The sequence below is a fragment of the Streptomyces sp. DH41 genome, from assembly GCF_029813785.1.
Classification (GTDB): domain Bacteria; phylum Actinomycetota; class Actinomycetes; order Streptomycetales; family Streptomycetaceae; genus Streptomyces.
On sequence record NZ_JARVKY010000030.1, the window covers coordinates 1 to 57,671 of the forward strand.

Below are 57,671 nucleotides of genomic sequence, written 5' to 3' on the forward strand. Positions count from 1 at the left end.
GGTAGGTACCGGCGCCGGGCCCCTTCATCGTGCCGGCTTCCTCCGGACCCTCAGCCGGAGAAGCCGACGTGCGCGAGCCGCAGAGAGCCGCGCAGCCTGATGCGGAGATCGTGTACGCCCTCGGCGGTCAGCGGGGCGTCGAGCTCCGTGTAGTCGTACGGTCCTGAGCCGGGGGCCGACCGGGACAGCACCGCCGTCGCCGGGCCGTCGCCGAGGGCGATCTCCACGGTGCCCTCGCCGCCCGCCACCGTCACGGTCACGCCGGCGACACCGCTATCGAAGTCGCAGTCGCGGAAGAGCAGTTCGCCCGTCCTGCCCGCCACCGGCGTCACCGCGTCGCCCGCGGCCTTCGTCCGGTCGACGATCTCCGTGCCGCTCTGCTCGTCGAAGCCGGCCGCCTCCAGCCCGCGTTCGCGGACCGGGCGCGGCGTGGCAGGCTCGCCGTCGAGGGCCACGGTCGCCGACAGGCGTACGTCCTCGCTCGAGGCGCCCACCAGCAGCGCGTACGGGCCCGGCTCCAGCCGCCACCGGTCGTGCGCCACGTCCCAGAACGCGAGCGCGGACAGCGGGAGTTCGAAGGCGACCTCCGCCGCGGCGCCCGGGGCGAGAGTGAGCCGGCGGTGGGCCAGCAGCTCGCGGCGCGGACGCGGGACCGACGGGTTCTCGGCGCGGACGTAGAGCTGGGCCACCTCGTCGGCGGTGACGCTCCCGGTGTTGGTGACCGTGAAGGAGACGGACACCTTCCCGTCCCCGGCCCGCACCACCAGGTCCGCGTACGCGAAGGACGTGTACGACAGGCCGTGCCCGAAGGGGAACAGCGGCGTTCCCTCGAAGTACAGATAGGTCTGGCGGCTGCCGATCACGTCGTAGTCGAGCAGGTCCGGCAGGTCGGCGTCGTCGGCGTACCAGGTCTGCGGCAGCCGCCCGGCGGGGGAGACGTCACCGGCGAGGACCCGGGCCAGCGCGGTGCCGGCCGCCTGGCCGCCGTGCGCGGTCCACAGCACCGCGGGCAGCGCCTCCGCGTCGACGGCGTAGGGGTAGGCGGACACCAGCGACAGCACGGTGGCCGGGTTCGCGGCGCGGGCCGCGCGCAGCAGGCGCTCCTGCTGGGCGGGGAGCCGCAGCGTCGTACGGTCCTCCGTCTCCCGGCCGTTGATGTGCGGGTCGTTGCCCGCGACCACCACGACCACGTCCGCCTCCGCGGCCGCCCGCGTCACCGCGTCCTCGCCGCGCTCGGTGACGACCACCTCGAAGACCTCCGGGGCCCCGTCGCCCGAGGAGGCGTCAGGGGCGGCAACCTTCACGCCGTCGGGGGCGACCTGGACGTGACGACCCGTTCCCAGGTGCCGGAGGAGGTGCCCGTCGCCGTGCGGTTCCAGGCGGAACGTCTCCTGCACGACCCAGCCGCCGGGCTGGTCGGCGGAGGCGCGGAGGCAGCCGTCCTCGGCCACCGAGAGGTAACGGCCGTCGGGCGCGCGCAGGGTGAGGACGCCCTCGCCCCAGTCGACGAGCGCGAGTTCGGTGCCGTCGGCGTCGGTGGTGAGCGGCGGCAGGTCGGTGCGGCCGGCGAGCAGGGCCGGGTCCAGGGCGCCCTCGGCGCCGCGCGCCTGGTCGGGGGCGTCGTCCGACGGGGGCACGTGCAGGAACGTACCGGCGGCGGTCCTCAGCCGTACTCGGTCCACGCCCTCCGCGAAGCTCACATGCTCCGCGCCGAACCGCTCGTACAGACCCTCCAGCGGGGTGGAGCGGTGGATGAGCGTGCCGCTGTACCAGTCGAGCTTGCACTCGTCGGCGAGCAGACCGACGACGGCGACGCGGGCGCCCTCGGCCAGCGGCAGCACACCGTCGTTCTTGAGCAGGACGACCGCCTGCTCGGCCGCCTCCCGCGCCAGCGCCCGGTGCTCCGGTGTGTCGAAGGCGGCCGTGTCCGCGTGGGGGTCGTGCTCCGGGTCGAACTCGCCGAGCCGGAAGCGGACGGACAGCTGCCGGCGCACGGCCGCGTCCACGTCGGCCTCGGTCAGCAGGCCCTGGCCGAGGGCGCCCCGGACCCGGGCGACGATCTTCGAGGAGTCCGTTCCGTGGTCGGTGAAGCTGTCCACCCCGGCCCGCAGCGCGGCGGCGGTCGCCTCCTCGTGGGTGTCGAAGTAGTGCTCGGAGTCGACCAGGTTGGAGGGGGCGCCGGCGTCGGAGCAGACCAGGAGATCGTCCTCGGTCCAGGTGCGCAGATGGCTTTCCAGGTACGGGGAGACGTGGTTGGGGCGGCCGTTGACCAGGTTGTACGCCGGCATCACCCCGGCCACCGCGCCCGCCTCGACCGTGTCGCGGAAGGCGCGCAGGTCGTACTCGTTCAGGACGCGCGGACGGACGGAGGACGAGCACGTGTCCCGGTCCGTCTCGTTGTTGTGCGCGAGCCAGTGCTTGAGGACGGGCGCGGTGCGCCAGTACGTCGGATGTTCGCCGCGCAGGCCGCGGGTGTAGGCGGTGGCGATGGCCGAGGTGAGTTTCGGGTCCTCGGAGTAGCCCTCCTCGCCCCGGCCCCACAGGGGGTGGCGCAGCAGGTTCACGGTCGGGGCCCAGACGTTGAGGCCGACGCGGTCGTCGCGGGCGCGCATCGCCCGGACCTCCTTGGAGACCGCCTCGCCGACCCGGCGCACCAGGTCGTCGTTCCAGGTGGCGCCAAGGCCTACGGCCTGCGGGAACATGGTCGCCGGGCCCATCCAGGCCACGCCGTGCAACGCCTCCTGGCCGGTGCGGAAGGCGGCGATTCCGAGCCGTTCGACGGCGGGCGCGAACTGGTGCAGGAACGCGGTCTTCTCGTCGAGCGTGAGCCGCGACATCAGGTCGTCGACGCGCTTCGTGAACGGCAGGTGCGGATCACGGAAAGGCAGCGCGGGCGGCGTAGGTGCGGTCACGTGGAGTTCCCCTTGCGATGGAGCGGCGAGACGCTTTCGAAGCGCTTCGATGCTCAGTCGCACCAGGGGCGGGTGTCAAGACACTTCCGCGCATCACCTCCGACTTCTCATCGCAAACCAAGCGTCACATGACCCGGTTCGGCATGCGTTACCCGCTCGATACCTCGGAGGAATTCTGGAAACCACTCTTGTGCACCCCCAGGCGTTCACTTAACCTCGCAGCAACATCGAAGCGCTTCGACGCTGAGGCTCCGACCGGGAAGTGCACCAGGGGTGCGACGGGAACCGGGCATTCCTCCGACGACCGCTTCAGCTCAGCCAGTTCCACTCAAGACACCGCAGCCGACGGCCACCGCCGGGTGTCCTGGTGCGCCACGAAGGGTTGACGCAATGACGCCGAACGCCGCCTCCGGCCCCAGCCGGAGAAAGTTCCTCGCCTCCACGGCGGTAGCCACCGCAGCGGTGGCGGGAGGGATGCCGCTGCTCTCCGCCTGCGGCGGTGGGTCGGACGGAGGGTCGCGGGACGGCACCACGTCGGGCAAGGACGCCAAGAAGCTGCTGCCGGCGTACGTGGCCGGCAACGTGGTCACCCCCGACATCCCCAGCAAGAACGGCTCCGCGGTCGGCTTCACCAGCAAGCTCGACCTCGCGGGCCTGAAGACCTCGGTGCCCAAGAAGCTCGGCAAGGGCGGCAAGGTCACCGTCATGTCGCCTTTCTGGGGGTCCCCGCCGAAGGAGGACAACGCCTACTACAAGGCGATGAACGACCTCATCGGCGTCGACGTGGTCTGGCAGAACCAGGACGGCAACACCTACGACCAGAAGCTCGGCGCGGTCCTCGCCTCCAGCGAGGTGCCCGACGTGGTGGTCGTGCCCGGCTGGAACATGACCGGCAGGATTCCCAGCGCCATCATCAGCAAGTTCGCCGACCTCGGCCCCCACCTCTCCGGCGACGCGGTCAAGGACTTCCCCAACCTCGCGGCGATCCCCACGGACGCCTGGCAGCGCTCCATCTTCGGCGGCAAGCTGCGCGGCCTGCCGATGCCCTCCTCGTACGTGTCCGGCATCGTGCCGCTGTACCGCCAGGACATCTTCGAGAAGGAGGGCTACGAAGTCCCCCGTTCCTGCGACGAGTTCATGGCGCTGGCCAAGGAGGCCACCAACGCGAAGGCCAAGCGCTGGGCCTGCCTGGACATGAAGTGGACCGCCTTCAACGCCTTCGGCGTGCTCTCCGGCAACGAGAAGTCGCTCGGCTGGAACCAGGTCGACGGCAAGCTGGTCTACCGCGCCGAGACCGACGAGTACCTCGAGGCGCTGGAGTGGACGCGCAAGCTGTTCGCCGCCGGGGTCGTGCACCCCGACGCCAAGCTGGGCAAGAGCAACGCAGCCGACCCCGGTCCCAAGTTCGCCGCCGGCGAGTTCCTCATCTACAACCAGGACACGTCCCAGTGGTGGAGCCGGACCGCTGAACAGGCCACCCAGAACCCCGAGTTCAAGATCTGGGGCATGGACTTCTTCGGGCACGACGGCGGTGAGCCCACGCTGTGGGCGCAGAACCCGGCGAGCATCTTCGCCTTCGTCAACAAGAACGCCTCCGAGTCGGTGATCCGCGACGTGCTGGCCGTCGCCAACGTCACCGCCGCGCCGTACGGCACCAAGGAGTACATGGCCACCAACTACGGCGTGGAAGGCACCCACTACGCCGTCAAGGACGGCGTGCCCACCAAGACCGACCAGGGCAACATCGACGTGATGAACGCCTACGTGATGATCGCGAGCCCCGCCGCGACCATCGCCCACCCCGACTTCCCCGAGGTCGCCAAGGGCCAGGTCGAGTGGCAGCAGCGGATGGGGGCCTTCACCAAGAAGCCCACCTTCTACGGCATGCAGATCACCGAACCCAACCGCTACACCAACCTGTCCAACGACTTCGAGCAGCTGGAGGACGACATCATCCGCGGCCGCAAGAAGGTCGCCGACATGCAACAGGCCGTCTCCGACTGGCGGAGCCAGGGCGGCGACAAACTGCGCGACTGGTACAAGAAGCTGCTCGACGAGAACGGCACGGCGGCGAGCTGACGGTACCGAGGCAAGGAGAACGGCCGTGTCCCACAACACGGTGCCCCGGACCAGAGCCGAGGCCGACGCGACGAAGAAGACCCCGGTGGCGCCCGACGACGCCGCCGGCCCCCGCGAGACGAAGCCGCCCTCAGGGAAGCTGAGCCTCAGGCTGAGGTTCCGGCGCGACCGCGTCCTGGTGCTGATGACACTGCCGGCCATCCTGCTGGTACTGCTCTTCAACTACGTACCGATCCTCGGCAACGTCGTCGCCTTCCAGGAGTACGACCCCTACATCAGCGAGAACGGGATCGTCTCCATCCTGAACAGCCCGTGGGTGGGTCTGGAGAACTTCCAGCGCATCTTCGAGGACTCGGCCTTCTGGAACGCCGTACAGAACACCCTGGTGCTGTTCGTCCTCCAGCTGGTGCTGTACTTCCCGATCCCCATCCTGCTCGCGCTGCTCATCAACAGCGTGGTCCGGCCCCGGGTGCGGGCGATCGCGCAGGCCATCCTCTACCTGCCGCACTTCTTCTCGTGGGTGCTGGTCATCGCCGTCTTCCAGCAGCTGCTCGGCGGGGCGGGACTCCTCTCCCAGCTGCTGCGCGACCACGGGTACGACGGGCTCAGCCTGATGACCGACCCGGAGACCTTCAAGTTCCTGGTCACCGCGCAGAGCGTGTGGAAGGACGCCGGCTGGGGGATCATCGTCTTCCTCGCCGCGCTCGCCTCGGTCAGCCCCGACCTGTACGAGGCCGCCGCGATGGACGGCGCGAACCGCTGGCGCCGCATGTGGCACGTCACGCTGCCCGCACTGCGCCCGGTGATCGCCCTGCTGCTGGTGCTGCGCGTGGGCGACGCCCTGACGGTCGGCTTCGAACAGATCCTGTTGCAACGCGGCGCCGTCGGACCGGGAGCCGCGGAGGTCCTCGACACCTTCGTGTGGTGGAACGGCGTCCGCAACCAGGACTTCGGCTACGCGGCCGCCGCCGGTCTCGTCAAGGGCGTCATCAGTCTCGGCCTGGTCCTCATCGCGAACAAGGTGGCCCACCTCATGGGCGAGCAGGGGGTGTACAAGAAGTGACCACCGTCATCGACAAACCCGCGCGCACGCCCAGCCGGTGGGCGGCCCCGCCGCGACCGGTGTGGGAGGAGAAGCCCCGCGGGGCCGGACTTCTCGGCAAGGGGCTGGTACTGCTCCTGGCCTGTCTGGCGATCGTGTTCCCGCTGTGGATCGTCGTCGTCACCAGCCTCTCCTCGCGCAAGGCCATCGACGAGGCCGGCGGGCTGGTGATGATCCCGTCGGACATCACCTTCGTCGCCTACACGGAGCTCCTCAGCGGCGGTCAGGTCACCCGCGCCGCGCTCGTCAGCATCGGCATCACCCTGGTCGGCACCGTCTTCTCGATGGCGGTGTCGGTGCTGTGCGCCTACGGGCTGTCCCGCAGCGGCTCCCTCGGCCACCGCTGGATCCTCATGATGCTGCTGGCCACGATGTTCTTCAGCGCGGGCCTCATCCCCACCTACCTGCTGGTGCAGTCCCTGGGGCTGACGGACACCTACCTCGCGCTGATCCTGCCCAGCGCGATCAGCGTCTTCAACATCCTGGTGCTGCGCGGCTTCTTCATGGGCATCTCGCAGGAGCTGATCGACAGCGCCCGCATCGACGGCGCCGGTGACCTGCGCATCCTGTGGCAGATCGTGCTGCCGCTGTCCCGCGCGGTCGTCGCGGTGATCACGCTGTTCTACGCCGTCGGCTACTGGAGCGCCTGGTTCAACGCCTCCCTGTACCTGAACGACCAGGACATGCTGCCCCTGCAGAACGTGATGATCCAGCTCGTGCAGAAGCAGGAGGCCCCGGTCGGCCTCGGCCAGGCGATCAAGACCGGTGAACTCTCCGGTCTGGCCGTGCAGATGGCGGTGATGGTCATGGCCCTGCTGCCGGTGGCCGTGCTGTCGCCGTTCGTCCAGCGTCACTTCAAGAAGGGGATGCTGACGGGCGCCGTGAAGGGCTGACGCCCCCGCTCCCCGACCCCGTCGTGGCCGGTCGCTCCTGACCAGCGGCCGGCCGCGGCGGAACCTCTCGCTCCTGACCAGCCGCCGTCCATGACGGTACCTCTCGCCCCCGACCAGCCGCCGTCCGTGACGGACCCGGTCGCTCCGCCCGTCCCTGCCCCGAGCCGCACAGAACGAGGTATGTCATGCATGCGTCCCTGTCACGCAGCCCGAGCCGGCGCGCCGTACTCGCCGGGACCGCGGCCGCCGCCGCCCTCACCGCCGTTCCGTTCGCACCCGGGCGCGCACACGCCGCCGAGGACACGGCGGACGCCCCCGCCTACCGCTGGCGCAACGTCGTCATCGGCGGCACCGGGTTCATCACCGGCGTCCTGTTCCACCCCCGCGTTCGCGGGCTCGCCTACGCCCGCACCGACATCGGCGGCGCCTACCGCTGGGACGACCGCGCCGACCGCTGGATCCCGCTCCTGGACCACCTCGGCTGGGACGACTGGAACCTCCTCGGCGTCGAGGCGATGGCCGTCGACCCCGCCCACCCCAACCGGCTCTACCTGGCCTGCGGCACCTACTCCCAGGACTGGTCGGCGAACGGCGCGATCCTGCGCTCCGAGGACCGGGGCAGGACCTGGCAGCGCACCGACCTCACCGTGAAGCTCGGTGCCAACGAGGACGGCCGGGGCACCGGCGAGCGGCTCCTGGTCGACCCGCGCGACAGCGACACCCTGTGGTTGGGCACCCGGCACGACGGCCTGTGGAAGTCGGTGGACCGGGGCGCCACCTGGGCCCCCGCCACCGGCTTCCCGGCCACCCCGAGCGCCACCGGCCAGGGCGTCACCCTCCTCGTCGCCGCCCGCCGCGCCGTCTACGCCGGCTGGGGCGACGCCGACGGCACCGCGCCGAACCTCTTCCGCACGCCCGACGGCATCACCTGGGAGCCCGTCCCCGGGCAGCCCGCCGGCACCGCGGCCAGGGTCCCGGTCCGCGCCGCGTACGACCGGCACACCCACGAGCTGTACGTGACCTACGCCGACGCACCGGGCCCGAACGGCCAGTCCACCGGCAGCGTGCACAAGCTCCGCACGGTGAACGGCCGTTGGACCGAGGTCACGCCCGTCGAGCCCGGCACCACCACCCCCGACGGCGGTGCCGACAGCTTCGGCTACGGCGGAGTCGCCGTCGACGCCCGCCGCCCCGGCACCGCCGTCGTCTCCACCAACAACCGCTGGGCCGCGGTCGACACCCTGTACCGGACCACCGACGGCGGCCGCAGCTGGACGTCCCTGAAGGACTCGGCCGTCCTCGACGTCTCCGAGACCCCCTACCTCGAGTGGGGCGAGGGGAAGCCCAAGTTCGGCTGGTGGATCCAGGCCGTCGCCCTCGACCCGTACGACTCGAAGCACCTCGTGTACGGCACCGGCGCCACCCTCTACGGCACCCGCGACCTGAGACGCTGGGCCCCGCAGATCCGCGGCCTGGAGGAGACGTCCGTCACCCAGCTGATCTCGCCCCCGACCGGGCGGGCGCACCTGCTCAGCGGGTCACGGGACATCGGCGTCATGTACCACGAACGGCTCACGGCGTCTCCGGCGCACGGCATGGCGACGAACCCCGTGTCCGGGTCGGCGACGGGACTCGCGCAGGCGGCGCGCAGACCGGCGTACGTCGTCCGGGCGGGCTGGGGCGATCACGGCAACGGCGCGTACTCGAACGACGGCGGACGGACCTGGGCGCCCTTCGCGGCCCAGCCCGACCTCGCCAAGAGCGCGCCCGGACCGATCGCCACCAACGCCGACGGCAGCGTACTGCTGTGGTCCTTCGTGCACTGGGACGGCACCAGGTACCCGGCCCACCGCTCGGCGGACAACGGCACGACCTGGTCCGAGATCCCCTCCTTCCCGAAGGGCGCCACGCCGGTCGCCGACCCGGCCGAACCGGCGCTCTTCTACGCGTACGACACCGACACGGGAACGCTGCTCGCCAGCACCGACGGCGGCCGTTCCTTCACCGCCCGCGCGAGCGGACTGCCCGCCGGTGACGCCCAGTACAAGCTGGTGGCGGCGCCCGGCCGGACCGGTGACCTGTGGCTGAGCACCAAGTACAACGGCCTGCACCGCTCCACCGACGGGGGTGTCACCTTCACCAAGGTGGAAAGCTGCTGGGCCTCCCACACCCTCGGCTTCGGCAAGGCGGCCGACGGCGCCGGCTACCCGGCGATCTACCAGGTCGGCTCCACCGAGGCCATCACCGCCGTCTACCGCTCCGACGACGAGGCGAAGAGCTGGACGCGGATCAACGACGACCAGCACCAGTGGGGGTGGACCGGCGAGACGATCACCGGCGACCCCCGCGTGCACGGCCGCGTCTACCTCGCCACCAACGGACGCGGCATCCAGTACGGAGAGCCCCGCTGATGCCCAACCTGTCGGACACCACCCGCCACCGCATCCTCTACGGCGGCGACTACAACCCCGAGCAGTGGCCCGAGGAGACCTGGCACGAGGACGTCCGCCTCATGAAGGACGCCGGCGTCAACTCCGTCACCCTCGGCGTCTTCTCCTGGGCGAAGCTCGAACCACGCCCCGGCGTACACGACTTCGGCTGGCTGGACCGCCTGATGGACCTGATGCACGCCGGCGGCATCGGCGTCGTCCTCGCCACCCCCACCGCCTCGCCCCCGCCCTGGCTGGGGCACCTGCACCCGGACACCCTGCCCCGCGACGAGGACGGCCGCACCGAGTGGTGGGGCGGCCGCCAACACTTCTCGCACTCCAGCACCACCTACCGCCACCACGCCGCCGCCATCACCGAGGCCCTGGCCGCCCGCTACGCCGGCCATCCCGCCCTCACCATGTGGCACATCAACAACGAGTACTGCACCTACGACCACGGCGACGAGGCCGCCACCCGCTTCCGCCGCTGGCTCCAGGACCGGTACGGCACCCTCGACGCCCTCAACACCGCCTGGGGCACCGCCTTCTGGAGCCAGGGCTACGGCGACTGGGCGGAGATCCTGCCGGCCCGACGCACCCACTACCTCAAGAACCCGACCCAGGTCCTCGACTTCCGGCGCTTCACCTCCGACATGCTCCTGGAGTGCTACGTCGCCGAACGCGACATCGTCCGCCGCCACACCCCGCACCTGCCGGTGACCACCAACTTCATGCCGCTCTGGTCCGGCCAGGACGCCTGGCGCTGGGCCCAGGAGGAGGACGTCGTCTCCGTCGACCTCTACCCCGACCCGCGCGAGCCCTTCGGCGCGCAGGAAGGCGCCCTGGTCCAGGACATGACCCGCTCGCAGGCACGCGGCCCCTGGATGCTCATGGAGCAGGCGGCCGGACCCGTCAACTGGCGGGGTGCGAACCACCCCAAGCCGCGCGGCCTCAACCGCCTGTGGTCGCTCCAGGCCGTCGCCCGCGGCGCGGACGCCCTGTGCTACTTCCAGTGGCGCCAGTCGAGGCAGGGCGCCGAGAAGTTCCACTCCGGGATGGTCTCCCACGCGGGGGCCGAGGGCCGCACGTACCAGGAGGTCAAGCAGCTCGGCGCCGACCTGGTAAAACTCGGCCCGCACGCGGCGGACGCGACGGTCACCGCCGACGTCGCCGTCCTGCACGACTGGCACTCCTGGTGGGCCGGCGCCCAGGACGGCCGACCCTCCACCCGCTTCGACTACCCCGACGTCCTGCGCGCCTGGCACCGCGCGCTGTGGGAGGCCCACCTCACCACCGACTTCGCCCACCCGGAGCACGACCTGACCCCGTACAAGGCGGTCCTCGTACCCCAGTTGTACGCGCTCACGGACGCGGCGATCGACAACCTCCTCGCCTACGTCCGCGGCGGCGGCACCCTCGTCTGCGGCTTCCTGACCGGCATCGCCGACGAGAACGACCGGGTCAGGGCCGGCGCCATGGACGCCCGGCTGCGCGAGCTGTTCGGCATCCGCGTCCTGCACGAGTGGTGGCCCCTGGAGGCGGACGAGACGGCCGCCTGCGACGGTTTCAGCGGCACCCTGTGGTCGGAGGAGATCGAACCCGACGGCACCGCCACCGAGACCATCCTCTACAAGGGCGGCGAGCTGGACGGACTGCCGGCCGTGCTGCGCAAGGACCGGGCCTGGTACCTCTCCACCCTCCCCGAGCCGGGCGCGCTGCGCGACCTGCTCGCCCGCGTCGCCGCCGAGGCGGGCGCCCGCCCGGTGCTCGACGGACTCCCTGCCGACGTCGAGGCCGTACGCCGCGGCGACCTGCTCTTCCTCCTCCACCACGGCCGAGAGCAGGTCACCGTCGACGTCCCGGGCACCCACCGCGACCTGCTGACCGACGCGACCGTCACCGACCGCGTCACCCTCGGCCGCTACGGCGTGGCGGTCCTCACGGAGCCGGCCCGATGACCGGCCCTCCCCGCACCGAAGCGCCGTCGACCGACGGGCCCGCGACCGACGGGCCCGCGACCGACGGGCCCGCGACCGACGGGCCCGCGACCGACGGGCCCGCGACCGACGGGCCCGTGCACGGAACCTGGGAGGCCGAACCCGCCGCCCGCTGGGAGGACGCCTTCCTGACCGGCAACGGCCACCACGGCGCCCTCGTGTTCGGCGATCCGAGCGCCGACCGGGTCGTCGTCACCCACCACACCCTCGTCCGCCCCAACGGCGACGACGAGAACCGCCGCCCGCCCCGCCTCGCGGCCGGACTCCCCGCCCTCCAGGACCGCCTGCTGGCCGGCGTCACGACGGCCGCCGAGGGCTTCACCGACGGCCGCCCGCTGCAATGGGTGCGCCCCTTCCACCCGGCGTTCCAGCTCCGTCTGAACAGACCGCCCGGCGACGCCCACGACGCCTACCGCCGCTCCGTCGACTTCGCCACCGGCGAGACGACCGCCACCCGCGGCACCTGGACGAGCCGCGTCTTCGTCTCCCGCGCCGACGACGTGATCGTCCAGCACATCACCGCGCCCCACCTCACCCTCGACCTCTCCCTCGACCCCCGTCTCCCCGGCGCCCCCGCCGGGCTGGGCGTCGGCCACGGCGCCGTCCTCACCCGTGAGGGCGCCCAGCTCAGCCTGCGCGCCCGCTATCCCGGCGGCAGCGGCCTGGCGTACACCGGCGTCACGTCGGTCGCCGTCACCGGCGGCACCACGAAACTGGTCCCGCCCGGGGTACTCGTCGAGGGCGCCACGGAGGTCCTGCTCCTGACCCGGGTGCGCCGGCACACCGGCGAGCTGGACGTGGTCACCGAGGGCCGCGCCCTGCGCGACCTGCCGGACGGGGCGTCCTACGACCGTCTCCTCGACCGGCACCTCGCCCTGCACCGCACCGCCTACGACCGCGTCACCCTCGACCTCGCCGCCGACCCCGCCGAACGCGCGCTGCCGGGCTCCGCGCTGCTCGACCGCCCCCGCGGCGCCGCCCTCCTGGAGCGACTCTTCGCCGCCGGCCGCTACCACCTCCTGTCGGCCAGCGGCATGCTCCCGCCCCGCCTGACCGGCCTGTGGACCGGCGACTGGAACACGGCCTGGTCGGGGGCGTTCACCACCAACGCCAACCTCAACCTCCAGACCGCCTCCGCCGCGGCCGCCGCCCTCCCCGAGGTCACCGAGGCCCACGCCGCGCTGGTCCACCGGCAGCTCCCGGACTGGCGGGACAACGCCCGCGCGATCTTCGGTACCCGCGGGGTCGTCGCCCCCTCGCACACGGACGGCGAGTCGGGTCACACCTACCACTTCAGCCGCGAGTACCCGCTGCACCTGTGGACGGCGGGCGCCGACTGGCTGCTCAAGCCCCTCGTCGACCACGACGAGACCCGCGGCGTCCACGACCCCCGCACCACCGCCGCGCTCGCCGAGGCCGCCCTCTTCTACGAGGACTTCCTCACCCGGACCGACGACAGCGGCCACGTACTCGTCGTCCCCTCCTACTCGCCCGAGAACCGTCCCGCGAACGCCAGTTGGGGCACCGTCAACGCGGCCATGGACCTCTCCGCCGCCCGGCACGCCCTGCTGACCGCCGCCGACCGCCACCCCGAGCACGCCGACCGCTGGCGCGCCCTCGCCGACCGCCTCCCACCGCACCGGACCAACGCCGACGGAGCCCTCGCCGAATGGGCATGGCCCAGCCTGCGGGACACCTACGACCACCGCCACCTCAGCCACCTCTACGGCGTCTGGCCACTCGACGAGATCAACCCGTACGACACCCCGGCCCTCGCCGAGGCGGCCCACCGGGCCCTCGAACTGCGCGGCGCCGAGAACGACTCCGCCCACGGCCACCTCCACCACGCCCTGATCGCGGCCCGCCTCCGGGACGGCGCCCGGGTCGCCCACGCCCTCGGCCAGGTGCTCGACGGCGACTTCTTCCACACCTCCCTGATGAGCGCGCACTACCCCCACCGCGACGTCTACAACGCGGATGCCGCGCACGCCCTCCCGGCCGTGCTCATCGAGATGCTCGTGCAGTCCACCCCGGACCGGCTGGTCCTGCTGCCCGCTCTCCCGGAGTTTTGCCCGCAGGGCGCGATCAAGGGCGTACGCACCCGGTTCGGAGCGGAGCTGGACCTCGGCTGGGCGGCCGACGGCACGGCGACGGCCGTCCTGCGCCCGGACCGCACCCACCGCATCGAACTGAGGACTCCCTCCGGCGCCGAACCGCTCGACCTGGCCGCCGGAGAGGACCGCGTCATCAGCGTCAAGGCGCGGTAGCAGCACCGCAACTCCCCCCACCCATGGAAGGAAACGCCATGGCACCACGCACCCGCACCCTGACCGCCCTCCTCGCCCCGGCCCTCGCGCTCGGCGCCACCGTCGGTCTCGCCTCCGCACCCGCCCAGGCCGCCGTCTGGAACTCCTGCGACCAGTGGGGCAACACGCAACTGAACGGCTACACCCTCTACAACAACATCTGGGGATCCGGCGCCGGCGGCCAGTGCGTCTGGGCCAACTCCGGCACCGACTGGGGTGTCTGGGCCGACCACCCGGGCACCGGCGGCATCAAGTCCTACCCGAACGCCAAGAAGGTGATCAACAAGCCGATCACCTCCCTCACCTCACTCAGCAGCAGCTACGACGTCACGGTCCCGTCGTCCGGCGCGTACAACACGTCGTACGACATCTGGGACACGGACTACGACTACGAGATCATGCTCTGGGTCAACCACCACGGAGCCGTCGGCCCGCTCGGCAGCCCGCAGGGGACGGTCGCCCTCGGCGGCCACACCTGGAACGTCTACAAGGGCGACAACGGCGCCAACGAGGTCTTCTCGTTCCTGCGCACCTCGGACTCGAACTCGGGGAGCGTCCAGATCCTGCCGATCCTGAAGTGGATCAAGGACACCAAGGGCTGGATGGGCAACGAGACCATCGGCGACGTGCAGTTCGGCTACGAGATCACCTCGTCGCCCGGCGGCCTGGACTTCCGGACCAACAGCATGTCCGTCAACAGCGGCTGACGCGGTCCCCGGGCCGGGGCCGGCCGTGCCGTCAGGCGCGGTCGACCTCGGCCCGCAGCGCGTTGTACCCCGCGAAGGCGGACTCGACGTCGGCGCGGGTCAGGCCGTAGCGGGACAGCTCGTACCGGTGCGGGCGGGTGCCCTTGGGGCGCGCGGCGACAGCGGCGAGCCGGGCGGCCTCGGCGCCCGTCCAGCGGGCGCCGACGGCGGCGTAGAGCTTGGGCGCGCCGGCGGCCGGATCGGTGCCGAGCCAGGAGTACGGGACATCCACCAGCCTCTCCGGTGGAAGGACGGCACGGGCCGCGACACCGCGCGCCGCTGAGCGGCTCAGCAGATCCAGCCAGGTGGCGCCGATGCCGCGCGGGTCGACGGGGCGGGTGCTGACGGCCATGCCGTGCTCGACCAGGCTGCAGAACGACGCCACGACGGTGACCGGGTCGCGGTGGGTCCACACGATGGTGGCGTCCGGGAAGACGGTGTGCAGCGCGTCGAGGTTCTCCAGGTGCATGGGGGACTTGAGGATCCAGCGGCGGCGCGGACGGCCGTACTGGAGCACCTGGTAGACCTGCTTGAGGTGGCGGTAGTCGGCGACGAAGTCCCGCTCGTAGTGCCAGGCCTGGTATTCGGGTATCCGTGCCGAGGAGAGCGGCATCAGCGCGTGCGGCAGGGCGAAGGTGCACTCCTCGGGGCCTTCGGCGGTCATCGGGTGGATGTCGCGGAAGCGCGGCGTGAGCAGGTTGATGCCCTCGACCATCCGGCGCGCGGGCGCCGTCGCCCTGCGTCGCCCACCGGGCGGCACCTCCAGGTCGGGGTTGAGCAGCTCCCACAGCAGGGGGCAGCGGTGCTCGTCCGACAGGGACAGCACGCCGTGCGTGAGCGTCGTCGCGGTGCGCGGCAGGCCCACCACGAACACCGGGTCCTCGATGGGCTCCCGCTCGATGTCCGGGTGCTCGGCGATCAGCCGCCGGATCCGGGCCCGGCCGGCGAGGTGTCTTCCGACGTGGCCCCGCGCGGACTGCCAGCCGACCGGCGTGAGGTTCTCGGCACCGGCCCACCAGCGCAGCAGGGAGCGGAAGTCGTCGGCGAACCGCTCGTCGCCCTCCGCCCCTCCCGCCCGCGCGAGGAGCCGGTCGAAGACCCGGTCGGGCGTGTGCCGGGAGCCGAACGCCGGCCGCAGCAACTGGTTGGCGAGCCGGAGGGCGAGAGGAGTCGAGGGCACGTCATGCCTTTCGGTGGCGGTCAACTGTGCGGCACTCCTCTTAAGTTGACCCGCCGTCCCGCCCGGCAACCTTCTTCCCCCCGGCGGAGTCGTGCGGCCGGTGAGCGGGCAGGTGGTCTACGGCCGGACGGGCGCCGGTCCCGAGCTGGCCCGCACCGTCAGTTCCGGAGCGAGCAGCACGACCTCGTCGCTCCCGCGCCCGTCGAGCTTGGCGACCAGCTGTTCCACGGCGTGCCGGCCCATCTCCTGCGCGGGCACGGCGACCGACGTGAGCCGCACCGAGGCCTGCGTGGCGACCTGCTCGGGGCAGACCGCGACCACCGACACGTCCTCGGGCACCGCCCGGCCCTGCTGACGCAGCAGGGCGAGCAGCGGCTCGACGGCCGACTCGTTCTGGACGACGAAGCCTGAGGTGTCCGGGCGTTCGTCGAAGACGCGGGCGAGGGTCGCGGCCATCGCGTCGTACCCGCCCTCGCAGGGCCGGTGCAGCAGCCGCAGCTCCAGCTCCCGCGCGCGGGTGCGCAGCCCGTCGAGGGTGCGTTCGGCGAAGCCGGTGTGCCGTTCGTAGACGCCGGGAGCCTCACCGATGACGGCGATGTCCCGGTGCCCGAGCTCCGCCAGGTGCTCCACACACAGCGCGCCGGTCGCCCGGAAGTCGAGGTCGACGCAGGTCAGTCCGGTGGTGTCGGCGGGCAGACCGATCAGGACGGACGGCTGGTCCGTGCCGCGCAGCAGGGGCAGCCGCTCGTCGTCGAGTTCGACGTCCATCAGGATCATCGCGTCGGCGAGCCCGCTGCCGGTGACGCGGCGCACCGCGTCGGGGCCCTCCTCGCCGGTCAGCAGCAGGATGTCGTACCCGTGGTTGCGCGCGCTGGTCGCGACCGCGATGGCGATCTCCATCATCACCGGCACGTACATGTCCGTGCGCAGCGGGATCATCAGCGCGATGATGTTCGACCTGCTGCTGGCCAGGGCGCGGGCGCCGGCGTTCGGGTGGTAGCCGAGCTTGCGGATGCTCTCCTCGACCCGCTGCCGGGTGGTGGTGGAGATGGACCGCTTGCCGCTGAGGACATAGCTCACCGTGCTCGCCGAGACTCCGGCGTGCTGGGCGACCTCGGCGAGGGTGACCATCCAGCTCTCCAAGCTTTGTGAAGCGCTTCGACAGCGCGCGGGGTGGACGAAAGCGAGTGAGGGTGGTCCGACAGTAGCCTCGGCAGGGGTGGGTGTCCATAGGTTGTCGAAGCGCTTCGACACCTTTCTTCGGCCTCTGTCCGCTCTCTGTCCGTCCTCCGTCCGCCCGTTGTCCTTCCCGCCGTCATCGGCCGAACGGACGCACGAAGGGTGGTGGGACCGCCCGGGATCGGGTAAATACGATCGGGTAGCACCGACTAGTAACGTACGTCCGCATGTTCGCCCATGACCAATCCCGGCGATCTTCGCGGACGTACTTCCCCCGATGCCGATTCGCGGCGAGGTGAGCCTCATGTCCGCACCAACCACCCCCTCCTCCCGATCCACCGTCACCGAACGTGAGGCCCGTGAGGTCGCGGAGGCGGCCCGGGAGCAGGACTGGCGCAAGCCCAGCTTCGCCAAGGAGCTGTTCCTCGGCCGTTTCCGCCTCGACCTCCTCCACCCCCATCCGCTCCCCGCCGACGAGGACGTCCAGCGCGGCGAGGAGTTCCTCGCCAAGCTGCGCGACTTCTGCGAGACGAAGATCGACGGCGCCGTGATCGAGCGTGACGCGCGGATCCCGGACGACGTGATCACCGGGCTGAAGGAGCTGGGCGCCTTCGGCATGAAGATCGACACCAAGTACGGCGGCCTCGGCCTCACCCAGGTCTACTACAACAAGGCCCTCGCCCTGGTCGGATCCGCGAATCCCGCGATCGGCGCGCTGCTCTCCGCCCACCAGTCGATCGGCGTGCCGCAGCCGCTGAAGATGTTCGGCACCGAGGAGCAGAAGGACACGTTCCTGCCGCGCTGTGCCCGCACCGACATCTCGGCGTTCCTGCTGACCGAGCCGGACGTCGGCTCGGACCCGGCGCGCCTGGCGACCACCGCCGTCCGCGACGGCGACGACTACGTCCTCGACGGCGTGAAACTGTGGACGACCAACGGCGTGGTCGCCGACCTGCTCGTCGTCATGGCCCGCGTCCCGAAGCCGGAGGGTCACAAGGGCGGCGAGGGCGGCAAGGGAGGAATCACCGCCTTCGTCGTGGAGGCCGCCTCCGAAGGCATCACGGTCGAGAACCGCAACGCCTTCATGGGCCTGCGCGGCCTGGAGAACGGCGTCACCCGCTTCCACCGTGTCCGGGTCCCGGCCGCCAACCGCATCGGCTCCGAGGGCGCCGGCCTCAAGATCGCCCTGACCACCCTCAACACCGGACGCCTCTCGCTCCCCGCCATGTGCGTGGGTGCCGGCAAGTGGTGCCTGAAGATCGCCCGCGAGTGGTCGTCGGTGCGCGAGCAGTGGGGCAGGCCGGTCGCGCTGCACGAGGCGGTCGGCTCGAAGATCTCGTTCATCGCGGCGACGACCTTCGCGCTGGAGGCGGTCCTCGACCTCTCCTCCCAGATGGCCGACGAGGACCGCAACGACATCCGCATCGAGGCGGCCCTCGCCAAGCTCTACGGTTCCGAGATGGCCTGCCTGATGGCCGACGAGCTGGTCCAGATCCGCGGCGGCCGGGGCTTCGAGACCGCGGCCTCCCTCGAAGCCCGCGGCGAGCGCGCGGTCCCCGCCGAGCAGATCCTGCGCGACCTGCGCATCAACCGGATCTTCGAGGGCTCCACGGAGATCATGCACCTGCTGATCGCCCGCGAGGCCGTCGACGCCCACCTCTCGGTCGCGGGCGACCTGATCGACCCCGACGCGACCCTGTCGGACAAGGCGCGGGCGGGCGCGCAGGCGGGCGTCTTCTACGCCAAGTGGCTGCCGAAACTCGTCGCCGGACCGGGACAGCTCCCGCGCTCCTACGCCGACTTCCACCCGTCCGGTCACCGCGACCTGTCCGGACACCTGCGCTACGTCGAACGCACCGCCCGCAAGCTCGCCCGCTCCACCTTCTACGCCATGTCGCGCTGGCAGGGCCGGATGGAGACCAAGCAGGGCTTCCTGGGACGGATCGTCGACATCGGCGCGGAGCTGTTCGCGATGAGCGCCGCCTGCGTCCGCGCGGAGCACCTGCGCGCCGGGGGCGACCACGGCCGCGAGGCCTACCAGCTCGCCGACGCCTTCTGCCGCCAGGCCCGCATTCGCGTCGAGGAACTCTTCGGCCGCCTGTGGACCAACACCGACGACGTCGACCGCAAGGTCGTCAAGGGCGTGCTGGGCGGCGCGTACGAGTGGCTGGAGCAGGGCGTCGTCGACCCGTCGGGCGACGGCCCGTGGATCGCGGACGCCGCCCCGGGCGAGTCCCGGCGGGAGAACGTCCACCGTCCCATCAGGTAGGACGGGCCTACGCCAGGTCTCCGCCGGGACGATCCGGCCGCCCGGGCGGGGTGGGACGCCCGGGGCGGCCGCGCCCCGCCCCGGGCCCCGCGACACCCGTGCGAGGGACGCGCTGTCCTCCCGGAGGGCGGTTGCGGCAACAATGGGGGGATGAGCGACAGTCCAGCCCCACTCGCGGACCCCCACCTCGTCTACGACCCGGTGGCGGGCGACGGCCCGAAGGACGTGGTGATCCTCGGGTCCACCGGGTCGATCGGGACCCAGGCCATCGACCTCGTGCTGCGCAACCCGGACCGCTTCCGGGTCACCGCCCTGTCCGCCAACGGCGGCCGGGTCGCCCTCCTCGCCGAGCAGGCGTACCGGCTGAAGGCGCGGACCGTCGCCGTGGCCCGCGAGGACGTCGTCCCCGCGCTGCGGGAGGCGCTGAGCGACCAGTACGGCAGTGGGGAGCCGCTCCCCGAGATCCTCGCCGGACCCGACGCGGCCACCCAGGTCGCCGCCTCCGACTGCCACACCGTCCTCAACGGCATCACCGGCTCCATCGGCCTCGCCCCGACCCTGGCCGCCCTGGAGGCGGGCCGCACCCTCGCGCTGGCCAACAAGGAATCGCTCATCGTCGGCGGCCCGCTGGTCAAGGCCCTCGCCAAGCCGGGGCAGATCATCCCGGTCGACTCCGAGCACGCCGCGCTCTTCCAGGCGCTGGCCGCCGGCACCCGCGCCGACGTGCGCAAGCTGGTCGTCACCGCGTCCGGCGGCCCGTTCCGGGGGCGTACGAAGGAGCAGCTGGCGGGCGTCACCGTCGAGGACGCCCTCGCCCACCCCACCTGGGCCATGGGCCCGGTGATCACGATCAACTCCGCGACCCTCGTCAACAAGGGCCTGGAGGTGATCGAGGCCCACCTGCTCTACGACATTCCCTTCGACCGCATCGAGGTGGTCGTGCACCCGCAGTCGTACGTCCACTCGATGGTCGAGTTCACGGACGGATCGACACTGGCCCAGGCGACGCCCCCCGACATGGGCGGGCCCATCGCCATCGGCCTCGGCTGGCCCGAACGCGTCCCCGGCGCCGCCCCCACCTTCGACTGGAGCAAGGCCTCGACCTGGGAGTTCTTCCCGCTCGACAACGAGGCCTTCCCCTCGGTGAACCTGGCCCGGCACGTCGGGGAGCTCGCGGGCACGGCCCCGGCGGTGTTCAATGCCGCCAACGAGGAGTGCGTCGAGGCGTTCCGCTCCGGCACGCTGCCGTATCTCGGGATCATGGAGACCGTCACGCGGGTGGTCGAGGAACACGGCACCCCCCGTACGGGAACCTCGCTCACCGTCGCGGACGTCCTCGAAGCGGAAGCCTGGGCACGCGCCCGGGCCCGGGAACTGGCGGCACAGACGGCGGAGGCCCGTGCATGACGACCCTGATGTTCATCCTCGGCATAGTCCTCTTCGCGGTCGGCCTGCTGTTCTCGATCGCCTGGCACGAGCTGGGGCACCTGTCCACCGCCAAGATGTTCGGCATCCGTGTGCCGCAGTACATGGTCGGCTTCGGACCGACGATCTTCTCGCGGAAGAAGGGCGAGACCGAGTACGGGGTCAAGGCCATCCCGTTCGGCGGTTACATCCGCATGATCGGCATGTTCCCGCCCGGCGCCGACGGCCGGCTGGAGGCCCGCTCCACCTCGCCCTGGCGCGGCATGATCGAGGACGCCCGCTCGGCCGCCTTCGAGGAACTGCAGCCGGGTGACGAGAAGCGCCTGTTCTACACGCGCAAGCCCTGGAAACGGGTCATCGTGATGTTCGCGGGCCCGTTCATGAACCTCATCCTCGCGGTGGTGCTGTTCCTCACCGTCCTCATGGGCTTCGGCATCTCGCAGCAGACCACCACCGTGAGTTCCGTCTCCCAGTGCGTCATCTCGCAGACCGAGAACCGCGACGACTGCACCAAGTCCGACCCGGCCTCCCCGGCCGCGGCGGCCGGCCTCAGGGCGGGCGACAAGATCGTCGCCTTCGACGGCGTACGGACCGACGAATGGGACCGGCTGTCCGACACGATCCGCGCCAACCCCGGCGAGCGGGTGGCGGTCGTCGTCGAGCGCGGAGGCAAGGAGGTCACCCTCCACGCGACCATCGCCACGAACCAGGTCGCGAAGAAGGACGGCAACGGACAGATCGTCGAGGGTGAGTACGTCACCGCGGGCTTCCTCGGCTTCAGCGCCGCCACCGGCGTGGTGAAACAGGACTTCGGCCAGTCCGTGACCTGGATGGGCGACCGGATCGGCGACGCCGTCGACTCCCTCGCCGCCCTGCCCGCCAAGATCCCGGCCCTGTGGGACGCGGCCTTCGGCGACGGACCCCGCGAGGCGGACTCCCCGATGGGCGTCGTCGGCGCCGCCCGCGTCGGCGGCGAGATCGCCACCCTGGACATCCCGGCCACCCAGCAGCTGGCCATGTTCGTCATGCTGGTGGCGGGCTTCAACCTCTCCCTGTTCCTCTTCAACATGCTCCCGCTGCTGCCGCTCGACGGCGGTCACATCGCGGGCGCGCTGTGGGAGTCGCTGCGCCGGAACGCGGCGAAGGTACTGCGCCGCCCGGACCCGGGCCCGTTCGACGTGGCGAAGCTGATGCCGGTGGCCTATGTGGTGGCGGGCATCTTCGTCTGCTTCACGCTGCTGGTCCTGGTCGCGGATGTCGTCAATCCGGTACGCATCAGCTGATATCCGGACGATCCAAATGATCCGATGAGAAGCCCGATCCGGAGAGCATGTCCCTCCGGGCCGGGCTTCACGCCGGTCACTCGGCATATGAACGCCAAAGGGTGCATCTCCCGCGCACCGTGTGCCCGGCGTTCACGTCGGTGCCGTAATCTCGAAGTCCGGAGCCCGCCGCTGAACGGGACCGGACCTTGATCCACGACTTGGGGTTGCACAGCAGATGACTGCGATTTCTCTCGGCATGCCGGACGTTCCGACCAGGCTCGCGGAGCGCCGCAAGAGCCGTCAGATCCAGGTCGGGCCCGTGGCGGTGGGCGGCGACGCCCCCGTGTCGGTGCAGTCCATGACCACGACCCGCACCTCCGACATCGGTGCGACGCTCCAGCAGATCGCCGAGCTGACGGCGTCCGGCTGCCAGATCGTCCGGGTGGCCTGCCCCACGCAGGACGACGCCGACGCGCTGGCCGTGATCGCGAAGAAGTCGCAGATCCCGGTGATCGCCGACATCCACTTCCAGCCCAAGTACGTCTTCGCCGCGATCGAGGCGGGCTGCGCGGCGGTCCGCGTGAACCCGGGCAACATCAAGCAGTTCGACGACAAGGTCAAGGAGATCGCCAAGGCGGCCCGCGACCACGGCACCCCGATCCGCATCGGCGTCAACGCCGGCTCCCTGGACCGCCGCCTGCTCCAGAAGTACGGCAAGGCGACCCCCGAGGCCCTGGCGGAGTCCGCGCTGTGGGAGGCGTCCCTCTTCGAGGAGCACGACTTCCGGGACATCAAGATCTCCGTCAAGCACAACGACCCGGTCGTCATGGTCGAGGCCTACCGCCAGCTCGCCGCCCAGTGCGACTACCCGCTGCACCTCGGTGTCACCGAGGCCGGCCCCGCCTTCCAGGGCACCATCAAGTCGGCCGTCGCCTTCGGCGCCCTGCTCTCCCAGGGCATCGGCGACACCATCCGCGTCTCCCTCTCCGCCCCGCCGGTCGAGGAGATCAAGGTCGGCATCCAGATCCTGGAGTCGCTGAACCTGCGCCAGCGCGGCCTGGAGATCGTCTCCTGCCCCTCCTGCGGCCGCGCCCAGGTCGACGTCTACAAGCTGGCCGAGGAGGTCACCGCCGGTCTGGAGGGCATGGACGTCCCGCTGCGCGTCGCCGTCATGGGCTGCGTCGTCAACGGCCCCGGCGAGGCCCGCGAGGCCGACCTCGGCGTCGCCTCCGGCAACGGCAAGGGTCAGATCTTCGTCAAGGGCGAGGTCGTCAAGACCGTCCCCGAGTCGAAGATCGTGGAGACCCTCATCGAGGAGGCCATGAAGATCGCCGAGCAGATGGAGGCCGACGGCGTGACCTCCGGTGAGCCCTCGGTCTCCGTCGCGGGCTGACCCGGCGGGCTGAACGGCGCGCTGACCAGCAGGCCGAACGGCGGGCTGAACTGACCCTCATATGCCGCGTCGCCCTGGGGGCGGCACGGCATATGCACGACAGGTACAGTGCGGAGACCAGCAGATCTCAGGGTGAGGCCCCCGCACGTGTTGACGCAGACCACCTCCCGCGTGCTCGAACCGAGCGACCTGGACGCCGCGCTCGCCGTCCTCGACCGCGAGCCGGTCGCGAACGCCTTCGTGGCCGCCCGGGTGCAGATCGCCGGCCTCGACCCGTGGCGGCTCGGCGGCGAGATGTGGGGCTGGTACGAGCACGGCATGCTGACCTCCCTGTGCTACGCGGGCGCCAACCTCGTCCCCATCTGCGCCACCCCGCGCGCCGTCCGTGCCTTCGCCGACCGCGCCCGGCGGGCCGGCCGCCGCTGCTCCTCGATCGTCGGCCCCGCCGACACGACCGCCCAGCTGTGGCGGCTCCTCGAACCGGGCTGGGGCCCGGCCCGAGAGGTCCGCGCCCGACAGCCCCTCATGGTCACCGACCGCGTGCCCGCCGACATCACCCCGGACCCCTACGTCCGCCGCGTCCGCAAGGACGAGATGGAGCGGATCATGCCGGCCTGCGTGGCGATGTTCACCGAGGAGGTCGGCATCTCCCCGATGGCCGGCGACGGCGGCCTGCTCTACCAGGCCCGGGTCGCCGAACTCGTCGGCTCCGGCCGCTCCTTCGCCCGCTTCGACACCGACGGCAGGGTCGTCTTCAAGGCCGAGGTCGGCGCCGCCACCGACCGCGCCTGCCAGATCCAGGGCGTCTGGGTGGCCCCCGAGTACCGGGGCAAGGGCCTGGCGGCACCGGGCATGGCGGCGGTCCTGCGCTACGCGCTGGCGGACATCGCCCCGGTGGCCAGCCTGTACGTCAACGACTTCAACACGGCCGCACGGCGGTCGTACCACCGGGTGGGCTTCCAAGAGGTGGGCGCCTTCATGAGCGTGCTCTTCTGACAGGGCATGCTCCTGCGAAGGACGCGACCAGCCGCCCACGACCGGCCGCCCACGACCGGCACCCGGAGACCGGCATCCGGAGACCGCCACCCAGCGACCCGCCACCCAGCGACCCGCCACCCAGCGACCCGGCACCCAGCGACCCGGCAGCCGGAAACCGGCACCCGGACGACAACCCGTACACCCGGCCCCGGCCGGCGAAGCGCTAGGCTCCCGCACATGGACGTCGTGATCGGCCCACTGGACCTCGCCGCGCATGTGGACGAGGCCCTCGCGGTCCAGGCCGCCGCGTTCGGACTCGGCCCCGACGAGGTGGCCGTCCGCCGCCAGATCGTCCTGCGCCACATGACCCACCCCGGCGCCAGAGCACTCGGCGCCACCGCCGGAGGCGATCTCGTCGGCTTCGTCTACGGCATGCCCAACGACCGCGCCCACTGGTGGTCCACCGTCGTCGAGCCCTACCTCCGCGCCCAGGGCAACGACGCCTGGCTCGACGACTCCTTCGTCATCACCGAACTCCACGTCCACCCGGCCCACCAGAGCCGCGGCGCGGGCCGCTCCCTGATCACCACGATCACCGACAGCGTCCCCGAGCCCCGCTCGATCCTCTCCGCGATCGACACCGAGAGCCCCGCCCGCGGCCTCTACCGCTCCCTCGGCTACCAGGACCTCGCCCGCCAGGTTCTCTTCCCCAGCGCCCCCAAGCCGTACGCGGTGATGGGCGCCCCGCTGCCCCTGCGCCGCCCCCGGGACGGGCCCGGCGGAACATAACCGATTTCCGCCGGGCTGGACCACCCGGCTAACCTCCTAGCCACCATCCTTACGTAGCAGGAGACACGAGAACCATGGCCAACGCACCGGTCCAGCGCATGTCGAAGTTGATGGCGAAGACGCTGCGCGACGACCCGGCGGACGCCGAGGTCCTCAGCCACAAACTGCTGGTCCGCGCCGGGTACGTGCGCCGTACCGCCGCCGGCCTGTGGAGCTGGCTGCCGCTCGGTAAGAAGGTTCTCGGCAACGTCGAGCGCATCGTCCGCGAGGAGATGGACGCCATCGGCGCCCAGGAGGTCCAGCTCCCCGCCCTGCTGCCGCGCGAGCCGTACGAGGCCACCGGCCGCTGGGAGGAGTACGGCCCCGAGCTGTTCCGCCTCCAGGACCGCAAGGGCGGCGACTACCTCCTCGGCCCCACCCACGAGGAGATCTTCACCCTGCTGGTGAAGGACCAGGCGTCCTCCTACAAGGACCTGCCGGTCATCCTCTACCAGATCCAGAACAAGTACCGCGACGAGGCCCGCCCCCGGGCCGGCATCCTGCGCGGCCGCGAGTTCCTCATGAAGGACTCCTACTCCTTCGACGTCGCCGACGAGGGCCTCGCCGAGTCCTACGCCCTGCACCGCGCCGCCTACCAGCGGATCTTCGAGCGCCTCGGCCTCGACTACCGCATCTGCGCCGCGACCGCCGGCGCGATGGGCGGCTCCAAGTCGGAGGAGTTCCTCGCCCCGGCCGGGGCCGGCGAGGACACCTTCGCCGACTGCCCGAACTGCGACTTCGCGGCCAACACCGAGGCGATCACCTACGCCCTCCAGCCCGTCGACGCGGCCGACGCGCCCGCCGCCGAGGACATCCCGACCCCCGACACCCCCACCATCGAGACCCTCGCCGCCTCCCTCGGCGTCCCGGCCTCCGCCACCCTGAAGAACCTCCTCGTCAAGGTGGACGGCGAGATCGTCGCCGTGGGCGTCCCCGGCGACCGCGAGGTCGACATGGACAAGGTCGAGGCCCACTTCGCCCCGGCCGCCGTCGAGCTGGTCACCGCCGAGGACTTCGTGGGCCGCCCCGACCTGGTCCGCGGCTACGTCGGCCCGCAGGGCCTGGGCGACAAGGTCCAGTACATCGCCGACCCGCGCGTGGCGCCGGGCACGGCGTGGATCACGGGCGCCAACAAGGAGCACACGCACGCCAAGAACGTCGTGGCGGGCCGTGACTTCGAGGTCGACGCGTACGTCGACGTCGTCGTGGTCCGGGACGGCGACCCCTGCCCGAACTGCGGCACCGGTCTCAAGCTGGACCGCGCCATCGAGATCGGCCACATCTTCCAGCTGGGCCGCAAGTACACCGACGCCCTCAAGCTCGACGTCCTCGGCCAGAACGGCAAGCCGGCCCGCGTCACCATGGGCTCCTACGGCATCGGCGTCTCCCGCGCCGTGGCCGCCCTCGCCGAGCAGCACGCCGACGACAAGGGCCTCGTCTGGTCCAAGGAGGTCGCCCCGGCCGACGTCCACGTCGTCGCCGCCGGCAAGGCCCTGCAGACCGAGCTGGCCCTCGACGTCTCCGAGAAGCTGTCCGCCGCCGGTGTCCGTGTCCTGGTGGACGACCGGGCCGGCGTCTCCCCGGGCGTCAAGTTCACGGACGCCGAACTCATCGGCGTACCCCAGATCCTGGTCGCCGGGCGCCGCTCCGCCGAAGGCGTGGTCGAGCTGAAGGACCGCCGTACCGGGGAGCGCGAGGAAGTGACGGTCGAGGAGGCCATCACCCGCCTGACGGCCTGACACTCCGACCCCTCTTCGCACCGCGGGGGGCGCCCACGTCCGACGGGCGCCCCCCGCGGCGTACCCGCACGGCGATCGCGTCCGCCCGCCCGCGACGGCCCCGACGCCCCCCCGACGTCCTGCGGCGGTCGGCTACAGCCAGCCCGCGAACTCCAGCAGCAGCTCCGCGTCCTGCTCCCGCCCCACCCGGCGGGCCCGTACACCCGACTCGACGGCGCGGAACAGCGTCCAGCCGCGCAGCCGTTCCCGATCGACCTCCAGTGACTCCGCGAGCCGCTTGACGCGGCGCCGGGTCGTCGAGGCGCCGGACGGCTGGGCGATGAGGTCCTCCACCCGGTCCCGCACCAGCCGCGCGAGATCGAAGGCGTTCTCGCCGACCACCGGATCGGGACCCACGGCCAGCCACGGCATCCGCTCACCGGCGAGCACCTTGCTCTGCCGGAACGTGCCGTGCAGGAGCCGCTGCTCGGGCGGCGAGGCCAGCAGTTCGGCACGGGCCGCGAGCGCCGCGTCGACCAGGGGCGCCACCTCCGGGTCGGCCGCCGCTCCCGCCCGCATGGCCTCGGCCTGCCGCCCGGTCCGCTCGGCCACGGTCTCGAAGGGGTGACCGGCGGGCGGCTCCACCCACAGCCGCCGCAGCGTGCCCGCGGCCTCCAGCAGCGCCTTCGCCTCCGGCAGCGACCGCACCGACACGTCCGGATGCAGCCGCTCCAGCAGCAGAACGCCCTCCGTGTCCGCGGTCTCCGCCTCGCGCAGCTGTACGGCGCCCAGCCCGCCCCAGTGGGCGAGCGCGGCCCGCTCGCTCTCCGGGCGCGCCCGGCGCGGGGCCAGCTTCAGCACGGCGGGCGTCCCGTCGGCCGTCCGCACCAGGACCACCAGACTGCTGCGCCCGCCCGGCACCTGCACCCGCTCCACGGTCAACTCACGCAGCGCGACGGCCCGCTCCGCCGCTCCGGGCAGCTTCTCCAACCAGTCGTCACCCTCCGGTGCCGCCTCACCGAGCGCCCTGACCAGACGCCGCGGCGGTTCGAAAGCCATGCGCGAGCCGTTCCCTTCCCGTACGGGCAGCCGTACGTGTTACGCGGTCGGTGCCGCCTGAGCGGAAGCCGTGTCCTGGCCCGGGCCCGACGCCGCCCCTCGAACGGAGCCCGAAGCGGCACCCGCGGCGGAGCCCGAAGCCGGGCCTGAAGCGGAACCCGACGTCGGATCCGAGGCGGAGCCCGAAGCCGCGTCCGGCGTCGACGGGCTGTCGGCCCGTTCGGCGAGCCCAGGGAAGGCTACGCTGCCGCCCCGCCACCGCACCGCCCGGACCGCTGCCTCGCGCAGCGCCCCGGCCGCCGTGGCCCGCCGGTCGCCCTCGGCCGCCCGCACCAGGTCGGAGTAGACCCCGGCCACCCGGTCCTCCAGCTCGGCCGCCAGCCGCAGGGCCGCCGCCGAGTCCGGCACCGTGAAGGGCAGCGCGTACCCGGCCGCCGCGGCGACCGGCTTGCCGCCGAGGTCGCGCACCTCGCGCGCCAGCGCGTCCCGCCGCGCCCGATGGGCGTCGTACGCCGTCCGTGCCGCGCTGCGCCGTTCCTCGCCGATCCGTCCGCCGACGACCCCGTAGCCGTACACGGCCGCGTGCTCCGCGGCCAGCGCCGCCTGGAGGGCGTCCAGCTCCCGCTTCTCCGACTCGTTCACCCGTCAGCCTCCGTCAGCAGATACACGTGCGCCGCCCCGGCCGCCGTCACCGAGGCCAGCAGCCGCGCCAACTCGCCCGGCACCTCCAGCAGCGCCTCGGCCCGCCGGTCGGCCAGCTCCCGCTCGGCGGCGGCGAGCAGGGCCAGGGCGTCCTTCTCGGTCGTCGGCACGGCGCCGGAACCGTCCCCCGGACCGGCGGCCCGCGCGGAGACCGAGGGCGACGCCTCGGACGGCCCGGACGCCTCGGGCGAGGCCGAGGGCACGGCGCCGAACGCCTCCGCGTGCCGTACGACCTCGGCGTGCAACGGCCGCAGCCGCTCCGCCAGCCCAGGGTGCGCGGCCATCACCGTCGCGTACCGTCCGGCCAGTCCCTCGCTGTCCCGGGCCGCACGCGCGCGTGCCCGGTCGGCGGCCGGCGGATCGTCCTCCTTGCCACCGGAGCCCGGCCCGCCGGTACAGCCGACGAGCAGGGCGGCCCCGGCGGCCGACGCGAGGAGGCTTCTTCGGCGCGGCCCCGAGGGCAGGCGCGGCGATGAGGAAAACGACACGGCAGACGTCCTCGACAGGCTCGTACGGAAGCGAAGGCAAAGCGACGGGCAAAGCGACGGGCGACGCGGCGGGACCCCGCGGTGCGGCCTGCCGGTGATCACGGTACCCGGGCTCCGCCCGGGCACCACTCATCGGCACCGCCGTGCCCGGGGTGGACGGCAACACCCCTCGGGACCGGATACCCTTTGACCAGACACGCGCACCGTCCCACAACAGCACACGCGGCCGAGGAGTCACCCGGATGAGCACCACCCAGAGCGAGAGGCTGCGAGAGCTGCTGGAGCCGCTCGTCGCCTCCCAGGGCCTGGACCTCGAAGAGATCGCGGTGGACTCGGTCGGCCGCAAGCGTGTGCTGAGTGTCGTCGTCGACTCCGACACCGGTGCGGACCTGGACCGGATCGCCGATGTGAGCCGCGCGCTCTCGGCGAAGCTCGACGAGACCGACGCGATGGGCGAGGGGGAGTACACCCTCGAGGTCGGCACCCCGGGCGCGGAGCGCTCCCTCACCGAGCACCGCCACTACGTGCGCGCCACGGACCGCCTCGTGCGGTTCCAGCTCCACGAGGGCGGGGAAGTGGTCGCGCGCATCCTCGACGTGGACGACGACGGACTCGACCTCGAAGTGCCCGGAGTGAAGGGCCGCAAGGCCACCACCCGCAGACTCGCCTTCGGCGACATCGACAAGGCACGCGTCCAGGTCGAGTTCAGCCGCAAGGACACGAAGAACAGCAAGAACAGCGACACCGACAACGACACGAACGACACAACGGAAGACGAGGAGGCGTAGCCGTGGACATTGACATGAGCGCCCTGCGGGGCTTGGTGCGGGAGAAGGAGATCTCCTTCGACCTGCTGGTCGGAGCGATCGAGTCGGCCCTCCTCATCGCCTACCACCGCACCGAGGGAAGCCGCCGGCACGCGCGCGTGGAGCTCAACCGGGAGACCGGTCATGTGACCGTGTGGGCGAAGGAGGACCCGGACGACCTCGAAGAGGGCCAGCAGGCCCGCGAGTTCGACGACACCCCGTCCGACTTCGGCCGTATCGCCGCCACCACCGCCAAGCAGGTCATCCTGCAGCGGCTGCGCGACGCCGAGGACGACGCGACGCTCGGCGAGTACGCCGGCCGCGAGGGCGACATCGTCACCGGCGTGGTCCAGCAGGGCCGCGACCCGAAGAACGTGCTCGTCGACATCGGCAAGCTCGAGGCCATCCTGCCCGTGCAGGAGCAGGTGCCGGGCGAGACCTACCCGCACGGCACGCGGCTGCGTTCGTACGTCGTCCGGGTGGCGAAGGGCGTGCGCGGTCCGTCCGTGACGCTGTCGCGGACGCACCCCAACCTGGTGAAGAAGCTCTTCGCCCTGGAGGTGCCCGAGATCGCCGACGGATCCGTCGAGATCTCCGCGATCGCCCGCGAGGCCGGCCACCGCACCAAGATCGCCGTACGCTCCACCCGCTCGGGCCTGAACGCCAAGGGTGCCTGCATCGGCCCCATGGGCGGCCGGGTGCGCAATGTCATGGGCGAGCTGAACGGCGAGAAGATCGACATCGTCGACTGGTCGGACGACCCGGCCGAGATGGTGGCGAACGCGCTCTCCCCGGCCCGCGTCTCCAAGGTGGAGGTCGTGGACCTGGCGGCCCGTTCCGCACGCGTCATCGTGCCCGACTACCAGCTGTCGCTGGCGATCGGCAAGGAGGGCCAGAACGCCCGCCTCGCCGCCAGGCTGACCGGCTGGCGGATCGATATCCGGCCGGACACCGAGCTGCCGTCCGACCAGTCGTCGGAGCGTTCGTAGGAGCGGTTGGGGGAGTGGTCCGACGGGCCGTCGACGGCCCGTCGACGGGCCGCGGGGAATAGATCCAAGCCGCACGACGCTGAGATCACGACAGCTTTGCGTGCGGTATGTGTTCGATTCTTGCCCCAAAGGGGTGAGGTCGGTCCGGGGAGGTAGACTTAAGAGTGTCTGGCCGGACACGTACCCGAGCATGCCCTGAGCGCACCTGCGTGGGGTGCCGGGAGCGAGCGGTCAAGCGCGAGCTGCTGCGCACTGTGGCGGTCGAGGGTCATTGCACCCCCGATCCACGCGGTACGCTGCCCGGCCGGGGTGCCTACGTGCACCCCGCACCGGTCTGTGTCGACCAGGCAGTGCGCCGCAAGGCGTTCCCGCGGGCGCTCCGCGTCCCGGGGCCGCTCGACGTAAAGGCGTTGCGCCGCTACGTCGAGCAGGCACAGGGTTGCTGACAGCAGCATGTGAGCAACGTGCCAAGGAAGAGAGCCGCGCGGATCCCCGTGCGGCCTGGTACCTCGCGAAGTGAAAGCAGGTCGAGATTGCGATGAGCACTCGATGAGTACGCGATGAGTACGCCCATGAACTAGCGACGGTCCGGACGCAACCCGGACCTAAGAGGAGCGAAGTGGCTAAGGTCCGGGTCTACGAACTCGCCAAGGAGTTCGGTGTCGAGAGCAAGGTCGTCATGGCCAAGCTCCAGGAACTCGGTGAATTCGTCCGTTCGGCGTCTTCGACGATCGAAGCGCCTGTAGTACGCAAGCTGACAGACGCGTTCCAGCAGGGCAGTGGCAACGGCCGGTCCGCCGGGCGTCCCGCGGCCCCGAAGAAGGCGGCCCCCAGGCCCGCCGCGCCGTCCCCGGCGCAGGCGGCCCGTCCGGCCGCCCCGCGGCCGCCGGCCGCACCCAAGCCCGCGGCTGCCCAGCAGCCCGAGGCTCCGTCGGCCCCCGCGCCGGCGCCGACCCAGGGCCAGCCCCAGGGTCAGCGTCCGACGCCGGGCCCGAAGCCCGCGCCGCGTCCGGCCCCGGCCGCGCCGGAGTTCACCGCTCCGCCGGCCGCCCCGGCCGCTCCCGCCGCCTCGGCTCCGGCTCCGGCCGGACCGAAGCCCGGCGCGCGTCCCGGTGCCCCCAAGCCCGGCGGTCGTCCGTCCGGTCCGGGTCAGGACCGAGGCCAGGACCGAGGTCAGGACCGAGGCCAGCAGGGTGGCCAGGGCCGTCCCGGTGGCCAGCGTCCCGGCGCCCCGGCGCAGCGTCCCGGCCGCCCCGGCGGCCCGCGTCCGGGTAACAACCCCTTCACCTCCGGCGGCAACGCCGGTATGGCGCGCCCGCAGGCGCCCCGCCCGCAGGGCGGTCAGCGTCCGGGTGGTCCCGGTGCCCCCGGCGCCGGTCCCCGTCCGCAGGCTCCCGGCGGCCAGGGCGGCGGCCCCCGTCCCCAGGCTCCGGGCGGCAACCGCCCGACCCCGGGCTCGATGCCGCGTCCGCAGGGCGGCCAGGGCGCCGGCCCCCGTCCCGGCGGTGGTCCGCGTCCGAACCCCGGCATGATGCCGCAGCGTCCCGCTGCCGGCCCGCGTCCCGGCGGTGGCCCCGGTGGGGGTCGCGGTCCGGCCGGTGCCGGTCGTCCCGGCGGCGGCGGTCGTCCCGGTGGCGGTGGCGGCTTCGCCGGTCGTCCCGGCGGCGGTGGCGGCGGCGGTCGTCCCGGTGGCGGCGGCGGTTTCGCCGGTCGTCCCGGTGGTGGCGGCGGCTTCGGTGGCGGCGGTGGCCGTCCCGGCTTCGGCGGTCGTCCCGGCGGCCCCGGTGGCCGTGGCGGAACGCAGGGCGCCTTCGGTCGTCCCGGCGGTCCCGCGCGTCGCGGTCGCAAGTCGAAGCGGCAGAGGCGCCAGGAGTACGAGGCCATGCAGGCCCCGTCGGTCGGCGGCGTGATGCTGCCTCGCGGCAACGGCGAAGCCATTCGCCTGTCGCGTGGTGCCTCGCTCACCGACTTCGCGGAGAAGATCAACGCCAACCCGGCGTCGCTCGTCGCGGTCATGATGAACCTCGGCGAGATGGTCACCGCGACCCAGTCCGTCTCCGACGAGACGCTCCAGCTCCTCGCCGGCGAGATGAACTACACGGTTCAGATCGTCAGCCCGGAGGAGGAGGACCGCGAGCTGCTCGAGTCCTTCGACCTGGAGTTCGGCGAGGACGAGGGCTCCGAGGAGGACCTGGTCGTCCGTCCGCCGGTCGTGACCGTCATGGGTCACGTCGACCACGGTAAGACCCGACTGCTCGACGCCATCCGCAAGACGAACGTCATCGCGGGCGAGGCCGGCGGCATCACCCAGCACATCGGTGCCTACCAGGTCGCGACCGAGGTCAACGAAGAGGATCGCAAGATCACCTTCATCGACACCCCGGGTCACGAGGCGTTCACCGCCATGCGTGCCCGTGGTGCGCGGTCGACCGACATCGCGATCCTGGTCGTCGCGGCCAACGACGGCGTCATGCCGCAGACGGTCGAGGCGCTCAACCACGCCCAGGCGGCCGACGTCCCGATCGTCGTCGCGGTCAACAAGATCGACGTCGAGGGCGCCGACCCGACCAAGGTGCGCGGTCAGCTGACCGAGTACGGCCTGGTGGCCGAGGAGTTCGGCGGCGACACCATGTTCGTCGACATCTCCGCCAAGCAGGGTCTGAACATCGACTCGCTGCTGGAGGCCGTGGTCCTCACGGCCGACGCCTCCCTCGACCTGCGGGCCAACCCGACGCAGGACGCGCAGGGCATCTCGATCGAGTCCCGTCTCGACCGCGGCCGCGGTGCCGTGGCGACGGTCCTCGTCCAGCGAGGCACCCTGCGGGTCGGCGACACGATGGTCGTGGGCGACGCCTACGGCCGCGTGCGCGCCATGCTCGACGACAACGGCAACAACGTCGCCGAGGCCGGCCCGTCGACTCCGGTCCAGGTCCTGGGCCTGACCAACGTCCCGGGTGCGGGCGACAACTTCATCGTCGTCGACGAGGACCGTACGGCCCGTCAGATCGCCGAGAAGCGCGCCGCCCGTGAGCGCAACGCCGCGTTCGCCAAGCGCACGCGCCGCGTGTCGCTGGAGGACCTGGACAAGGTGCTCAAGGCCGGCGAGATCCAGCAGCTGAACCTGATCATCAAGGGCGACGCGTCCGGATCGGTCGAGGCTCTGGAGTCCTCCCTGCTCCAGCTGGACGTCGGCGAAGAGGTCGACATCCGCGTCCTGCACCGCGGCGTCGGTGCGGTCACGGAGTCCGACATCGACCTGGCGATGGGCTCCGACGCCATCGTGATCGGCTTCAACGTGCGCGCCGCCGGGCGTGCCGCGCAGATGGCCGAGCGCGAGGGTGTGGACGTCCGGTACTACTCGGTCATCTACCAGGCGATCGAGGAGATCGAGGCGGCCCTCAAGGGCATGCTCAAGCCGGAGTACGAAGAGGTCGAGCTCGGTACGGCGGAGATCCGCGAGGTCTTCCGCTCGTCCAAGCTGGGCAACATCGCGGGTGTTCTCATCCGCTCCGGCGAGGTCAAGCGCAACACCAAGGCGCGCCTGCTGCGCGATGGCAAGGTCATCGCGGAGAGCCTCAACATCGTGGGCCTGCGTCGCTTCAAGGACGACGTCACCGAGATCCGCGAAGGCTTCGAGGGCGGTATCAACCTCGGAAACTTCAACGACATCAAGGTCGACGACGTCATCGCGACGTACGAGATGCGCGAGAAGCCGCGGGTGTAACAGCCCCGACTTCTTCAGACGGTGCGGCCCGGGGCCGGTCGGCGGAGAGTAAACTCCGTCGATCGGCCCCGGCCGTTCGTTGTACGGTTCTGATGTCCCCGCCACATGGATGGCGGGGCCATCGATCCCGGGCCGGCGGGTGAACCGGTTGCAGACATGTATGTGGGGACGCTGTCCTTCGACCTCCTCCTCGGCGACGTACATTCGCTGAAGGAGAAGCGCTCCGTCGTCCGCCCGATCGTCGCCGAGCTCCAGCGGAAGTACGCGGTGAGCGCGGCCGAGGTGGAGCACATGGACCTCCATCGCAGGGCCGTCGTCGGCCTGGCCGTGGTGTCCGGCGACGCGGGGCACCTCTCCGACGTACTCGACCGGTGCGAGCGGCTGGTGGCCGGCCGCCCCGAGGTGGAGCTGCTGTCCGTCAGACGGCGCATCCACGGCGACGACGACTGACCAGGAAACGCGCGAGAAGCGCGGAAGAAAGAAAGAACGGGAGACGGACCAGTGGCCGACAACGCGCGGGCGAAAAGGCTGGCGGACCTCATCCGAGAGGTGGTGGCCCAGAAGCTGCAGCGCGGGATCAAGGACCCGCGCCTCGGCTCGCACGTCACCATCACGGACACCCGGGTCACGGGTGACCTGCGGGAGGCGACCGTCTTCTACACGGTGTACGGGGACGACGAGGAGCGGGCCGCCGCGAGCGCGGGCCTGGAGAGCGCCAAGGGCATCCTGCGCTCCGAGGTCGGCAAGGCGGCGGGCGTGAAGTTCACGCCGACCCTCACCTTCGTCATGGACGCCCTCCCGGACACCGCCCGGAACATCGAGGACCTCCTCGACAAGGCGCGCCAGTCCGACGAGAAGGTCCGCGAGGTGTCCGCGGGCGCGGCGTACGCCGGTGAGGCGGACCCGTACCGCAAGCCGGGCGAGTCCGACGACGAGGCCGCCGACGCCGACGAGACGGACGACACCGCTAAATGACCGACAAGCACCCCACGCCCGACGGCCTTGTCATCGTCGACAAGCCGTCGGGCTTCACTTCGCACGACGTCGTCGCCAAGATGCGGGGCATCGCCCGCACCCGGCGCGTCGGGCACGCGGGCACGCTCGACCCGATGGCGACGGGCGTCCTGGTCCTCGGTGTGGAGCGAGCGACCAAGCTCCTCGGGCACCTCGCCCTCACCGAGAAGGAGTACCTGGGCACGATCAGGCTCGGGCAGACGACGCCGACCGACGACGCCGAGGGCGAGATCACGGGGTCGGTGGACGCCTCGAAGGTCACCCGGGACGCCGTCGACGCGACCGTCGCCACCCTGACCGGCGACATCATGCAGGTGCCGTCCAAGGTCAGCGCCATCAAGATCAACGGCGTGCGCTCCTACAAGCGGGCGCGCGAGGGCGAGGAGTTCGAGATCCCCGCCCGCCCCGTCACCGTCTCCTCCTTCGAGGTGTACGACGTCCGGGAAGCCGTCGCCGAGGACGGCACCCCGGTGCTGGACCTGGTGGTCTCGGTGGTCTGCTCCTCCGGCACCTACATCCGGGCCCTCGCCCGCGACCTGGGCGCCGGCCTCGGCGTCGGCGGCCACCTCACCGCCCTGCGCCGCACCCGCGTCGGCCCGTACAAACTGGACGCCGCGAGGACGCTGGACCAGCACCAGCAGGAACTGACCGTCATGCCGATCGCGGACGCGGCCACCGCCGCCTTCCCGCGCTGGGACGTGGACACCAGGCGGGCCCGGCTGCTCACCAACGGCGTACGGCTGGAGATGCCCGACACGTACGCGGGCGCCGGTGCCGTCGCCGTCTTCGGCCCCGAGGGCCGCTTCCTCGCGCTCGTGGAGGAGCACCGGGGCAAGGCGAAGAGCCTGGCCATCTTCGGCTGAGCCGACCCGCCCCCACCTCCCGCCCGTGGAGCGGCGAGCACGGGGTCCTCACTGCCGCCGCTCCACGGTCCCCCCTCGGTTCCCCCACCCCAGGGTGTATCCAACCCACCCCTTCTGTTCACCCGTCCGGGCAGGCGCTCGGAGTGAACCGGGGGAGTGGAAGGGGGCGCGTTCGCCACGGGATCTGTCTCGCTGATCATCAGGCGCCTACCGTCGAACACACAGCACGGGTGTACGCGGGGAGGCTCGACGATGGCGTCGCGGAACCGGTCCCGGGAGGCGGCGGGCGGCAGGGCAGGACAGCCGTCCCGGGACAGCTCCAGGGACCCGCGCGGTGGGCGGGAAGCGCACGGCGGGCCACCGGCCGTCCGGGAGGCCGACCCGACGCGTGGCGCGCCCGACGAGGCGCTGATCCGCGTCCACGACCTCGCCGGCCGCCCCCGAGGCACCGGATTCGTCGCCGACCACCACGGCACGGTGATCACCAGCCACGAAGCGGTCGACGGTCTGTCCCGGCTCGTACTGAGCACCGCCGAACACCGCCGCCGCGTCGTGGCCGCCGCCGACGTGACCCCGTTGCCCGCCCTCGGCCTGGCCCTCGTACGCACCGAGGGCCTCGGCGTCGATCCGCTGCCCGTCAGCGTGCGGGGCCGGGTCGAGGCCGGTACCTACGTGCGGATCGCCGCCGGCGGCTGGCGAGAGGCCCGCGTCCTGGGCACCACCGACGTCCACTACGCGGCCACAGACCGCTTCCACGTCCTGTGCGACGCCCTGGAGCTTGCGCTCGGCACATCGGGGCGGGACGCGCTGCGCCTCGGCGGCGGCGCGGCCGGCGGACCGGTGCTCGACATCGCGACCGGCGCCGTGCTCGGCGTCCTCGGCACCGCCCTGAGCTCCGGACACAGCGACGTCGGCTTCGCCGTGCCCCTGCTCCCCGCCCCCGGCCCCCTCGCCGGCCTCCTCGCCGAGAACGCGGCGACGGTCCCGGCCTACGGCGCCGACCTCAATCTGGCCGGCGTACTCGAACTGACGGCGACCTCGGTGGGGCAGGACGGTCCGCCGGGGGCGGTGGCGCGCGGTGGGGGCGCGGGTGCGCGTGCGGGTGCGGTTGCGTTCGGGGGCGCGGGCGCGGACATGTGTGTGGGTGCTGGTCTCGGTGCCGGTCCCACCGCGGGTGCCGGTCTCGTAACCGGTGTCGGTGCGGGACCCGGGGCCGGCCCGGGTCTCGTGGTGCCGGTCGAGCGGGCCGCTGTGACACGGGAGTTCGCCGCCTTCGCCACGAGCCGCGCCAGTGTGCTCGGGCTGGTCGGCGCGCCCGGCAGCGGCCGTACGACCGAGCTGGCGGCCCTCGCCGCCCGCCGTTCCCGGGGCACCGAACCGGCGCCCACGCTGTGGCTGCGCGGCGCCGACCTGCGCGACGACGACATGTCGCTGGCGGACGCGGCCCGCAGGGCGCTGGCCCGGGCCGCCCGCATCGTGTCGGCCTCGGACCGTTCCCGTCCCGCCGGCCTCGGCGACATCACCCCGGAGCGCCTCGCCCACCTCGCCCGCGCCGCCGGGCGACCGCTGCTGCTCCTGCTCGACAGCCCCGAGGAGATGCCGCCGGTCCTGGCCCACCGCCTCCCCGAGTGGACCGAGGGCACGGCGACGTGGCTGCGGGAGACGGGGGCGCGGCTCGTGGTGGCATGCCGGGCGGAGTACTGGGAGCGGGCGGGCGCGGAGTTCCCGCGGGAGCTGTTGTACGGGGCGGTGACGGGGGAGCCGGCGTCCCGGCCGATTGCCGGAGCGTCGCGGGCCGCCTCGGCGGTGGGGGAGCGGTCGTCGTCCGGGCGGGGCGTGGGTGTGCCGCCACCCCGGGCGGCCGTCACCACCGGGGGACCGGGGTCCGGACCGGCCTTCGGGGAAGCGTGCCCCTGGCAGGACGGAGCAGCGGGAGAGCAGCCCGGGACGGTCGGCGGCGGGGACTGCTCCGCTCTGCTCGCGGGCGGGGCACCGCGCGCGGCCTCGGCCGGTGACGGGCCATGGCCGGCGTCGACCGGCCCAGTGCCGTGTGCGTGTGGTGCCGCGGGTGGGCCGGACTCGTCGTCGGGGGCGGCCGGTGGAGAGCCGTGCCCGCCGGGGCCCACCGACCGATGGCGGTCGTCCGGACCGGATGCCGCTGCTCTCCGGACGGAAACCGATGAGCTCGGACCGGAAGCCGCCGGCCGGCGGCCGGATGCCGCCGAGCCCGGGGCCGGTGCCCTCGGCGCGGGTCTCCCGCCCTGCGTCCGACTCGGCGACCTGGGCGACGACGAGGCCGGAGAGGCGCGCGCACGGTACCGCGTACCGGAGGGCGCCCTGGCCGACCCGGACAGTCGGCACCCCCTCACCCTCCGCCTGCTCTCGGAGGTCCACGCCTGCCTCCCCGGCTCCCCGCCACCCGCCCGTGTCGACCGGGACGCGGTGTTCGCGGCCCACCTGGACCTGATGTGCCTGCGCGTCGCGACCCGGCTGGCCGGGGAGAACGGCCTGCGCGGTACCGCCGTACGGCGACTGGCGGCCAAGGTCTCCGGACAGGTCCACGAGGCGGCCCGGCGCAGTCTCGGCCCCGGGCAGGGCGAGCTCGACCGGGAGTCGTTCGAGACGGTCTTCCCCTGGGGACCGGCACCCGCCCGGCTCGGCGGCGGCACGGGATGGGCCTCCGCCGTGCTCGCCGAGGGCCTCCTCGTGCCCGCCGGCGGCGGCTACCGCTTCGCGCACGAGGAATTCGCCGACTGGATCCAGGGCACCCACCTCGACCTGGACGAGGCCCTGCGCGCTCTCGTCCACCGCCGCGGCACCCCGCACGACACGCACACCCTCCCCGTGCCGCACCACCGCATCGGCCCCGTCACCGAGGCCGTGCTGCTCCTCGCGCGTCAGCACGGCATCCCCCAACTCGCGCTGACACTCGAGGAGCTGGTGAACGCCCTCGACGCCGACCCGCACTCCTGGTGGGCAGCCCGGCTGCTCGCCCAGGTGCTGACGCGCGTACCCGACGCGACGCCGTACACGGAGGTGCTGCGGCTGCTGGCCGAGGGCATCGCGGAGCGGAGGGCCGGCGGCGAAGGGCGGTCCGGGAGCGAAGGGCGGTCCGCGCCGGAGGGGTTCGGGCCCGCCTTCTGGACGGGCCTGCGGCTGCCCGAGGCCACGCGCCTGGACCTGCTGCGCCGTCTCGTCCTCGCCGACGGGCCCCCGCACGAACCCGGCCCCCGCTACCTCGACACCGTCGCCGGACTGCTCGCCGCCGACCCCACGGCCGTACAACCGCTCCTCGTCCGCTGGTTCGACGACGAACGCCCACTGCCCGCCACCCCGCACGCCACCGTCGCCACGGCCGCGCAGGCGCTGCTGCACACGCACCGCCACCGAAGCCTGGACGGCCTCACCGAGGCACTCGTCGACAGCGCGCACCGACGGGCCGACGAGCTGCTCGCCGTCCTGGCCGAGGAGGAGCCGTCCGCCCTCTGCCGGGCCGTCGAGCGGTGGGCGCGCGACGAACGGCCGACGCGGCAGCCGGCGGCGGTGACCCACGGCCTGCGCACCGCCCCGCACGCCCGCACCGCCGCCGACCGCACCCTGCTCCGCCACGCCGCCCTGGTCCTGCTCGCCGGCCCCGCCGACGGCCGGCTGCGCGGCGGCGCGCTCGCCCTGCTCGTCCAGGACCCCGGCAGCCGCGACCGCCACCTGCCACGGGCACTCGGGCACTTCGCGGCGGGCGACCCGTACCTGCCGCCGAGCGCGGTGGCCGCCGCCCTGCCGACGCACCCGGAACCCGTCCTCGAGGCGTTCCGGGCCCGGCTGCGCGGGCCGGACACCGGGGAGACGCTGCGCAGACTCGTCGACGCCACCACCCCCGCGCTGGCGCGCCGGGTCGCCATACTCGTCGGCGAGGCCGTGACGGAGCGTCCCGAGACCGCAGGGCACGTGGCCGCGTACGTCGACCGACGCCTCGACCAGGGTCCCGCGGCCCGCGCCGTGCTCCGGCCCCTGGTCACCGGCCTGCTGGACGACGGCCCCGAGCCGGTGCGCGCAGCGCTCGCCGGAATGCTCGCCGCCGACGGCTCCTCCGGCAGCGGTCCGCTCCGCGGTGAGCTGCGCGAACACCTCCTGGCCCACGAGCACGACCCCGCCGTCCTGGACGCGCTGCTGCACGCCGCCGCCCGGCGTGGCGGCGACCACGACCGCGCCCTCGTCCACCGCACCGGCCTCCTCCTGGTCCGCACCCCGGACGGCGCCACCCGCTTCGACCGAGGCCTGGTCGACCTGGCCCGCCACCTCCCGGGTTTCGCCGCGCGCGTCACCGGCTGGCTCGCCGACGCGCCCCAGGACTGGGCCGCGCTGGTGGGCCCCAGCGCCCGCCGCACGATCGAGAACCTGGCGGGCGCACGGGTCCCCGCGTGAACCCGCCAGGTCCGCGCGGCGTGCACCCGGTCACAGCTCCGATGCCGATGCGGGTGGGAGCCGGACGGCATGGCACCCTTAGACCTGCGTAAGAGGCACCACGGAAACCACCAAGGAGCAGACACAGTGCAGCGCTGGCGTGGCTTGGAGGACATCCCCGAGGACTGGGGACGCAGCGTCGTCACCATCGGCTCCTACGACGGTGTCCACCGCGGGCACCAGCTGATCATCAAGCATGCTGTGGACCGCGCCCGCGACCTGGGCGTCCCCGCCGTCGTCGTCACCTTCGACCCCCACCCCAGCGAGGTCGTCCGCCCCGGCAGCCACCCGCCGCTGCTCGCCCCGCACCACCGCCGTGCCGAACTGATGGCGGACCTGGGCGTGGACGCGGTGCTGATCCTCCCCTTCACCAAGGAGTTCTCGAAGCTGTCCGCGGCCGACTTCGTGGTCAAGGTCCTGGTCGACCGGCTGCGTGCCAGGGCGGTCGTCGAGGGCCCCAACTTCCGCTTCGGCCACAAGGCCGCCGGGAACGTCGAGTTCCTCGTCGAACAGGGCAAGGTGTACGACTTCGAGGTCGAGGTCGTGGACCTGTACGTGTCCGGTGACGCCGGCGGCGGCGAACCGTTCTCCTCGACCCTGACCCGCCGCCTGGTCGCCGAGGGCGACGTCGCGGGCGCCGCGGAGATCCTGGGCCGCCCGCACCGCGTCGAGGGCGTCGTCGTCCGGGGCGCCCAGCGCGGCCGCGAGATGGGCTTCCCCACGGCCAACGTCGAGACGCTCCCGCACACCGCGATCCCGGCCGACGGCGTCTACGCCGGCTGGCTGCACGCCCAGGGCGAGGCGATGCCGGCCGCGATCTCCGTCGGCACCAACCCCCAGTTCGAAGGCACCGAGCGCACGGTGGAGGCGTACGCCATCGACCGCGTCGGCCTCGACCTGTACGGCCTGCACGTCGCCGTGGACTTCCTGGCCTTCGTACGCGGCCAGGCGAAGTTCGAGACGCTGGACGCGCTTCTCGAGCAGATGGCCGAGGACGTCCAGCGCTGCCGGGAACTGGTCGCGGCGGACGCCGCCCGACAGCCCTGACGCCGACGCACACGCCGACGCCGACGCCGACGCCGACGTCGTACGTCGTACGTCCGTCGCACCGTGTAACCGGCCGGGACGCGGCAGACGGGTCCTCGTCCGCCCGGGTCAGTCCGGCCGCGGCGCGGCTGTGCCCTCCGGCCCGTCCGCCGACCGCTCCGGCCGGGCCCAGTGGCAGGCGACCTGAGCCGTGTCGCCGCCGCGCAGGATCTCCAGCTCCTGATGCCGGCACGCGTCGGCGACCCCGGCGCGTTCCGCCTCGCCACCGGCGAGCACCTGGCAGCGGACGTGGAAGCGGCAGCCGGTGGGGACGTACGAGGGATCGGGGGGCTCACCGGAGAGCACGACCGGAGTGCCGGACGCCTCCGGCAGCACGGACAACAGGGCCTGGGTGTACGGATGCCGGGGCGCCGTCAGCACCTGCTCCGCCGCGCCCGTCTCGACGATGCGGCCGAGGTACATCACCGCGACCCGGTCGGCGATGTTCCAGGCCAGCCCCAGGTCGTGGGTCACCACCAGGGCGGACAGGCCGAGCTCGGTGCGCAGCCGCAGCAGCAGCGCCAGGATCTCGCCGCGCACCGACGCGTCGAGGGAGGCCACCGGTTCGTCGGCGACGAGGAGTTCCGGTTCCAGGACCAGCGCGCCCGCGATCACGACCCGCTGGCGCTGGCCACCGGACAACTCGTGCGGGTAACGCAGGAAGAAGCGCTCCGGTGGCCGCAGCCCGGCACGGGACAGCGCCTCGGCGACCGCCGTCCGCTCGTCCCCCGCCCGACCGTGGATGCGCAGGCCCTCGGCGACGATGTCGTACACCGTGTGCCGCGGGTTCAGTGAGCCGCTCGGGTCCTGGAGGACCAGTTGGGCCCGCCTGCGGTGCGCCTTCAGCGCGCGGCCGGAGCGGGCGAGCGGCGCGCCGTCGAAGACGACGCGGCCCGCGGTCGGCGGGATCAGGCCGAGCAGGCAGCGGGCGAGTGTCGTCTTCCCGCAGCCCGACTCACCGACCAGCGCGACGATCTCGCCCCGCCCGATGTCGAGATCGACCCCGTCCACGGCCCGGGCGTCGGGCGCGCCGCGCCGTCCGGGGAAGGCGACCCGCAACCCCTCGACGCTCAGCAGCGAAGGCGCGGCGCTCGTCGGAACGCCCGTCGTCGGAGTCATGGGAGTGCCCGGCAGGGGAGTGCTCGTCATGGGGTGCTGCTCCTCACTCCCTCGTCCCGCGCCGGCGGTGTGCCGCCGGACGTCGCGCCGTGGGCGGGAGGGGCGCCGGTGCCGTCGGACCCCACGTGCACGCACGCCGCCCGCCGGTCCTCTCCCGCCTCCCGCAGCGCCTGGTCCCGCGTGGCGCAGACATCCAGTGCGACCGGGCACCTCGGATGGAACGCGCACCCGGACGGCACCGCCGCCGGGTCCGGCGGATCACCCGGCAGCCCGCGTGGCGCGAACCGCGACGCGGGGTCCCCGATCCTCGGGAAGGCGCCCGACAGCGCCCGTCCGTACGGATGCCGGGCGTCCGCGTAGACCTGCCCCGCCGGGCCCTCCTCGACCACCCGTCCCGCGTACATCACCGCGAGCCGGTCGCAGGTGTCGGCCAGCACGGCGAGGTCGTGGCTGATCATGATCAGGCCGACGTCCTGCTCGCCCACCAGTCCCTCGATCAGCCGGAGTATCTGTGCCTGGATCATCACGTCGAGTGCCGTGGTGGGCTCGTCGGCGACGATCAGACGCGGGTCGCAGGCCAGCGCCATCGCGATCATCACCCGCTGCCGCTGGCCCCCCGACAACTCGTGCGGGTAGGCACTCGCCCGCGTCGCCGGCAGGCCCACCTGCTCCAGCAGCTCACCGGTCCTCTTCCGGGCGCCTGCCGGTGTGGCCCCGCGGTGCAGCAGGATGGGCTCGGCGATCTGGTCACCGACGCGGTGCACGGCGTTCAGGGAGTGCATCGCGCCCTGGAAGACGATCGACGCCCCCGCCCAGCGCACGGCCCGCACCCGGCCCCACTTCATGGTCAGCACGTCCTCGCCGTCCAGCAGGACCTCCCCGCCGATCCGGGCGCCGGGCGGCAGCAGCCGCAGCAGTGCCAGTGCCAGGGTGGACTTGCCGCAGCCGGACTCGCCGGCGATGCCGAGCTTCCCGCCCGCGACGAGGCTCAGGTCGACCCCGCGCAGGGCGGCCGCGTCACCGGGATACGTCACGTGCAGGTCGCGGACCTCGAGCAGACTCAACGCGACACCCCCAGCCTGGGATTGAGAACGGCCTCCACCGCACGCCCGCACAGGGTGAAGGCCAGCGCCACCAGCGCGATCCCGACACCCGGCGGCACCAGGTACCACCAGTCGCCGGAACTCACGGACCCCGCCTCGCGCGCGTCCTGCAGCAGCCCGCCCCACGAGACGACCCCCGGGTCCCCGAGCCCGAGGAAGGCCAGGGTCGCCTCGGCCAGGATCGAGGAGGAGATGATCAGGGTCGTCTGGGCGAGGACCAGCGGCATGACGTTGGGCAGCACGTGCCGGGACATGATGTGCCAGTGCCCGCCCCCGAGCGCCCTGGCGCGTTCGATGTACGGTCGTGACTCCACCGCCAGCGTCTGCGCGCGTACCAGACGGGCCGTCGTGGGCCAGGTGGTCACGCCGATCGCCAGCACGATCGTGCCGAGCGAACGGGACAGCACCGTCGCCAGCACGATGGCGAGCACCAGCGTCGGCATCACCAGGAACCAGTCCGTGATCCGCATCATCACCGTGGCGTACCAGCCTCGGAAGTGTCCGGCCGTGATCCCGATGAGCGCCCCGATCGTCACCGACAGCGCGGCCGCGAGCAGGCCGACGAGCAGCGAGACGCGCGAGCCCCAGATCAGCAGTCCCAGCAGGTTCCGGCCGAACTGGTCGGTGCCCAACGGGAACCGGCCGCTCGGGCTCTCCAGCGGCTGCCCCGGCGCGTGGGTCACACTCTCCACGTCCGACCCGACGGTGAGCGGCGCGGTCAGCGCGACGAGCACGAACAGCAGCAGCGCCGCCAGGCCGAACATGCCCGCGCGGTGCCTGCGGTACTCCTTCCAGAAGCGCGCGACGGAGGCCCGGCGCCGCCGCCGGGCGAGTGCGCGCGGGCCGGGCGTCGCGGAGTCCGCGGGAGACCCGGGGCTCCGAGGGCTCTCGCGGCTTCCAGGGCTGTCACGGCTCCCAGGACTGTCGGTGGTCTCGGCGGTCATCGGCCCACCCTCGGATCGAACAGTGGATACAGCAGGTCCGCCAGGGTGTTCATCAGGATCACCGCGGCGGCGAAGACGAAGAACAGCCCCTGCACCAGCGGAAGATCGGGCACGCTGAGCGCCTGGTAGAACAGCCCGCCGAGCCCCGGCCAGGAGAAGACCGTCTCGACGAGGATGACTCCTGCCACCGTCCGCCCCAGGTTGACGAAGATCAGTGTGACGGTCGGCAGCAGCGCGTTGGGCACCGCGTGCCGGCGCCGTACGAGATCGTCCCTGAGGCCCTTGGCCCGCGCCGTCGTCAGATAGTCGCCGCCCATCTCGTCCAGCAACGCCGACCGTGTCACCAGCAGTGTCTGTCCGTACTCCACGGCGACCAGGGTCACCACCGGGAGTACGAGGTGGTGGGCGACGTCGATGACGTGGGCGAGGCCCTCCTCCCTGCCCGACTCCATGCCCCCGGTCGGGAAGAGGCCCGGGATGGGATCCACGCCGACCGACAGGACGATGATGAGCAGCAGCCCCAGCCAGAAGGACGGGATGGAGTAGAGCGTCAGCGCCAGACCGGTGTGGATACGGTCGCCGAGCCCGCCGTGCCGCCATGCCGAGCGGGTGCCGAGGAAGACGCCCAGCGCGGTGTAGAGCACGAACGCCGTGCCGGTGAGCAGCAGGGTGTTCGGCAGCGCCTCGGAGATCTTGTCGACGACCGGCGCGCGGAACTGGTACGACGTGCCCAGGTCCCCGGTGAGCGCCTTGCCGCAGTAGTCCGTGAACTGCTGCCACAGCGGCAGGTCCAGCCCGAACTCCCGCCGGTAGACGGCGATCTGCTCGGCCGAGACCGGACGGCGGCCCGTCATGAACTTCACCGGGTCACCGGGGATCATCCTGAAGAGGAAGAAGCTGGTGACGAGGACGGCGAGCAGGGAGACGGCAGCTCCGGCCAGCTTGCCCGCCACATACCGCGGATACGCGCCGAGGGCAGGCCGGCGGCGCGGCCCGGACGGCCGCTTCCCGCCCACGGAGCCCGGCCCGGTGCCCGCGCCCGCACCGGCGCCCGCGGTCGTGGTCGTGGTCGTGGCCGGGGGCACCGGCCTACTCACGGTCGTCCGCCGTCGCCCGGCGACGGGCCAGGAAGAACACCCCGAGTCCGACGAGGACGACGGCGCCCGCGGCGATCCCGATCACGGCGCCGGTCGACGACGAACCACCGGAGGAGTCACCGGATTCCGCGGGAACCGCCGACCACCAGCTCCAGTAACCGTCCTGTCCGTAGATGTTGCCCGCCGCGGAGGGCATGGTCGTGATCGACTCGATCTGGTCCGTACGGTAGGCCTCGACCGCGTTCGGATAGGCCATGACGTTCATGTAGCCCAGGTCGTACAGCCGCGACTGCATCCGCTTGACGAGGTCGGCCCGCTTGGCGGAGTCGTACTCGGCCAGCTGCCGGGCGTACAGCTCGTCGTACGTCTTGTCGCAGATGAAGTTGTCGGTGGCTCCCGTCTCCTTCGACGTGGCCGGGAGCGTGGCGCAGGTGTGGATGGAGAGCACGAAGTCCGGGTCGGGGTTGACGGACCAGCCGTCGAAGGCCAGGTCGTACTCGCCGGCCAGCCACGGGTCGGTCACGTTGTCCAGGCAGTTGAGGGTGATAGAGATCCCCAGCTCACCCCACCACTCCTCCAGGTACTTGCCGACCGCCTTGTCGTTCGGTTCGGTGGCGTGGCACAGGACCCGGTAGTTCAGCGGCTTGCCGTCCTTGCCCAGGCGCTTGCCGTCGGCGTTCGTCCGGTAGCCCGCCTCGTCGAGCAGCCGGGCCGCCGCCGCGGGGTCGTACGTCAGCTTCTGGTCGGCCGACGGCTCGAAGAAGTACTGCGGGAAGCGCGGCGGGAGGTAGCCCTCCCCCTCGACCGCGTGGCCCTGGAACACCTTGTCGACGATCGCCTCGCGGTCCACCGCCATGAACAGCGCGTGCCGCACCCGCTGGTCCAGCAGGGAGGGGTGTCCGTCACCGAGCTTCGTGCCGTCCTTCGCCCGGGCGCCCGGGTTGGTGGCGAGGGCGTAGAAGCGGCGACCGGGCGCGTCGTTGACGTGGATGTTCTCCTCGTCCTGGAGCGAGTCGGCCTGGGCGGGCGTCAGCGACGGCGACCCGGACACGAACGACACCTCGCCCTTGCGCAGCGCGGCCACGGCGGCGTCCTGGTCCTTGTAGTAACGGAAGACCAGCTCGTCGAACTTGGGCGCGCCCCGCCAGAAGTCCTTGTTGGCCTTCAACCGAACGTAGCTGTCCGGTTTGTAGTCGGTGAGGACGAAGGGCCCGTTCCCGACGATCGGGAAGTCCTTGTCGTTGTTGAACTTCGAGAGGTCGCCGACCTTCTCCCAGACGTGTCTGGGGACGATCGGCACGTCGAGCGCGGTCATCGTGGCCTGCGGCTTCTTCAGCCGGATCACCAGCTGGGTCGGGCTGGGCGCGGTGACCTCCGCGAAGTTGGTGACGAAGCTCCCGTTGGCGGTGGCGGCGCCGTCGTCGGTCATCATCTTGTTGAACGTCCAGGCCGCGTCCTCGGCGGTCGCCTGCCGCCCGTCCGACCACTTGGAGTCGGAGCGGATCGTGTACGTCCAGGTCAGCTTGTCCGGTGACGACTTCCACTCGGTGGCGAAACCCGGGACGGCGTGGTTGTCCTCGGGGTCGTAGTTGGTCAGGTACTCGTACGTCAGCCGGTGGATGCTCGTGCTGAGGAGCCGTACCGCCAGGAAGGGACTGAGCGAGTCGACGCTCTGCGCCACGGCGACGGTGAGCACCTTGTCGTCCTCGGCGGCCGAGACCGCCGGGGTGGCGGCCACACCCGATGCGAGGAGCGTGGCGGTGGCGCCCGCGGCGGTGAGCAGCCGGAGCCTCCTCGAGCGGGTGCCGGTACGTCCACTGCCGTGCTGATCGTGTGTGCTCATGGCTACCTGACCTCGCGTCATCGCACGCGGGATGCCGTAGGCCCTCCGCGTGAGGCGGGCTTGAACAGATGTGAACAGGCTGGAGCGATCCGTGAATGGCTTGAGCGGGCCTGGCCGGGTGGCGCAGACGGAGTGAAGTGTGTGTCTACCAGCGGCAGTCTGCGCGCGTCAACGGTGCGTCAAACCCCATTTGGCCTGCGGAAACAGGGAGTTGATGACACATTCACTCTCATTGGCGCAGACCACTGGCGCCTCCCTGGTGAGAGCCTGACGACCGAGCCCCACCCGTTCTGCCCGCGAACGTGCGAAGGCCCGCGCCGTCCTGTGACGACGCGGGCCCTTACGCGGTGGCGGTCCTACTGCTGCTGCTGCGGAGGAGGGGGCGATTGCCCGGGCTGCTGCTGCCCCGGCTGCGGATATCCGTAACCGGGCTGGGCATAGGGCTGCTCGGGCTGCGGGTACGGCTGCCCGGACTGCTGGGGGTACGGCTGTCCCGGCTGGGGTTGCTGCGGCTGGGCGGGCTGTGCGGGCTGTGCGAACTGGCCCGGCTGGCCGGGCTGTCCCGGCATGGGCTGGTGTCCGGGCATGGGCTGTCCCGGCATGGGCTGCCAGGGGCCGGGCTGTCCGGGGCCGGGCTGTCCGGGCATCGGCTGGCCGCCCGGGTAGCCCTGGCCCTGCGCCTGTCCCGGCAGTGGCGGTGCGGCCACCGGTGGCGGGTTGCCGTTGGACGTCCACAGGCCGTGCGACTGCTGGTGGCGGACGAAGTCCTCGGCGACCATCGCGGAGAGGTTGAAGTACGCCTCCCGCACCTTCGGCCGCATCATGTCGAGGTCGACCTCCGCACCGGCGGCCAGGTGCTCGTCGAACGGCACCACGACGACGCCCCGGCACCGCGTCTGGAAATGGCCGACGATGTCATCGACCTTGATCATCTTGCCGGTCTCGCGGACCCCCGAGATGACGGTGATGGACCGCGAGACAAGGTCGGCGTACCCGTGGGCGGACAGCCAGTCCAGCGTCGTACTGGCGCTGCTCGCCCCGTCCACGGACGGCGTCGAGATGATGATCAACTGGTCGGCGAGGTCGAGCACGCCACGCATGGCGCTGTAGAGCAGGCCGGTACCCGAGTCGGTGAGGATGATCGGGTACTGCTTGCCCAGCACGTCGATCGAGCGCCGGTAGTCCTCGTCGTTGAAGGTCGTGGACACGGCCGGGTCGACGTCGTTGGCGATGATCTCCAGCCCGGACGAGGCCTGGGAGGTGAACCGCCGGATGTCCATGTACGAGTTGAGGTGCGGGATCGCCTGGACGAGGTCGCGGATGGTGGCCCCCGTCTCCCGGCGCACCCGGCGGCCGAGCGTACCGGCGTCCGGGTTGGCGTCGATCGCGAGGATCTTGTCCTGCCGCTCGGTGGCGAGCGTGGAGCCGAGCGCGGTGGTGGTGGTCGTCTTGCCGACGCCGCCCTTGAGGCTGATGACGGCGATGCGGTAGCAGGACAGCACCGGGGTGCGGATCAACTCCAGCTTCCGCTGCCGCTCGGCCTCCTCCTTCTTGCCGCCCAGCTTGAACCGCGAACCGCCGGATGCCGGACGGCTGCTCTTCGCCTTCTGCTTCTTGTTGTTGAGCAGCCGGTCGGACGACAGCTCCACGGCCGCGGTGTAACCGAGCGGTGCCGCACCCGGGTTGGTGGGCTGACGCTGGTCGTGCTGTACGGGCTGCGGCCAGGCGGCACCGAGCCGGGGATCGGCGGGCTGCTGCGGCCCGGGTGCCTGACCCTGCTGGTATTGCTGGAACTGCTCCGGCTGACCGGGCTGACCGGGCTGCATCGGCTGCGGCGCGTGAGGTGTCCGCTGCGGCTGCTGGGCAGCGGGAACCGGCGGGCCCTGGACATCGCCCTGCGACTGGTGCGGTACGCCGGGATATGGCTGCTGCCCCTGCGGCGCGGTTGCCTGCGGAAAGCCGTAGCCACCGGGCTGCGCCGGGGGCTGAGGATGGGGAGCCGGCGCACCGGGCTGCGGGAACCCGAAACCGGCGGCGTCGGTCCCAGGGGCGGAAGCGGGAGCGCCGCCCGGCTGCTGCCCGATCGGAGGCTGCGGCGCCGCCGGAGGGGTGGCGCCCGGCTGGGGGAAGCCGTAGCCGGCCGGCGGAACGGGCTGTGCGGGCGCCTGGCTCGGTGGCATCGGCGCGGCGGCCGGCGGGTTCCACGCGGCGGGCGCCGGCTGCGGAGCCTGCGGCTGGAAAGGAGGGTGCTGGGCCGGAACACCCGGCTGCTCGGGAGCGGCGGGCGCGGGCTGCGCGGGCCACTGATGCGCCGGCGCGGGCGCCACGGGAGGGTACGACGGAGGCAGTGGCGGCACTTTACCCTGGACCACAGGCGGCGCGTCGGCCGGAACGGCGCCCCCGGGCACGGCGTCCTGCGGGTGGGGCACCGCGTCCTCGGGCTCGGGCTCGGGCGTGCTCACCGGAGCGGCCGGGGTGACCGGCTCGGGCTCACCCTCCTGAACGGAGGAGGCAGGGCCGAACCCGTCCACGCCGTTGGCCACACCGTCGGAAAGGCCGTCGGACACGTCGGAGCCGACGCCGTCGTCCGCCGGACCGGACCCGTCGTCCGCGAGGGGCGCAGCGTCCTCGCCCGCCGCGCTGTCCTGTTCGCGGGCGTCGGCGAGTTCGGGACCGCCGTGGAGTTCCGGACCACCTGCAGGTTCCGGACCATCTGTTGGTTCCGGACGATCGGCGCGCTCGGGCTCGACATCGTCACCCGCCACAGCCAACGCCTCGCCCGGCGCGTCCGCACCGGCGTCGTCGGAAGCGATCACGGCGTCGTCCTCAGCGACGGCCCCGGGTTCGTCGGCCCCGGGCTCTGGCCGCGCGTCCTGCCCGGCGTCCTCCGCGGCGGCACGCTCGGCGATCTCCCGCTTCAGGGCAGCCGAGGAGAACCGCATCGTGGCGCCGCTCTCCAGGTCGCCGTTGTCGGGCTCCGGTTCCTGGGCGGGCGGGGGAGCGGGAGCCTGGAGCTGGAACCCGCCGGCCGGAAACGCCGGTGCGGCCGGGGGAGAGACCGGATCCGCGGCGGGCGCCGGTACGTCCGCGGCCTCAGGTTCGGGCAGCCCCCGCGGTTCCGGCTCGGGCTCGGCCTCCGGCCGCTCCTGCGTCTGCTGCGGCTCGAACCCACTCCCGACCGGCAGCCGGGGCACCCCGATCGGTGGCGTGGGCGGCGTGAACGGCGCTTCCGGGCCGGGCGGGGGCGGCGCCGAGAACGGCGCCCCCGGACCACCCTGCGGCGCAGGCGACGGAGTCAGCCCCTGAGTCGGGCCCTGTCCTTGCCCCTGACCCGATCCGCCCGACGCGTTCTGGGTGTACCAGGCGGGCGGCGCGTAGTCGATGGTGAACTCGCCCGTCGTCTCAATCGCTGACTCCGCGTCGGGTTGGTCATCGCCGGGTGTAGCCCAGCCCCCGCGGTTCCCGTCCCGATCGCTGCTCACAGTTCCTCCTGGTGTGGTCGAGCACCCTCATGCCGTGCTGGGGCGACCCTTGCTTGTCATTCGCAATTGTCCGAGGCCGTCCGAGGTCGTCCGATCCACGGGCTCTCCCCCTGGGACGCCGCACCCGGTCCACAGGTTCTCGCGCCGCGCCGTGACCCAGCCTAATCACCACAGGTACTGCCCCGGCAGCCCCGTCCACCCCTCGACGCCCGCCGATTCCGGCATCCCTGACGGCAGGGTCGCGTACGTGTGCCCGACGCAAGGTGGCAAACCGGTTGATAAGCGGTCGGTCAGTCCATTCGACGTGGCGTGCCCAGGAGTCCGACCTCGGCATCCGTCGGCTGCGTCATCACGTACTGCCGGTCACGGTCGGCACACCAGAGGGTGACACCGTCGGCGAGAGTCGGCAGTGAGTCCACGTCGCCTCTCGGCAGGGCCATGGTGCGTCCCAGCTCCGCGGCCTCGTTCGGTGATACCCGCTGCACACCCACAAGGCGCGCCTGCCGTATCAGCCGGGGCGCGACGGGGCTGAGATAGGGAAGAAGCGTCAGCACCGACTTCCAGGGGCCGGACACCACCCGTCCCCGCGGTGGGCGCATACCGCAGTCGCGCACCACCAGCACCGGCGTGCCGGCCGAGGCGCCCAGCGGCGGCACCCGCCCCACGTCGTAGACCGCGAGCCCGTTCTGGCCGCCGCCCATGGCGTGGACCATCTGCGTCCACGCGTGCGCCCGCCCGGTCTCCACGGCCACTCTTGCGCCGGTCGCCGCGGCCCGCAGCGCGAACACCTGGGCCGTCCACAGCCCGCCGATGAGGACGACCTCGTACGGCGTGGGCCGGTTCAACCCCAGTACGGCGGAGTGCCCGTCGGCGTCCACCCCGATGACGACGCCGTCGTCCCCAATGGGCAGCGACAGCGTGTCCAGGTCGTCCGCGGACAGCGTGTGCCGTCCGTGGCGCGGGCCGAGCAGGCCGAAGCCGGCGTGCAGCAGATCGCGAGCCCGTCGGGCGGCGGACGGCTGTGTGTCTCCGGACGCCGCCGGAGCCGCCGGTGCGGCCGGTGCGGCCGGTGCGTGTGACGGACCGGGAGCTCCGTGCGCGTCCGGCCCGTCAGTGGTCTGTGTCGTCGTGGCGTTCACCGGACACCTCCCAGGGGCAGAGTGGCGAGCACACCCGGCAGTTGCTCCCGGTCGAGCCGCGTCAGCGCGGCACCCGCATCCCGCGCCGCGCTCTCCAACGCGCGCCGGGCTTCGGCGAGTTCGTCCGCGCTGCGGCCGGTGACCCGAAGATGGCCGCGAAGCGCCATCTCCCGCTGGTCCGCGCGCTCGAGGGTGACACTGACCGTGGTGGCGAGAGCGGGGACCGCCGTGACCCGTGCCACGAACTGGGGCAGTGACGGCCCGCGGTCGCCGTCCAGTTGCGGCCACCTGCGAATCCAGTACGTGGTGTGCCGGCGGTTGTCGCAGCGCCAGCTGCGGCCCGACTCCTCGGTACGTCTCTCGTGCCGGTCGGCCCGTCCCGCCTCGGCCGTCACCAGCGGGTTGGCGCAGGCCGACGTGGCGATGGCCGACGTCAGCTCCTCCTCGTCGAGCACAGTGGCGCGGAATCCGGCGCCGGTCAGCCTGCTGGCGAGGTGGTCGGCGGCCCGCACGACACACTTCTGAGCACCGAGCAGACCGCCGCCCCGGGCCGCCACGGCGTCCGGGCACAACTCCGGGGTGACCTTCAGCGCGATCCAGGTGATGCGTACCGCGGGAGCGCCGGTCTGTTCCTGCAACGGCGCGTAGTTGCTGACGGCCACGGACTGCCGCGGCAGGTGCAGCGCGGGCGCGGGCTGCGTGTGCAGCACGATCTGCGCCGACTCCAGGCGGATCCCGTCCACCTCGAGAGCGTCCCGCACCAGGGCCAGCGGCAGCGGTCGCCGGCTCCGCTCGGCACGCAGGGCGGTGGCGTCGGCTTCGACCTGCACCACCGCGGTGACGAACGTGCCGTCCCCGACGATACCGACGGGCCGCCGCTCCCGGCCTCCGTACGCGTAGGTGCGCAGGCTCGGATCGCACTCCACGGCCGGGGCGAGTCCCGGCTCCGTGCCCGGCGCTATCACCAGCTTCGCGGCGCGCTTGCGCCGGACGCGCAGGGCCCGTGCCGTGGCCACCCACTCGGGCACGGAGCGGCCCCGGCGGCGTACGAAGGCCAGCAGGACCAACACGACGGCGACGACGGCGGCGACGGCCAGGGCCACGGTGCCGATGGCCCATCCGGTGAGGAGAACGGCGGCCGCGAGCTCCACCAGCACGATCCGTTGCAGCCGGGACGGCCCCGGCCTGCCCGTACGCAGCTTCAGGTGGGGTCCGCCTCGCGCGGAAGGCTGTCGCGCCGCCCGTGACGCCGGTTCGGCGGAACCGTTTGTCCGGGCCCGGTCACGGCCCGAGGTCCGCGTTCCGGAAGCCATCACTCCATCCCCCCAATTCGCTCACAACTCGCTGAGATACCAGCACCGTGCCAGATCCCAGCGGGCCCAGGCACCCTACCCGCTCCCCAAGTCCCTCCCCGCAGCAGGCATAGTAGGGGCCGCGTCCGACATCGGTGGGCGGGGGACGGTGGTCCCCGGCATCGCCCATGCGGACCACGGGCGGACACGGGTGGCACACGGGGAGAGACACGCACCAATGACATCTCGGCGGGATCAGCTCAACGCCTACACCTTCGCGAAGCGCCGCCTGCTCGCGGCCTTCGTCCAGTCCTTCCCGCACGGGTCCGAGGAAGGCGCGCCACGCCCCCTGCGGGGCGTCGTGCCCGGACTCATCATCGGCGTGATCGTCATGGCGGTCTTCGGCGCCTGGGGCATGTTCAAGCCCACCGCGCCCAAGGGCTGGGACACCCCCAACGAGAAGGTGATCGTCGCCGACAAGTCGACCACCCGGTATGTCGTCCTGAAAACCGGCGACGAGGTCCAGCTGCACCCCGTCCTCAACATGGCGTCGGCGAAACTCCTGCTGGCCCCCAACAAGGGCGACGTCGTCACCGTCAGTGAATCGCTCCTCGACAGCGGCAAGATCCCGCACGGTGTCACCATCGGCATCCCGTACGCCCCGGACCGGCTGCCCTCCGACGAGGAAGCGGGCACCGCCAAGCGCTGGGTCGTCTGTGAGCGGCCGAGTGCGGGCGGCCGGTCCATCCAGAAGGCCACGCTGGTTCTCGCCGACCGTGAGAAGAAACTGACCGAGGGCAAGCAGAAGTTGACCGGCGGCGAACTGCTCTACGTGGCGGACCCCGACGGCAAGCGCTTCGTCGTGGACTCCGGTGGCACGGCCTATCAGGTCGACAAGACGGACACCGGGTCCGACCTGGAACTGCTGCTGCGCACCGTCGTCGGCTCCGGGCGCGAGCCCCAGCGGGTGTCCCGCGAGTGGCTGGCGACCCTCCACCAGGGCGACCCGATCACGTTCCCGGAGATCGAGGGCACTCCCGGCGCCCCCGCCGGCGCCCCCGGGCAGCTCGGTGAGTCGGCCGACAAGGTCGGCACGGTGCTCAAGGCGTTCGACAACAACAAGGAGCAGTACTACGTCGTGCTGCGGGGACGGGTCGCGCCGGTGTCCGCCTTCGTCGCGCAGCTGCTGCTGTTCAGCAAGGACCTGGCTCAGGTCGGGCAGGCCGGTCAGGCCCTGGAGATGAGCCCCGGGGCCATCGTCCCCGGCAAGCCCTTCGGTACCGAGTACGCCTGGCCGACCGGCACCCCCGAAGCCGTCAACGAGGCGTCGGACGCCAAGGGCAGCCGCAACACCGTCTGCAACGTCCTGCGAGGAGTCGGTGGCAAGGGATCCACCACGCTCAGCACCTGGGCGGGCACCGACTTCCCGACCGACCTCCCCTCCGGATCGTCCAGTGCCTACGTGACACCGGGCTCCGGACAGCTCTACCGCCAGTTCAAGGGCGCGCAGACGAAGGCGGGCCCCGTCTTCCTGGTCACCGACACCGGTCTCCGCCACGTCCTGCAGTCGAACTCGGACAGCGCCACCGACGACGCCGGGATCGGCATGTCGGCACAGGAGAAGAAGGAAATGGAGCAGGAGGCCCAGCAGGCCCAGACGCGCCTGGGCTACGCCGACGTGGATCCCGCCCCGATCCCCGCCGCCTGGTCGGCGTTCCTTCCCACGGGCCCCCGCCTGTCCACGGCCGCGGCACGCCAGCCGCAGGGCTCCTAGGAGGGACGCCACCACCATGCGACCCACGTGCCTCCGCGCCCTTCCGACGGCAGCCGCGGCGACCCTGCTGGTAGCGATCTCCGTGGTCGGTGCGCCACCGGCAGCGGCGGAAGACGACTTCTCCGGCCAGTGCGAATACCCCAATGCCACCTACCCGGGCCGCCCCTGGTCCCTCCAGCGGGTCCAGCTCGACGAACTGTGGACCGAGTCCAAGGGCAAGGGCGTACGGGTCGCCGTCATCGACACCGGCGTCGACGTGGCGAACCCGCAGCTGAAGAGCGCGGTGGACGTCAAGAGCGGCCGCAACTTCCTGCCCAAGGACCTGAAGGACGAAGACGGCGACCCCATCGACCGGGGCAACGAGAACGGCACCACCGACACCGTCGGCCACGGCACCAAGGTCGCCGGCATCATCGCCGCCCGGCCCGACGACAGGACCGGCTTCGTGGGCCTGGCCCCCGAGGCGACCATCATCCCGATCCAGCAGAACGACGCGGAGGGCAACGGCGACACCGACACCCTCGCCAAGTCGATCCGCTACGCGGTCGAGGCCGGAGCCGACGTCATCAACATCTCGCAGGACACCGCGGGCGCCGCCGAACCGGACCCGAAGCTGGAAGCCGCCGTCGACGACGCCCTGGCCAAGGAGATCGTCATCGTCGCGTCGGCGGGCAACGACGGACTCGGCGGCAACATCAAGAAGACCTACCCCGCCTCCTACGAGGGCGTCCTCGCCGTCGCCGCCTCCGACCGCAACAACGAACGCGCGTCCTTCTCGCAGTCCGGCGACTTCGTCGACGTCGCGGCCCCGGGCGTCGACATGATCTCGACCGTCCCCAGGGGTGGCCACTGCGCCGACAACGGCACGAGTTTCTCCGCGCCGTACGTCTCGGGTGTCGCGGCGCTCATCAAGGGCGAGCACCCCACCTGGACCCAGCGCCAGATCGTGGCCCAGATCGAACAGACCGCGGAACGCACCATCTCCGGTCACGACCGCCTGGTCGGCTGGGGCGTGGTGGACCCGGTCCGCGCTCTGACGGAGGACGACCGGCCGATCGAGTCGCCCAGGCCCCAAGAGGGCTTGGCCAAGGCCGAGGCACCGGTCGCGGCGAAACTCCCACTCGGCGAGACGGCCGACGAACGCAACACCCGCCTCGCGACCTACGTGGCCGTCGGCGCGACGGTGCTGGTGGTGGGCCTGAGCGGGGCTGCGGTGGCGATCAGGGACGCGCGCAGAAGGACGCGTACCGCGGAAGTTCGCAGCGGTCGTAGTGCAACGTGAGGAAACACCGTTCGACCATCGCAGGGACGTCAACACCCCGGCGGAGACCGTGTTGAAGGAGTGAAGATGGCCGGAACGTGCGCGAGTTGCAGCACTTCTGTTGCATATCGCGGTTGGGGCTGTCGGTGTCAGTTATTAGAGTGGTGCGATGGTGGCCGTGATCGCTCCAGCGGCCTGTCGACTCGCGGGGGACAGGGCGCAACACGGGGAAAACGGGGAAAACGGGGAGGGATAGCACAGTGCTTCCTGCAGAGATGGGCGGCGGAGCCGCAGACGTGCGCCGTGGCGTGATGGCGCTCTCGACGTTCAAGAAGCGGGTGGACGACCTGCTCAAGACCTTCGAGGACTCGGCGGGCGGTGCGTCCAAGGTCGGCACCCACAGCCTGCCGGAGACCGCCTTCGCCAGCGGCGCCTTCCCGGAGGGCAAACAGCTCCACCTGGAGTACGAGCGCGTCCACGAGCGGATCACCGCACTGTCGAAGTCGCTCGGCCTCCAACTGGAGGCCATGCAGATCGCCGTGCACGGAGTGGACGTCACCTTCGACAACCTCGAGGACGAACAGCGCCAGCGGTTCCACGAGATCCGGCTCGAGGTCAACCAAGCGCGCGAAGAGATGCTCGAGCGCCAGAACGAGCGGAACAACCGCGCTGACCGAACCGACGCGGGGTACTGATGAGCGGCGACAAGAACAAGCCGGATCTCCA

General features: G+C 72.1%; 40 protein-coding genes. 26 read left to right on the forward strand and 14 right to left on the reverse strand.

The window, feature by feature from the left end:
* Positions 1-50: 50 nt before the first annotated feature.
* Complete coding sequence (locus QC283_RS34105; protein ID WP_279565637.1) at positions 51-2,912, reverse strand: glycoside hydrolase family 3 C-terminal domain-containing protein; 2,862 nt, start codon at positions 2,910-2,912, stop codon at positions 51-53.
* A gap of 390 nt (positions 2,913-3,302) precedes the next feature.
* On the opposite strand from QC283_RS34105, the gene QC283_RS34110 reads away from it, so the two are divergent.
* From QC283_RS34110 to QC283_RS34140, 7 genes are all read left to right on the forward strand, one after another.
* Positions 3,303-4,991, forward strand: coding sequence for an extracellular solute-binding protein (locus tag QC283_RS34110; protein ID WP_279565638.1), 1,689 nt, complete (start codon positions 3,303-3,305; stop codon positions 4,989-4,991).
* 25 nt (positions 4,992-5,016) lie between these two features.
* On the forward strand, positions 5,017-6,054 hold the full coding sequence (locus QC283_RS34115) for an ABC transporter permease (protein WP_279565639.1): 1,038 nt from the start codon (positions 5,017-5,019) through the stop codon (positions 6,052-6,054).
* On the forward strand, positions 6,051-6,986 hold the full coding sequence (locus tag QC283_RS34120; protein WP_279565640.1) for a carbohydrate ABC transporter permease: 936 nt from the start codon (positions 6,051-6,053) through the stop codon (positions 6,984-6,986). The genes QC283_RS34115 and QC283_RS34120 overlap by 4 nt, the downstream gene beginning before the upstream one ends.
* 185 nt (positions 6,987-7,171) lie before the next feature.
* Positions 7,172-9,397, forward strand: coding sequence for a 1,4-beta-glucanase (locus QC283_RS34125; RefSeq protein WP_279565641.1), 2,226 nt, complete (start codon positions 7,172-7,174; stop codon positions 9,395-9,397).
* On the forward strand, positions 9,397-11,373 hold the full coding sequence (locus QC283_RS34130) for a beta-galactosidase (protein WP_279565642.1): 1,977 nt from the start codon (positions 9,397-9,399) through the stop codon (positions 11,371-11,373). Before QC283_RS34125 ends, QC283_RS34130 begins: the two co-directional genes overlap by 1 nt.
* Positions 11,370-13,679, forward strand: a complete 2,310-nt coding sequence (locus QC283_RS34135; protein ID WP_279565643.1) for a glycosyl hydrolase family 95 catalytic domain-containing protein — start codon at positions 11,370-11,372, stop codon at positions 13,677-13,679. The genes QC283_RS34130 and QC283_RS34135 overlap by 4 nt, the downstream gene beginning before the upstream one ends.
* Before the next feature lie 38 nt (positions 13,680-13,717).
* Positions 13,718-14,425 (forward strand): glycoside hydrolase family 12 protein, encoded by a 708-nt coding sequence (locus QC283_RS34140; protein WP_279565644.1) that lies wholly within the window; start codon positions 13,718-13,720, stop codon positions 14,423-14,425.
* 31 nt (positions 14,426-14,456) lie between these two features.
* Here QC283_RS34140 and QC283_RS34145 read toward each other — a convergent pair whose 3' ends face one another.
* A complete protein-coding gene (locus QC283_RS34145) occupies positions 14,457-15,644 on the reverse strand; it encodes a sulfotransferase family protein (RefSeq protein ID WP_279565697.1) in 1,188 nt (395 codons plus the stop codon).
* Between the two features lie 117 nt (positions 15,645-15,761).
* Entirely contained in the window at positions 15,762-16,775 is a 1,014-nt protein-coding gene (locus tag QC283_RS34150) for a LacI family DNA-binding transcriptional regulator (protein ID WP_279565645.1), read from the reverse strand.
* Positions 16,776-17,127: 352 nt separating this feature from the next.
* Between QC283_RS34150 and QC283_RS34155 the strand changes: the two genes are divergently transcribed.
* The 7 genes from QC283_RS34155 (at position 17,128) to QC283_RS34185 (ending at position 26,720) form a co-directional block, all read left to right on the forward strand.
* On the forward strand, positions 17,128-19,092 hold the full coding sequence (locus QC283_RS34155) for an acyl-CoA dehydrogenase family protein (protein ID WP_279565646.1): 1,965 nt from the start codon (positions 17,128-17,130) through the stop codon (positions 19,090-19,092).
* A gap of 150 nt (positions 19,093-19,242) precedes the next feature.
* Positions 19,243-20,499: a 1-deoxy-D-xylulose-5-phosphate reductoisomerase gene (gene dxr, locus QC283_RS34160; RefSeq protein WP_279565647.1), complete on the forward strand. Its 1,257-nt coding sequence runs from the start codon at positions 19,243-19,245 to the stop codon at positions 20,497-20,499.
* An 8-nt stretch (positions 20,500-20,507) separates the two neighbouring features.
* Positions 20,508-21,800 carry a M50 family metallopeptidase gene (locus tag QC283_RS34165; protein ID WP_279565698.1) on the forward strand — a complete coding sequence of 431 codons (1,293 nt, stop codon included), beginning with the start codon at positions 20,508-20,510 and terminating at the stop codon, positions 21,798-21,800.
* A gap of 217 nt (positions 21,801-22,017) precedes the next feature.
* Positions 22,018-23,175, forward strand: coding sequence for a flavodoxin-dependent (E)-4-hydroxy-3-methylbut-2-enyl-diphosphate synthase (gene ispG / locus QC283_RS34170; protein ID WP_279565648.1), 1,158 nt, complete (start codon positions 22,018-22,020; stop codon positions 23,173-23,175).
* Between the two features lie 147 nt (positions 23,176-23,322).
* On the forward strand, positions 23,323-24,171 hold the full coding sequence (locus QC283_RS34175) for a GNAT family N-acetyltransferase (protein ID WP_279565649.1): 849 nt from the start codon (positions 23,323-23,325) through the stop codon (positions 24,169-24,171).
* Positions 24,172-24,390: 219 nt separating this feature from the next.
* Positions 24,391-24,942, forward strand: coding sequence for a GNAT family N-acetyltransferase (locus QC283_RS34180; protein WP_279565650.1), 552 nt, complete (start codon positions 24,391-24,393; stop codon positions 24,940-24,942).
* Positions 24,943-25,016: 74 nt separating this feature from the next.
* The gene (locus tag QC283_RS34185) at positions 25,017-26,720 is read left to right on the forward strand and encodes a proline--tRNA ligase (RefSeq protein ID WP_279565651.1); all 1,704 of its coding nucleotides are present in this window, start codon (positions 25,017-25,019) and stop codon (positions 26,718-26,720) included.
* A gap of 132 nt (positions 26,721-26,852) precedes the next feature.
* On the opposite strand, the gene QC283_RS34190 is transcribed toward QC283_RS34185, so the two are convergent.
* Genes QC283_RS34190 through QC283_RS34200 form a run of 3 tightly spaced genes read right to left on the reverse strand, consistent with a single transcriptional unit; the run spans position 26,853 to position 28,948 of the window.
* Positions 26,853-27,758, reverse strand: a complete 906-nt coding sequence (locus tag QC283_RS34190) for an aminoglycoside phosphotransferase family protein (RefSeq protein WP_279565652.1) — start codon at positions 27,756-27,758, stop codon at positions 26,853-26,855.
* Between the two features lie 39 nt (positions 27,759-27,797).
* On the reverse strand, positions 27,798-28,400 hold the full coding sequence (locus tag QC283_RS34195; protein ID WP_279565653.1) for a ferritin-like domain-containing protein: 603 nt from the start codon (positions 28,398-28,400) through the stop codon (positions 27,798-27,800).
* Entirely contained in the window at positions 28,397-28,948 is a 552-nt protein-coding gene (locus QC283_RS34200) for a hypothetical protein (RefSeq protein WP_279565654.1), read from the reverse strand. The genes QC283_RS34195 and QC283_RS34200 overlap by 4 nt, the downstream gene beginning before the upstream one ends.
* 242 nt (positions 28,949-29,190) lie before the next feature.
* On the opposite strand from QC283_RS34200, the gene rimP reads away from it, so the two are divergent.
* The 9 genes from rimP to QC283_RS34245 all read left to right on the forward strand — a co-directional run bounded on the left by rimP (position 29,191) and on the right by QC283_RS34245 (position 41,852).
* Positions 29,191-29,736 (forward strand): ribosome maturation factor RimP, encoded by a 546-nt coding sequence (gene rimP / locus QC283_RS34205; protein WP_279565655.1) that lies wholly within the window; start codon positions 29,191-29,193, stop codon positions 29,734-29,736.
* 2 nt (positions 29,737-29,738) lie between these two features.
* Entirely contained in the window at positions 29,739-30,743 is a 1,005-nt protein-coding gene (gene nusA / locus QC283_RS34210; RefSeq protein WP_279565656.1) for a transcription termination factor NusA, read from the forward strand.
* Positions 30,744-30,907: 164 nt separating this feature from the next.
* Complete coding sequence (locus tag QC283_RS34215; RefSeq protein WP_279565657.1) at positions 30,908-31,189, forward strand: YlxR family protein; 282 nt, start codon at positions 30,908-30,910, stop codon at positions 31,187-31,189.
* Positions 31,190-31,362: 173 nt separating this feature from the next.
* The gene (gene infB, locus QC283_RS34220; protein ID WP_279565658.1) at positions 31,363-34,467 is read left to right on the forward strand and encodes a translation initiation factor IF-2; all 3,105 of its coding nucleotides are present in this window, start codon (positions 31,363-31,365) and stop codon (positions 34,465-34,467) included.
* 156 nt (positions 34,468-34,623) lie between these two features.
* Positions 34,624-34,917 carry a DUF503 domain-containing protein gene (locus QC283_RS34225; RefSeq protein ID WP_279565659.1) on the forward strand — a complete coding sequence of 98 codons (294 nt, stop codon included), beginning with the start codon at positions 34,624-34,626 and terminating at the stop codon, positions 34,915-34,917.
* Positions 34,918-34,968: 51 nt separating this feature from the next.
* Positions 34,969-35,442: a 30S ribosome-binding factor RbfA gene (gene rbfA, locus QC283_RS34230; protein WP_279565660.1), complete on the forward strand. Its 474-nt coding sequence runs from the start codon at positions 34,969-34,971 to the stop codon at positions 35,440-35,442.
* Entirely contained in the window at positions 35,439-36,344 is a 906-nt protein-coding gene (gene truB / locus QC283_RS34235; RefSeq protein ID WP_279565661.1) for a tRNA pseudouridine(55) synthase TruB, read from the forward strand. Before rbfA ends, truB begins: the two co-directional genes overlap by 4 nt.
* Before the next feature lie 252 nt (positions 36,345-36,596).
* Positions 36,597-40,766 carry a trypsin-like peptidase domain-containing protein gene (locus QC283_RS34240; RefSeq protein WP_279565662.1) on the forward strand — a complete coding sequence of 1,390 codons (4,170 nt, stop codon included), beginning with the start codon at positions 36,597-36,599 and terminating at the stop codon, positions 40,764-40,766.
* Between the two features lie 126 nt (positions 40,767-40,892).
* Positions 40,893-41,852, forward strand: a complete 960-nt coding sequence (locus tag QC283_RS34245; RefSeq protein ID WP_279565663.1) for a bifunctional riboflavin kinase/FAD synthetase — start codon at positions 40,893-40,895, stop codon at positions 41,850-41,852.
* Between the two features lie 108 nt (positions 41,853-41,960).
* On the opposite strand, the gene QC283_RS34250 is transcribed toward QC283_RS34245, so the two are convergent.
* From QC283_RS34250 to eccE, 8 genes are all read right to left on the reverse strand, one after another.
* Positions 41,961-43,040, reverse strand: a complete 1,080-nt coding sequence (locus QC283_RS34250; RefSeq protein ID WP_443032732.1) for an oligopeptide/dipeptide ABC transporter ATP-binding protein — start codon at positions 43,038-43,040, stop codon at positions 41,961-41,963.
* Complete coding sequence (locus QC283_RS34255) at positions 43,037-44,074, reverse strand: ABC transporter ATP-binding protein (RefSeq protein ID WP_279565664.1); 1,038 nt, start codon at positions 44,072-44,074, stop codon at positions 43,037-43,039. The genes QC283_RS34250 and QC283_RS34255 overlap by 4 nt, the downstream gene beginning before the upstream one ends.
* The gene (locus QC283_RS34260) at positions 44,071-45,057 is read right to left on the reverse strand and encodes an ABC transporter permease (protein WP_279565665.1); all 987 of its coding nucleotides are present in this window, start codon (positions 45,055-45,057) and stop codon (positions 44,071-44,073) included. Before QC283_RS34260 ends, QC283_RS34255 begins: the two co-directional genes overlap by 4 nt.
* A complete protein-coding gene (locus QC283_RS34265; RefSeq protein WP_279565700.1) occupies positions 45,054-46,073 on the reverse strand; it encodes an ABC transporter permease in 1,020 nt (339 codons plus the stop codon). The genes QC283_RS34260 and QC283_RS34265 overlap by 4 nt, the downstream gene beginning before the upstream one ends.
* A 73-nt stretch (positions 46,074-46,146) precedes the next feature.
* Entirely contained in the window at positions 46,147-47,997 is a 1,851-nt protein-coding gene (locus QC283_RS34270; protein WP_279565666.1) for an ABC transporter substrate-binding protein, read from the reverse strand.
* 356 nt (positions 47,998-48,353) lie between these two features.
* Complete coding sequence (locus tag QC283_RS34275) at positions 48,354-51,479, reverse strand: SCO5717 family growth-regulating ATPase (protein ID WP_279565667.1); 3,126 nt, start codon at positions 51,477-51,479, stop codon at positions 48,354-48,356.
* Between the two features lie 290 nt (positions 51,480-51,769).
* On the reverse strand, positions 51,770-52,618 hold the full coding sequence (locus QC283_RS34280) for a hypothetical protein (protein WP_279565668.1): 849 nt from the start codon (positions 52,616-52,618) through the stop codon (positions 51,770-51,772).
* Positions 52,615-53,931 carry a type VII secretion protein EccE gene (gene eccE, locus QC283_RS34285; protein ID WP_279565669.1) on the reverse strand — a complete coding sequence of 439 codons (1,317 nt, stop codon included), beginning with the start codon at positions 53,929-53,931 and terminating at the stop codon, positions 52,615-52,617. Before eccE ends, QC283_RS34280 begins: the two co-directional genes overlap by 4 nt.
* Before the next feature lie 217 nt (positions 53,932-54,148).
* On the opposite strand from eccE, the gene eccB reads away from it, so the two are divergent.
* The 3 genes from eccB (at position 54,149) to QC283_RS34300 (ending at position 57,640) form a co-directional block, all read left to right on the forward strand.
* Positions 54,149-55,684: a type VII secretion protein EccB gene (eccB, locus tag QC283_RS34290; protein ID WP_279565670.1), complete on the forward strand. Its 1,536-nt coding sequence runs from the start codon at positions 54,149-54,151 to the stop codon at positions 55,682-55,684.
* Positions 55,685-55,700: 16 nt separating this feature from the next.
* Positions 55,701-56,966: a type VII secretion-associated serine protease mycosin gene (gene mycP / locus QC283_RS34295; RefSeq protein ID WP_279565671.1), complete on the forward strand. Its 1,266-nt coding sequence runs from the start codon at positions 55,701-55,703 to the stop codon at positions 56,964-56,966.
* A gap of 239 nt (positions 56,967-57,205) precedes the next feature.
* Positions 57,206-57,640, forward strand: coding sequence for a hypothetical protein (locus tag QC283_RS34300; RefSeq protein ID WP_279565672.1), 435 nt, complete (start codon positions 57,206-57,208; stop codon positions 57,638-57,640).
* The last annotated feature ends 31 nt before the right edge of the window (positions 57,641-57,671 follow it).

Bases quoted from the DNA above. Each gene is read 5' to 3' on its own strand.
- QC283_RS34110 (WP_279565638.1), top strand. From the start codon at position 3,303: ATGACGCCGAACGCCGCCTCCGGCCCCAGCCGGAGAAAGTTCCTCGCC.
- QC283_RS34125 (WP_279565641.1), top strand. From the start codon at position 7,172: ATGCATGCGTCCCTGTCACGCAGCCCGAGCCGGCGCGCCGTACTCGCC.
- QC283_RS34130 (WP_279565642.1), top strand. From the start codon at position 9,397: ATGCCCAACCTGTCGGACACCACCCGCCACCGCATCCTCTACGGCGGC.
- QC283_RS34135 (WP_279565643.1), top strand. From the start codon at position 11,370: ATGACCGGCCCTCCCCGCACCGAAGCGCCGTCGACCGACGGGCCCGCG.
- QC283_RS34140 (WP_279565644.1), top strand. From the start codon at position 13,718: ATGGCACCACGCACCCGCACCCTGACCGCCCTCCTCGCCCCGGCCCTC.
- QC283_RS34150 (WP_279565645.1), bottom strand. From the start codon at position 16,775: ATGGTCACCCTCGCCGAGGTCGCCCAGCACGCCGGAGTCTCGGCGAGC.
- QC283_RS34155 (WP_279565646.1), top strand. From the start codon at position 17,128: ATGTCCGCACCAACCACCCCCTCCTCCCGATCCACCGTCACCGAACGT.
- dxr (WP_279565647.1), top strand. From the start codon at position 19,243: ATGAGCGACAGTCCAGCCCCACTCGCGGACCCCCACCTCGTCTACGAC.
- QC283_RS34165 (WP_279565698.1), top strand. From the start codon at position 20,508: ATGTTCATCCTCGGCATAGTCCTCTTCGCGGTCGGCCTGCTGTTCTCG.
- ispG (WP_279565648.1), top strand. From the start codon at position 22,018: ATGACTGCGATTTCTCTCGGCATGCCGGACGTTCCGACCAGGCTCGCG.
- QC283_RS34180 (WP_279565650.1), top strand. From the start codon at position 24,391: ATGGACGTCGTGATCGGCCCACTGGACCTCGCCGCGCATGTGGACGAG.
- QC283_RS34185 (WP_279565651.1), top strand. From the start codon at position 25,017: ATGGCCAACGCACCGGTCCAGCGCATGTCGAAGTTGATGGCGAAGACG.
- QC283_RS34190 (WP_279565652.1), bottom strand. From the start codon at position 27,758: ATGGCTTTCGAACCGCCGCGGCGTCTGGTCAGGGCGCTCGGTGAGGCG.
- rimP (WP_279565655.1), top strand. From the start codon at position 29,191: ATGAGCACCACCCAGAGCGAGAGGCTGCGAGAGCTGCTGGAGCCGCTC.
- QC283_RS34225 (WP_279565659.1), top strand. From the start codon at position 34,624: ATGTATGTGGGGACGCTGTCCTTCGACCTCCTCCTCGGCGACGTACAT.
- truB (WP_279565661.1), top strand. From the start codon at position 35,439: ATGACCGACAAGCACCCCACGCCCGACGGCCTTGTCATCGTCGACAAG.
- QC283_RS34240 (WP_279565662.1), top strand. From the start codon at position 36,597: ATGGCGTCGCGGAACCGGTCCCGGGAGGCGGCGGGCGGCAGGGCAGGA.
- QC283_RS34250 (WP_443032732.1), bottom strand. From the start codon at position 43,040: ATGACGAGCACTCCCCTGCCGGGCACTCCCATGACTCCGACGACGGGC.
- QC283_RS34260 (WP_279565665.1), bottom strand. From the start codon at position 45,057: ATGACCGCCGAGACCACCGACAGTCCTGGGAGCCGTGACAGCCCTGGA.
- QC283_RS34270 (WP_279565666.1), bottom strand. From the start codon at position 47,997: ATGAGCACACACGATCAGCACGGCAGTGGACGTACCGGCACCCGCTCG.
- eccE (WP_279565669.1), bottom strand. From the start codon at position 53,931: ATGGCTTCCGGAACGCGGACCTCGGGCCGTGACCGGGCCCGGACAAAC.
- eccB (WP_279565670.1), top strand. From the start codon at position 54,149: ATGACATCTCGGCGGGATCAGCTCAACGCCTACACCTTCGCGAAGCGC.
- mycP (WP_279565671.1), top strand. From the start codon at position 55,701: ATGCGACCCACGTGCCTCCGCGCCCTTCCGACGGCAGCCGCGGCGACC.